This window comes from Kaistia terrae (assembly GCF_026344005.1).
In the GTDB taxonomy this organism is placed as follows: Bacteria; Pseudomonadota; Alphaproteobacteria; order Rhizobiales; family Kaistiaceae; genus Kaistia; species Kaistia terrae.
In genome coordinates, this window is record NZ_JAPKNH010000011.1 from 1 (window position 1) to 57,671 (window position 57,671).

50 protein-coding genes (1 of these 50 running past the window's edge) are annotated in these 57,671 nt (G+C 64.3%); 20 read left to right on the plus strand and 30 right to left on the minus strand.

Translation table 11 applies throughout. From position 1 onward, the window contains the following. Positions 1 to 190 precede the first annotated feature (190 nt). From OSH12_RS22035 to OSH12_RS22070, 8 genes are all read right to left on the minus strand, one after another. Positions 191 to 3,463: a TonB-dependent receptor domain-containing protein gene (locus tag OSH12_RS22035; protein WP_266345785.1), complete on the minus strand. Its 3,273-nt coding sequence runs from the start codon at positions 3,461 to 3,463 to the stop codon at positions 191 to 193. 300 nt (positions 3,464 to 3,763) lie between these two features. Continuing rightward, positions 3,764 to 4,723, minus strand: coding sequence for a FecR family protein (locus OSH12_RS22040; RefSeq protein ID WP_266345786.1), 960 nt, complete (start codon positions 4,721 to 4,723; stop codon positions 3,764 to 3,766). Between the two features lie 100 nt (positions 4,724 to 4,823). After that, positions 4,824 to 5,327, minus strand: coding sequence for an RNA polymerase sigma factor (locus OSH12_RS22045; protein WP_266345787.1), 504 nt, complete (start codon positions 5,325 to 5,327; stop codon positions 4,824 to 4,826). Positions 5,328 to 5,329: 2 nt separating this feature from the next. Then, positions 5,330 to 5,503 carry a hypothetical protein gene (locus OSH12_RS22050; protein ID WP_266345788.1) on the minus strand — a complete coding sequence of 58 codons (174 nt, stop codon included), beginning with the start codon at positions 5,501 to 5,503 and terminating at the stop codon, positions 5,330 to 5,332. A 260-nt stretch (positions 5,504 to 5,763) separates the two neighbouring features. Then, entirely contained in the window at positions 5,764 to 6,879 is a 1,116-nt protein-coding gene (locus tag OSH12_RS22055) for an HPP family protein (RefSeq protein ID WP_266345789.1), read from the minus strand. A gap of 312 nt (positions 6,880 to 7,191) precedes the next feature. Beyond that, positions 7,192 to 8,736: a copper-containing nitrite reductase gene (gene nirK, locus OSH12_RS22060; RefSeq protein ID WP_266345790.1), complete on the minus strand. Its 1,545-nt coding sequence runs from the start codon at positions 8,734 to 8,736 to the stop codon at positions 7,192 to 7,194. A 99-nt stretch (positions 8,737 to 8,835) separates the two neighbouring features. Further along, positions 8,836 to 10,038, minus strand: coding sequence for an NnrS family protein (locus tag OSH12_RS22065; RefSeq protein ID WP_266345791.1), 1,203 nt, complete (start codon positions 10,036 to 10,038; stop codon positions 8,836 to 8,838). 55 nt (positions 10,039 to 10,093) lie between these two features. Next, the gene (locus tag OSH12_RS22070; RefSeq protein ID WP_266345792.1) at positions 10,094 to 10,534 is read right to left on the minus strand and encodes a pseudoazurin; all 441 of its coding nucleotides are present in this window, start codon (positions 10,532 to 10,534) and stop codon (positions 10,094 to 10,096) included. Between the two features lie 218 nt (positions 10,535 to 10,752). On the opposite strand from OSH12_RS22070, the gene OSH12_RS22075 reads away from it, so the two are divergent. Further along, positions 10,753 to 11,457, plus strand: a complete 705-nt coding sequence (locus OSH12_RS22075; RefSeq protein WP_266345793.1) for a Crp/Fnr family transcriptional regulator — start codon at positions 10,753 to 10,755, stop codon at positions 11,455 to 11,457. A 1-nt stretch (position 11,458) separates the two neighbouring features. On the opposite strand, the gene OSH12_RS22080 is transcribed toward OSH12_RS22075, so the two are convergent. Beyond that, positions 11,459 to 11,668 (minus strand): DUF1858 domain-containing protein, encoded by a 210-nt coding sequence (locus OSH12_RS22080; protein WP_266345794.1) that lies wholly within the window; start codon positions 11,666 to 11,668, stop codon positions 11,459 to 11,461. A gap of 262 nt (positions 11,669 to 11,930) precedes the next feature. Here OSH12_RS22080 and ccoN point away from each other — a divergent pair, with 262 nt between their 5' ends. The 15 genes from ccoN (at position 11,931) to OSH12_RS22155 (ending at position 27,501) form a co-directional block, all read left to right on the plus strand. Next, positions 11,931 to 13,586, plus strand: a complete 1,656-nt coding sequence (gene ccoN / locus OSH12_RS22085; RefSeq protein ID WP_266345795.1) for a cytochrome-c oxidase, cbb3-type subunit I — start codon at positions 11,931 to 11,933, stop codon at positions 13,584 to 13,586. Between the two features lie 6 nt (positions 13,587 to 13,592). Further along, complete coding sequence (gene ccoO, locus OSH12_RS22090) at positions 13,593 to 14,384, plus strand: cytochrome-c oxidase, cbb3-type subunit II (RefSeq protein ID WP_266345796.1); 792 nt, start codon at positions 13,593 to 13,595, stop codon at positions 14,382 to 14,384. 5 nt (positions 14,385 to 14,389) lie between these two features. Continuing rightward, entirely contained in the window at positions 14,390 to 14,560 is a 171-nt protein-coding gene (locus tag OSH12_RS22095) for a cbb3-type cytochrome c oxidase subunit 3 (protein ID WP_266345797.1), read from the plus strand. Continuing rightward, positions 14,551 to 15,432 carry a cytochrome-c oxidase, cbb3-type subunit III gene (gene ccoP / locus OSH12_RS22100; protein WP_266345798.1) on the plus strand — a complete coding sequence of 294 codons (882 nt, stop codon included), beginning with the start codon at positions 14,551 to 14,553 and terminating at the stop codon, positions 15,430 to 15,432. The genes OSH12_RS22095 and ccoP overlap by 10 nt, the downstream gene beginning before the upstream one ends. A 38-nt stretch (positions 15,433 to 15,470) precedes the next feature. Then, positions 15,471 to 15,644 carry a hypothetical protein gene (locus OSH12_RS22105; RefSeq protein ID WP_323180710.1) on the plus strand — a complete coding sequence of 58 codons (174 nt, stop codon included), beginning with the start codon at positions 15,471 to 15,473 and terminating at the stop codon, positions 15,642 to 15,644. A 14-nt stretch (positions 15,645 to 15,658) separates the two neighbouring features. Then, on the plus strand, positions 15,659 to 16,447 hold the full coding sequence (locus tag OSH12_RS22110) for a DUF2189 domain-containing protein (protein ID WP_266345800.1): 789 nt from the start codon (positions 15,659 to 15,661) through the stop codon (positions 16,445 to 16,447). Then, on the plus strand, positions 16,444 to 18,732 hold the full coding sequence (locus OSH12_RS22115) for a cation-translocating P-type ATPase (protein WP_266345801.1): 2,289 nt from the start codon (positions 16,444 to 16,446) through the stop codon (positions 18,730 to 18,732). The genes OSH12_RS22110 and OSH12_RS22115 overlap by 4 nt, the downstream gene beginning before the upstream one ends. Then, a complete protein-coding gene (gene ccoS / locus OSH12_RS22120) occupies positions 18,720 to 18,881 on the plus strand; it encodes a cbb3-type cytochrome oxidase assembly protein CcoS (RefSeq protein ID WP_266345802.1) in 162 nt (53 codons plus the stop codon). The genes OSH12_RS22115 and ccoS overlap by 13 nt, the downstream gene beginning before the upstream one ends. A 390-nt stretch (positions 18,882 to 19,271) precedes the next feature. Next, a complete protein-coding gene (locus OSH12_RS22125; RefSeq protein WP_266345803.1) occupies positions 19,272 to 20,609 on the plus strand; it encodes an ABC transporter substrate-binding protein in 1,338 nt (445 codons plus the stop codon). Positions 20,610 to 20,746: 137 nt separating this feature from the next. Beyond that, positions 20,747 to 21,661, plus strand: a complete 915-nt coding sequence (locus OSH12_RS22130) for a carbohydrate ABC transporter permease (RefSeq protein WP_266345804.1) — start codon at positions 20,747 to 20,749, stop codon at positions 21,659 to 21,661. Next, on the plus strand, positions 21,658 to 22,578 hold the full coding sequence (locus tag OSH12_RS22135; RefSeq protein ID WP_266345805.1) for a carbohydrate ABC transporter permease: 921 nt from the start codon (positions 21,658 to 21,660) through the stop codon (positions 22,576 to 22,578). Before OSH12_RS22130 ends, OSH12_RS22135 begins: the two co-directional genes overlap by 4 nt. Then, on the plus strand, positions 22,575 to 23,627 hold the full coding sequence (locus OSH12_RS22140) for a Gfo/Idh/MocA family protein (RefSeq protein ID WP_266345806.1): 1,053 nt from the start codon (positions 22,575 to 22,577) through the stop codon (positions 23,625 to 23,627). The genes OSH12_RS22135 and OSH12_RS22140 overlap by 4 nt, the downstream gene beginning before the upstream one ends. Beyond that, positions 23,624 to 25,225 carry an N-acyl-D-amino-acid deacylase family protein gene (locus OSH12_RS22145; RefSeq protein ID WP_266345807.1) on the plus strand — a complete coding sequence of 534 codons (1,602 nt, stop codon included), beginning with the start codon at positions 23,624 to 23,626 and terminating at the stop codon, positions 25,223 to 25,225. Before OSH12_RS22140 ends, OSH12_RS22145 begins: the two co-directional genes overlap by 4 nt. Positions 25,226 to 25,253: 28 nt before the next feature. Then, the gene (locus tag OSH12_RS22150) at positions 25,254 to 26,402 is read left to right on the plus strand and encodes an alanine racemase (RefSeq protein WP_266345808.1); all 1,149 of its coding nucleotides are present in this window, start codon (positions 25,254 to 25,256) and stop codon (positions 26,400 to 26,402) included. Between the two features lie 52 nt (positions 26,403 to 26,454). Next, the gene (locus OSH12_RS22155; protein WP_266345809.1) at positions 26,455 to 27,501 is read left to right on the plus strand and encodes a lactonase family protein; all 1,047 of its coding nucleotides are present in this window, start codon (positions 26,455 to 26,457) and stop codon (positions 27,499 to 27,501) included. Between the two features lie 72 nt (positions 27,502 to 27,573). Here the strand turns inward: OSH12_RS22155 and OSH12_RS22160 are convergent, their stop codons facing one another. The 12 genes from OSH12_RS22160 to OSH12_RS22215 all read right to left on the minus strand — a co-directional run bounded on the left by OSH12_RS22160 (position 27,574) and on the right by OSH12_RS22215 (position 41,195). Beyond that, a complete protein-coding gene (locus OSH12_RS22160; RefSeq protein ID WP_266345810.1) occupies positions 27,574 to 28,086 on the minus strand; it encodes a hypothetical protein in 513 nt (170 codons plus the stop codon). A gap of 93 nt (positions 28,087 to 28,179) precedes the next feature. Next, on the minus strand, positions 28,180 to 29,130 hold the full coding sequence (locus OSH12_RS22165) for a GGDEF domain-containing protein (protein ID WP_266345811.1): 951 nt from the start codon (positions 29,128 to 29,130) through the stop codon (positions 28,180 to 28,182). A 280-nt stretch (positions 29,131 to 29,410) separates the two neighbouring features. Next, positions 29,411 to 30,763, minus strand: coding sequence for an SH3 domain-containing protein (locus tag OSH12_RS22170; protein WP_266345812.1), 1,353 nt, complete (start codon positions 30,761 to 30,763; stop codon positions 29,411 to 29,413). A gap of 280 nt (positions 30,764 to 31,043) precedes the next feature. Continuing rightward, positions 31,044 to 32,624 carry an ABC transporter permease gene (locus OSH12_RS22175; protein ID WP_266345813.1) on the minus strand — a complete coding sequence of 527 codons (1,581 nt, stop codon included), beginning with the start codon at positions 32,622 to 32,624 and terminating at the stop codon, positions 31,044 to 31,046. Beyond that, a complete protein-coding gene (locus OSH12_RS22180) occupies positions 32,621 to 33,646 on the minus strand; it encodes an extracellular solute-binding protein (protein ID WP_266345814.1) in 1,026 nt (341 codons plus the stop codon). The genes OSH12_RS22175 and OSH12_RS22180 overlap by 4 nt, the downstream gene beginning before the upstream one ends. 123 nt (positions 33,647 to 33,769) lie before the next feature. Continuing rightward, positions 33,770 to 36,220, minus strand: a complete 2,451-nt coding sequence (locus OSH12_RS22185) for a GcvT family protein (protein ID WP_266345815.1) — start codon at positions 36,218 to 36,220, stop codon at positions 33,770 to 33,772. Further along, the gene (locus OSH12_RS22190; RefSeq protein WP_266345816.1) at positions 36,217 to 37,110 is read right to left on the minus strand and encodes a choline/ethanolamine kinase family protein; all 894 of its coding nucleotides are present in this window, start codon (positions 37,108 to 37,110) and stop codon (positions 36,217 to 36,219) included. The genes OSH12_RS22185 and OSH12_RS22190 overlap by 4 nt, the downstream gene beginning before the upstream one ends. A gap of 371 nt (positions 37,111 to 37,481) precedes the next feature. Continuing rightward, positions 37,482 to 38,240: a glutamine amidotransferase gene (locus OSH12_RS22195; protein ID WP_266345817.1), complete on the minus strand. Its 759-nt coding sequence runs from the start codon at positions 38,238 to 38,240 to the stop codon at positions 37,482 to 37,484. Positions 38,241 to 38,274: 34 nt separating this feature from the next. Further along, positions 38,275 to 38,760, minus strand: coding sequence for a tellurite resistance TerB family protein (locus OSH12_RS22200; protein WP_266345818.1), 486 nt, complete (start codon positions 38,758 to 38,760; stop codon positions 38,275 to 38,277). A gap of 663 nt (positions 38,761 to 39,423) precedes the next feature. After that, positions 39,424 to 39,705: a translation initiation factor IF-1 gene (gene infA / locus OSH12_RS22205; RefSeq protein WP_018182468.1), complete on the minus strand. Its 282-nt coding sequence runs from the start codon at positions 39,703 to 39,705 to the stop codon at positions 39,424 to 39,426. Between the two features lie 9 nt (positions 39,706 to 39,714). After that, positions 39,715 to 39,921, minus strand: a complete 207-nt coding sequence (locus tag OSH12_RS22210; protein WP_018182467.1) for a cold-shock protein — start codon at positions 39,919 to 39,921, stop codon at positions 39,715 to 39,717. Between the two features lie 53 nt (positions 39,922 to 39,974). Further along, positions 39,975 to 41,195 carry a DEAD/DEAH box helicase gene (locus tag OSH12_RS22215; protein WP_266345819.1) on the minus strand — a complete coding sequence of 407 codons (1,221 nt, stop codon included), beginning with the start codon at positions 41,193 to 41,195 and terminating at the stop codon, positions 39,975 to 39,977. 355 nt (positions 41,196 to 41,550) lie between these two features. Between OSH12_RS22215 and OSH12_RS22220 the strand changes: the two genes are divergently transcribed. The 3 genes from OSH12_RS22220 to OSH12_RS22230 all read left to right on the plus strand — a co-directional run bounded on the left by OSH12_RS22220 (position 41,551) and on the right by OSH12_RS22230 (position 45,226). Further along, positions 41,551 to 42,495, plus strand: coding sequence for a DMT family transporter (locus OSH12_RS22220; RefSeq protein ID WP_266345820.1), 945 nt, complete (start codon positions 41,551 to 41,553; stop codon positions 42,493 to 42,495). Between the two features lie 121 nt (positions 42,496 to 42,616). Beyond that, complete coding sequence (locus tag OSH12_RS22225) at positions 42,617 to 43,762, plus strand: GNAT family N-acetyltransferase/peptidase C39 family protein (RefSeq protein WP_266345821.1); 1,146 nt, start codon at positions 42,617 to 42,619, stop codon at positions 43,760 to 43,762. A gap of 3 nt (positions 43,763 to 43,765) precedes the next feature. Beyond that, on the plus strand, positions 43,766 to 45,226 hold the full coding sequence (locus OSH12_RS22230; RefSeq protein WP_266345822.1) for a RimK family protein: 1,461 nt from the start codon (positions 43,766 to 43,768) through the stop codon (positions 45,224 to 45,226). A 187-nt stretch (positions 45,227 to 45,413) separates the two neighbouring features. Here the strand turns inward: OSH12_RS22230 and OSH12_RS22235 are convergent, their stop codons facing one another. From OSH12_RS22235 to gndA, 3 genes are all read right to left on the minus strand, one after another. Then, the gene (locus OSH12_RS22235) at positions 45,414 to 45,767 is read right to left on the minus strand and encodes a nuclear transport factor 2 family protein (RefSeq protein ID WP_266345823.1); all 354 of its coding nucleotides are present in this window, start codon (positions 45,765 to 45,767) and stop codon (positions 45,414 to 45,416) included. Between the two features lie 190 nt (positions 45,768 to 45,957). Beyond that, entirely contained in the window at positions 45,958 to 46,335 is a 378-nt protein-coding gene (locus OSH12_RS22240; RefSeq protein ID WP_266345824.1) for a hypothetical protein, read from the minus strand. A 264-nt stretch (positions 46,336 to 46,599) separates the two neighbouring features. After that, entirely contained in the window at positions 46,600 to 48,030 is a 1,431-nt protein-coding gene (gene gndA / locus OSH12_RS22245) for an NADP-dependent phosphogluconate dehydrogenase (RefSeq protein WP_266345825.1), read from the minus strand. Between the two features lie 238 nt (positions 48,031 to 48,268). On the opposite strand from gndA, the gene OSH12_RS22250 reads away from it, so the two are divergent. Further along, positions 48,269 to 48,670: a lysozyme inhibitor LprI family protein gene (locus tag OSH12_RS22250; RefSeq protein WP_266345826.1), complete on the plus strand. Its 402-nt coding sequence runs from the start codon at positions 48,269 to 48,271 to the stop codon at positions 48,668 to 48,670. 24 nt (positions 48,671 to 48,694) lie between these two features. Here OSH12_RS22250 and gyrB read toward each other — a convergent pair whose 3' ends face one another. From gyrB to dnaA, 6 genes are all read right to left on the minus strand, one after another. Then, complete coding sequence (gene gyrB / locus OSH12_RS22255) at positions 48,695 to 51,124, minus strand: DNA topoisomerase (ATP-hydrolyzing) subunit B (RefSeq protein WP_266345827.1); 2,430 nt, start codon at positions 51,122 to 51,124, stop codon at positions 48,695 to 48,697. A gap of 206 nt (positions 51,125 to 51,330) precedes the next feature. Then, on the minus strand, positions 51,331 to 53,142 hold the full coding sequence (gene recQ / locus OSH12_RS22260; RefSeq protein WP_266345828.1) for a DNA helicase RecQ: 1,812 nt from the start codon (positions 53,140 to 53,142) through the stop codon (positions 51,331 to 51,333). Positions 53,143 to 53,245: 103 nt separating this feature from the next. Next, a complete protein-coding gene (locus tag OSH12_RS22265) occupies positions 53,246 to 53,869 on the minus strand; it encodes a LysE family translocator (protein ID WP_266345829.1) in 624 nt (207 codons plus the stop codon). Positions 53,870 to 53,906: 37 nt separating this feature from the next. After that, positions 53,907 to 55,049 (minus strand): DNA replication/repair protein RecF, encoded by a 1,143-nt coding sequence (recF, locus tag OSH12_RS22270; RefSeq protein WP_266345830.1) that lies wholly within the window; start codon positions 55,047 to 55,049, stop codon positions 53,907 to 53,909. Beyond that, entirely contained in the window at positions 55,046 to 56,167 is a 1,122-nt protein-coding gene (dnaN, locus tag OSH12_RS22275; RefSeq protein WP_266345831.1) for a DNA polymerase III subunit beta, read from the minus strand. Before dnaN ends, recF begins: the two co-directional genes overlap by 4 nt. A 199-nt stretch (positions 56,168 to 56,366) precedes the next feature. Then, positions 56,367 to 57,671, minus strand: the 3' portion of a protein-coding gene (dnaA, locus tag OSH12_RS22280) for a chromosomal replication initiator protein DnaA (protein ID WP_266345912.1). The gene runs 132 nt beyond the window's last position; the window shows 1,305 of its 1,437 coding nt (coding positions 133-1,437); the start codon falls outside the window, past its right edge — the gene reads right to left on this strand; the stop codon is at positions 56,367 to 56,369.

Sequence of the window (57,671 nt, forward strand, 5' to 3'; positions counted from 1 at the left end):
AACGGCCGGCCCGCCATGATCGACTGGTCCAGCCGGCTGTGGGTTTCGGTCGTCTCCGCCTTCAGCAGCTTGGCGCGGCTCGCCTCCTGCGGCCGGACGGTGTCGATTGTGTCGCTCATGCCTGGGAAACCTTCTCCATGGGGATTTGTTTTGCCTGGGTTTTATTGGACGACGAGGCGTTGCGCTAGAACTAGAACTTGTAGTTCACGCCCACGCGCACCTGATCGATATCGAGATCGCCGCGCCAGCTCCGCACCCGGGTCGAGCCGAAGGACTCGGACTCGTTCTCGAACGAGCCGCGATCCAGGTTGACGAAGTTGTACTCGCCCTTGAGTGTCCAGTTCCGCGTCATCGCGTATTCGACGCCGGCGCCGACCGTCCAGCCGGTCATCCGCTTGCTGTCGCCATAGTAAGCGGTGCTCGAGCTGCCGACTTCCTTGGTGGTGTAGAAATAGGACTGGTCTACATCGGCGGCGGTGAGACCGGCCGAGCCGTAGACGAAGAGGCGATCCACCGCGACGCCAGCCTTGGCGCGGACCGTCGCCATCCAGTTGACGTCGGCCGTGAAGCCGTACGCGTCCCAGCGCCCGTCATACTGAGCCTTTGTATAGCTTGCATCGGTCCAGGAGAAATCGCCCTCCAGACCGAGAACAAGATCGTTGGCAAACTGGTAGTTGAAGCCAGCCTGGATACCCGCGGACTTGCCGGTAAAGTCGCCCAGAACCTGATCGTTCGGGGCCGGCGGCGTGAAGCCCTTCGTGTATTGCACGAAGTCAGCCGCCCGGGCGGCGCCGCTCATATAGGCGGCGTTCGCACCGACATAGACCCCCGTCCAGTCAAATTCAGGACCTTCGGCGAAATGTGTCAGGCCGCCTAGACCGTCGGAACCGCTGGTGGAATCGGAGGGCGAGAACTCGCCCGTCAGGCTGAACTTGATGGTGCGACCCGGAGACGGCAGGAGAGCCAGGTTGAGCGGATCGACATAATACTGGTCCGTCAGGTTTTCGATGCTGATCTGCGCCATCAGGAAGTCGCTGAGCTGATAGCTCGCGAACACGTCAAGGAGCGTGTAGGGCTGCCAGGTGATCGGCGCGATGAACGGGCTGGCGCCGGACTGCGTCGGCTCGGCATCCGCGCCGCGCGGACCGACATAGGTGACGCGGCCACCCACCGTCAGCCGGTCGTCGAAGAACTTCTGGCTGAGCGCGAGGCTCAGCGAATATTCCGGCGGAACGTAGTTGGTCGCATAGTCGGCCGCCAGCGAGCTGTTCTTGCAGGTATCGTTGGTCCGGCAATATTGGATGTCGGTGTAGTAGGTACCGGCGAAATCGGCATTGAAACCGCCGACCTTGTAGTTGCCCGACAGCTCGAAACCAGAGAACTTCGCCTGCGCAATATTTCCGACAACCATATTGTTGATGTAGTAGTAATAACCCGGATAATACTCGACCGCGACGCGATCCCACCGACGGTTTATGTAGTCATCGATCGTATTGTTGAAGTAGGCGAGCTTCAGGCCGAGCGAGTCAGTTTCCGCCAGAAGGCCTTCCTTGACGAGATTGGCGCCGAATTCCCAGTCCTTGGCCCGTTCCGGCTTCAAGTTTTCGTCGATAATCGTCGCGAAGCCACCGGCGGCTTCGAACAGCGACGGAAGTCGCGACGCCTCCTTGTAGCCACCGAAGATCTGGACACCGTCCATCGGCATGACCGTCACGCGCGTCGAGAAGTCGAGCGCGTCGTCAGTGGCCGGCTCATCGCTATTTCCGGGCGCCTTGTTCTTCGAATTGTAGCTGTGATAGCGCAGCCCGCCTTCGAGCTGCAGCCAGTTCGTCGGGCTCCACTTGCCATTGGTGAAGACGCTGGTCTCGTAGCGCTCGCCCTGTCGTGCCGGAATGCCGCTGAAGGACGTGGTTCCCGGACCGGTCGCCTCGTTCTGGTAGGCCAGGCCGTATTGCAGCGCGACCTCGCCGAGGCCCGTCGAGAACGCCGAAGTATTGGAGAGGTCGGTGCCCCACATATCGGCCCATTTGTCGGAGCGGTTCACGCCGCCGTCCGCCGTCGAGCTCAATTCCTCGAGCTGGGTGCCCCAGAGGTTCCACTTCACGTCGATCAGTTCGCTGGCCGGGTTCCAGCGATAGCGCGAGGTATAGGTGTTGACCTCGACTTCGGATGGGACGCCCTGCTGGCGGTTCTGCTCGTTGTTCCAGAACCCCATCGGATAGGTCTCGCCATACTCGTTCTTCATGTGCGAGTAGCCGAGTTCAAGCGTGTGATCATCGGCGAAGCGGAACGTGCCCTTGAGCAGGCCGGAATAGCTGTTCTGCGAGGTGTTCAGCACTTCCTCGCCCGGAAGATAGGCCGTCAGGCCCGGCTTGAAGAAGGTATAGCCATCGCAATAGCCGGGAATGTCGATGCAGAGCTGCGGCGGAGCCGTTTCCTCCGGTGCATGCGAGCCGTTTTCGCCGGCATGGTAGTTGCCGGACTTGCGCCGGGCGAAACCGGCGACGAGATCGAAGTTTTCACTCTTGGTCGCGAGCACGACGCTGGCCGAACCGGATGTCGGATCGAGCCAGGAGGGACGATCGACGTCAGCCGAGGCGTAGGAAACGCCATCGGTGAAGATCTGGGCCATATTACCCTTGGCCTTGCTCGATAGCGGCGTCGTGTTGTTGCCGCCCTCGACCTTGACCCGGATACCGATCGACTGGCCTGGCGCGACGATGTCGTCGGCGTTGATCGTGGTCATGTTGACCGTGCCGCCGATGGCGCCGGCGCCGCCCGGCGCGGTGCTCGGGCCCTTCTCGATATTGATGCCGCCGATGAAATCCGGATCGACGAAAGAGCGGTTGGCGATGCCCTGATAACCGCGATAGACGGCCGTGGCGTTCATCGCGCCGTCGACGGTGACCGGCGTGCGGCCCTGCCCCTGCAGGCCGCGAATGTTGACGTCGAGGCCGCCGCTATTGCGGCTCTCGCCGGAAAGCACGCCCGGCTGGCTGCGCAGCATGTCGGAGGGCGAATTGCTCGGATAATGCTCCAGCGTCTCGCTGGAAATATGCGCCACGGCGGCGGGCGTGGTGAACACGGTCGCGGCAGTGCCGTCCCAGCCAATCGTGCGGCTGGCGCGGCCGGCCGTTACGTCGATCGTCTCCAGCACCAGCGATCCATCATTGGCCACCGGCGCACTCGAGGATCCGGCCTTGCCGACGGTCGCCGTCGTCGCATTGGGGAAGGAGAAGACGAGGCCGGAACCGGTGAGAATGCGAGCCAGCGCCTCGTCGCGCGTGGCGCGGCCGGTGATGCCCGCCGACGTCTTGCCGGACGCGGAGGCAGCCAGATACGTGACCTGCAAGCCGGACTGGCGTCCGAATGCTGCCAGCGCCTGGTTGAGGGGGCCGGGCGCGATCTTGAAATCGATCGTCTGCGTCGCCGCCTGCGCCTGCGCCGCAGAAATCGTGGCCATCCCGGCACCGATCCCCGTCGACAGCATCAGCGCTGCGACGAACGCCTTGCGCGCGGTTCGTCGGCACGCAGCATTCCCCAAATTCCGCATCATGGCTCGGCTATTCCCGTTGTTTGCATGAGAGCGGGATGCCGTGCCTGAATGCTGGGTAGTGCTGTCCCTGAGACTGATACAAACGGGGTGCGGAAATTTTCTCCCCTCGCCGCAGATAATTTCGAGGGGCCTATCCGCGCGCGAAAGCACGGGGATCCTGATTGTCCGTCCGGCGCGCCCGACGCCGCAGGGACGGGTGCTTCCACCTCAAATCGAGGAGATCACCGTCAGGAAGGACGCGGCCTGGCGGACACGGCCGCCCGCCGGAAGAACAGCAGCCTCGAGAGCGCGGAGCGGATCGCCGACATCAAACAGGCCGCTAACCCGCGCCGCGCCGATGGAGGGATCGGCGATCAGGATCCGGCCGGGAACCCAGCGTCCGATCCTCGCGACCAGGGCTGCGACCGGCTCGCGCTCGGCGATGATGAGGTTTTCGCGCCAGGATCCGACCTGGCCGGGCTCGCGGCGGCCACGTTCGCTCGCTTGCGAGTCGGGGTCAAAACTCGCCCAGTCGCCGGCTTCGAGCCGAAGGGCCTGGGGGTTGGATTGATCGAGGCGGGCATCGACGCTGCCCGTGTCAACACCGAGGCTGACGATGCCGGCATCGCTCGACATGTCGAACGCCGTACCGCGCGCGACGACGGCCACATGACCGCAATGGACCTGAAACGGCAGGACGCCATCGGCGGAGACGTCGAAGAAGCACATGCCCTTCAGTAGCGTGATGTCACGTTGCTCCGCACCGAAGGCGACCGCGATGGCGCTGTCGGGTCCAAGCGTCGCCAGGCTGCCGTCCGGTAGCGGAATGCGGCGGATTTCGCCCTTGGCGGTAATGTAATCGGCGCGAGCCCGCAGGATCGCATCGGGCGCGAACAGTGAGCCAGCGGCGAGCGCGCCAAGTCCGACCGCGCCGCCCAGCATGAAATTCCGGCGTGAGGGGGCGAACTGCCGGCGGCGATCCGCCTTCCTGCGATCGGTCAGGACCTTGCCGCTCATGCCATGCACGTCCGACACCTGGGTCCAGACCCGTTCGTGCTGCGGTCCACGCGCGCGCCAGGCGCGGATCATCTCGATCGACACGGGATTGTCGGGCGCGATCTGCAGGCGGATCACCAGATCGATCGCCTCGTCGAGTAGCCGATCCGCGTCCGGAGTGACCTTGTTCATGCTTCCTCTCCCCGCGATCGGCACGCGCCCCGCGGCCGAATCGTCTCGCCATGTATTACCCACGGCGCGGCTTCTTTTTCTCTCGCGGCTGGAATTTAGTTCAAAGACTGCCCGTCCGAAGCACGATATGGCGATAGGCCTCGCGGATCAGCGCCCAGGTCCGGGTCGTCGACAGGCCGAGTTCCTGCCCGATGGCGGCGATCGTCTGGTCGCCAAGGCGATGGCGTTCGAAGGCGATCCGCGTCCGCTCGGGCAGTTCGGCCAGCGCCGCCTCGACCTGCCGAAGCCGCTGGCGGTCAAAAACCACGACCTCCGGCGACGGTGCCGGGTCGGCGATCTGCGTCCAGATCTCGTCGGAGACCTCGACCATCGCCGACCGACGCACGCGCTCGACATGGTTGATGCTCAGATGGCGCGAAACCTGATGCAGATAGGCGCGCGGATTGTGGTTCAGCGTGCCGTCTTCCGGCGGCGATGCCAGCACGCGCAGGAACGTGTCCTGGGTAATGTCGGCCGCCGTCTCGGCATTCAGTCCGCGCCGCCGCAGGGCGCGGGTGATTTCCTTGGCGTGACGCCGGAACAGGCTCTGAATGTCCCAGGACATGCTTAGCACCCGCCGCCGCGTTGCTGCAGGCGGCAGAGCGAAGCCGCGACCCGATCGAGCCGTTGCAGCCTTCGGCCACCGCGCTGGATCGGCACCACCATGATTGGCGGGTGCCAATGGCGCAGGCGCATCGGCGTCGGGTTTTCCGGGCTGTCGGTCGTGTACGTCGCGGTCATGAGCGCTGCACAGGTGCGGGATGGGGCTCGCGCGCCTGCGAAACGGCGAGTGGGTTCAACCTGACGCCCGGATAGGGCAAATGAAAAATGCTTGCAACAACAATGATTTAGATGATTTCTAAACCTCGTGCCCAAGATCCGCCAAGCGTCGGAAAACGCTACTCAACTCGTCGTGTATGGAAAACGACGGTCGAACCAGGCGTCGAACGAAAGCCGTGACCACGTACCGCGCGTCTATCGTTCCACCCGGCTTCCGCCGATCACGCCGGCTCGTTCGGCAGCAGGCGCGCTACGGCGCTCAGAAGATCGGTCTGCGAGATCAGACCCAAGATCTGGTCGTCGGCATCGACGATGATGACGGCGTGGGTCCGTCCATCTGTCAGGACCGGCAGCAGCGACAGCGCTGCATCCGAGACCGCTGCCGTGGCCGGCGGCGAAATCGACCCTGCGATCGTGCCCGTGCTCTGCGAAATCTCGCGGAGGCCGACCGTGCCGATCAGGCGGCCATGGCGGTCCTTTACCGGCAAGGCGCGGATATTGTGCTTCAGCAACAGACGGCGTGCGTCATCCGGATCGGCATCTTCGTCGATGGCGATCACGTCGCGCGACATGATGTCGGCGCAGCTTATGCCGGCGTGCGACCGGACCGCAGCCTGAAGTTCGACCTGCTGCAGCAGCCGGCTCAAATCCGCCCGATCAATATCGAAGGTCTCGTCGAAGGCCTCCAGCGCCGCGTCGACGTCTTCCTCGCGAAACCCGACCCGCACCGACGAAGGCAGGTCGTTCGTCTGATGGAGATTTTCGACCGGCTTTACAGCGACGTGGGGGTAGCTGCGCCTCGCGAGCTTATGGAAGAGCAGCCCCAGCGCGACAAGGAGGCAGGAGTTCAGAGCGACGGGAACGAAAGGGAAGAGAAACCCCCAACCGGCCACGGCAGGCCCGCCCAGAACGGCGGTCAGGGCCGCGGCGCCTCCCGGCGGATGCAGGCACCGCGTGAACGACATGGCGGCGATGGCCAGCGAGACGCCGACGCCGATCGCAAGGATCGGATCCGAAATGAAATGGGCGACGATCAGGCCGATCAGGGCGGATATCGTGTTGCCGCCGATGATCGACCATGGCTGCGCGAGCGGGCTTGCCGGCACGGCGAAGAGAAGCACGGCGGAGGCGCCTATGGGCGCGACGATGAGCGGAAGATGCGGACCGTGGCCGAACAGATATCCGCTGATGGCGCCGGTCAGCGCAATGCCCAGCAACGCTCCGAAGCAGGCGATCATCCGGTCGCGCAGCGTCGCACCAGCCAGGATCGGTGAAAAGAATCGGGAGCCCCAGGAACGGCTGGCCTCCGGTTTGGAGGCGTCGGGAGGCTGTATCATGTCACGGGCCTGGGAGCAGTTTTCAAGGAACGCAATTCGGGCCGGTCTCGTTCGCGGACAGCGCGGACTCACGGCCCTTTTGCGGCGTCGAGTTCGACCGAAGACGAATGGAGCGGCGGGGCGCAGCCGATACGGCAAGAGGCCGGACGACGCATCCAGCCCTCTCCATACAAGAACCGATGGGAACGCTCAACCGATCGCGCTGGGGCCATTGCGGATGCGAAAACTGGAATCTGCACGCAAAAACGCCCCGCGAAGTAGCGCGAGGCGTCATTCTGAAGGGCAGTCTCCTGCGAAACTTGCCCGAGAGGGTTACTTGGCAGATTTGTCGGCAGGGCCGGCGTGCATGATGTCGTCGTTCTCCGGCCCATCGACGATCAGGTATCCGGCCAGCCCGCGCTCGGCGCGCGACAGGGCGTGATCGACCAGGACATAGTGGCCGCCGCGATCGATCTTGAAGTCGACGATCGTCGCGCCGCCCGGCGGCACGGTGACCGTCTGCACGCCCGTCAGGGGCGGCGAGCCGACGCTGCCCATGGAATAGACGTTGTCGAAGATCTCGCCGATGACGTGGAATGAAGACGTGAAGTTCGGGCCGCCGACGCCGAAGAAGATGCGAACGGTCTCTCCCACGGTGGCATAGAGCGGATGGCTCTTCGTCAGCGAACCGACCGCGCCGTTGAACAGGAAGTATTCCGGCCGTTCGGAGATCAGCTTGTCATAGTCCATCTCAAGCGCGCCGTTCGAGCCGAACGGTTCGACGGTGTAGAGTTCGCCCTGCATCACGTAGAATTCACGGTCGACCTGCGGCAGGCCGCCCTCCGGTTCGACCAGGATCATGCCGTACATGCCGCTGGTGATGTGGTGGGCAACGCTCGGCGTGGCGCAGTGGTAGACGAAGATGCCGGGCTTGAGCGCCTTGAAGGTCACGACGGTCTCGTTGCCCGGGTCCGTCTGCGTTGCATGGGCACCGCCACCGGGACCGGTCGCTGCGTGAAAATCGACGGAATGCGCCATGACGCTGCCTTCCGGGTTTCTCAGATGCACTTCGACCGTATCTCCGACGCGCACCCGGATGAACGGGCCCGGAACCTTGGCGTTGAACGTCCAGTAGGTATAGGTCGAGCCATCATCGAGCCTGCCGACCAACTCGACGGTCTCCAGATCGACCCGGACAACCTTCGAGCCGCGCTGCCCGATAGGTCCGGGCAAATCGGCGGGATCGCGGACGACGTCGGCAGCGGCCGATGTCATGGCCTCGCGCGGACCAGCCATGACCTGGATCAAACCCTCCATGCCGGCCTGACGATGTCCGGCGATCGAGCAGAAATAGGCAAACTCGCCGACTTTGCTCGCCGTGAAGGCGAAGGTGGAGGAGGCGTTCTTGCCGACCACGACGGAGGAGCGCGCCGCATACTGATCGACGACGACGTCATGCTCTGCGCCCTCGCCATTGATGAGGTTGATCTGGATCAACTCGCCCTCATGCACCATCAGGGTCGGATTGATCTTGCCGTCAATGTCGCCGCCGACACCGATATAGACCATGCGCCCGGTGGCAATGCCGGTCCGCAGCGTGAAGGTCGTCGGGTTGTGATAGCTGACCGAAGCCGTCGCGACGGGGACACCGGCCGGTGGAGCACTCTTGTCGACGGCAACAGGTGCCGTCGACGCCTGCGCTTCGGCCGGCGCCGCGCCATGCTGATGGTTCTGGGCGAAGGCCGGTGACAGCAACATCATGGCGAAGATCGCCATCATTGCCACCAACAGGCGCCGGAACAGCGAGCGCTTTTGTGGTGGATCGCCTCTTGGCGCCTTCGGAAGAAATTCGCCTGTCGCTTTGCGTAGATCGAGCATGGATCTCTCCAATGTTGCTCTGGACGAGAAAGGAACAGGCCGAAAATAGCGGCCGGGTACTTTCCTTCTTTGCCGAAACGCAAGGAGAGGCGCGAATGATTACGAAATCTGCGGAGATTTGGCAGCTTGCCGGCGTGGCCGGCAAAGCATGCCGCCATAGAGCAGGGCAAAGCCCAGAAACGCCGCCGCCCAAGCCAAGGCGGAGAGATGAAGGAGCCAGTCTCCCGGCAAACCGAGCGCGGCGGCGATGCGCGCAGCCGCGGCGATCAGGATGGCGGCGAAGACGAAACTGCCCGCCCTGCCGGCACGCAGCGGATTACCAGTATGGCCCAGCGTGGCGCGGACCATGACGGCGAGCGTCATGGTGCCGATGGCGCCGACACCAAACGTGTGCAGCCCGGCGACGGTGGCGACGATTTCCGGCAGCAGAATCGCCAGCGCGGTCAAAAACAGACCAAGCGGCACGAAGGCATAGGCAACGTGCAGGATCAGCACGAGGGGATCGCGCAGCGTGCGGTCGCCCGCCCATCGGGCAAGCCGGATCGCGTTGAGGAAGGCGGCGACCAGAAGCGCCGTGCCGGCCTCCGCTCGCTCCGGCCAGAAGGTCCACGCCATCAGCGCCAGCGCCGTGAGCAGGATCGTCGCCATGTCGAAACGGTTGAGGGGCACCGGCAGGCGGCCGGGATTCTCGCGGGCCAGCCAATTGCGGGTGAAGCTCGGGATGAGGCGGCCGCCAATCACCATCACCAGAACGATGGCCCCGCCGATCGCCAGTCTTCGGGCGATGTCGGACAGGCCTTCGACATGCGCCTCGATATGGAAAAGAATATTGGCCGCCAAGAGAACGGCGACCGGGATGAGAACCTTGAGATTGCGCCAGTTGCGGCCCGCGACGATTTCCACCGTAGCGGCGGCGGCGACGGCCAGCAGGAAGGCGCAATCGATCAGGGCGGCCAGCAACCAGCCCGTCTGCGCCGAATAGAACACGGCAAACCGGCCGGCGAGCCATAGCAGCACCAGCGCGAGCAGGGGCAGCCCCTGCACCGGCAGGCGGCCAGTCCAGTTTGGGATGGCGGTCAGAAGGAAGCCCGTCAAAACGGCCGCCAGATAGCCGAACAACAGTTCATGCACATGCCAGTCGACCGGGACAAACACGCTCGACGTCGCCAAATGGCCATGCAGGAGCGGCAGCCAGAACAGGATCGACAGGCCGGCATAAAGCGCGCCGAGCCCGAAGAATGGCCGGAAGCCATAGGAAAGAATGGCGGGGTGGCGGCCCGGCCGGGTGCGGGGAATGGCCATTCAGGAAATCCCGGTAGGGGCCGGATGAGATTCCGGCCCGGTGGGCAGGCAACGATCAGTTGGCGGGAACTTGCGCCAGCAGCGCCTCGAAGGCCTTCTTGGCCTTGCCGGGATGCTTTACCGCCTGCGCCTCGGCCAGGTTAGCCGGCTTTCCGACGACGATCAGGGCCACCATGCCCATGCCGTAATGAGGCGTGCACTTCACGCCATAGACGCCCTCTGCGTCGACGGTCACGGTGATCTTCTCGCTCATCTTGCCTTTGAAGGGCTCGGCGCCGGCGGGGAGCATGCCCTTGACGGATTCGGCATCATGGGACTTGTCGGTCGGCAGGAAGGTGACGGTATCGCCGGGAGCCGCCGTGATGAAATCGGGCTGGAATACCATGGCGCCCTTTTCGCCCTTGTTCAGCATCTGGACCTGGTGATCCGCGGCTTGGGCGCCGCTCGCCATGGCGATTGCAATGACTGCCGCGGCCAAGGCCATAGTCCGTTTCATAGTGCGTTCCTTCGTTTCAAGCCGTGATGATCCCTGTCATCACCCTCTCTATAGACGGCCCGCCGACGGTCGGATTTGTTACAGCGCAAAGAAGCGAACGGATCTGGAACCGAAGAGGCAGGTAACGACGCTTGCGATTTACCAGGCGGAATGGGAGATTGCGGCGCGCTCGCACAAATCCCCCGGAAGCGGCCCGAAGCGTCGCGCTGAGAGGAACCATGAGCCAACTGGATCGCTCCCTGATCATGGGGCTGCCGCCCTTCGAGACCGCCTCGCCTGCGAACCTCGACTACGTTCTCTCCAGCGCCCGCTCCTTGCGAATCGCTAAGGATTCGGTGGTTTTCGAGCAGGAGGGGGCGGCGCATTCCTTCTTCCTGCTGCTCGACGGGCATGTCCGCGTCGTCAAGACCACGCCGGATGGCGATCAGGTGATCGTGCGCTATATCAGTCCCGGCGAACTGCTTGGGATAGCCCAGGCGCTGGGGCGCTCAACCTATCCCGCCAGCGCGATCGCTGCGGTCGATTGCGTCGTGCTGGCATGGCCGGGCGCGCTCTGGAGCGACTTCATCCAGCGGATACCGGCCTTCGGCACCAATACCTACAAGACCATCGGCGCCCGCCTGCAGGACGTACAGACCCGCCTTGTCGAAATGGCGACCGAGCGGGTCGAGCAGCGGGTCGCCAACGCCTTGCTGCGGCTTGCCAGCCAGACAGGAATAAAGACGGAGGCGGGAATTCGGATCGATTTTCCGATCTCGCGCCAGGATATCGCCGAAATGACCGGGACCACGCTGCACACGGTCAGTCGTCTCCTGACGGCCTGGGAGGCGAAAGGGCTGGTCGAGAGCGGCCGTCAGCGCGTGACGGTCGTGGCGCCGCATCGCCTCATGCTGCTCGCCGAAGGCAAGGCCGGCAAGGATTGATCTAGCCCGGACCATCTTCGATCACGCGCCGGACGTCTTCGAGGAAAACGGCCCTATCGACGCCATTGTCGCGGCATGCCTCGGCGACCGTCTGGAACGGCGCCATCGGACAGCCGACGCACAGCATGTGATGACGGAGAACCACACGGATGGTCTTCGGCCACCGCCGCATGATCGCGTCCATCGACATCGTCTCCAGCGCCACTTCCATCACCTTCGCTCCCGCTGACCCATCGGCAGAGTAGGCGTCTCACCGCGACCGCTCCTTGCGTTGATGCAAGGATAGAGGCGGTTTTCTGCTCGGCGACGTGGAGGTTCTGAAGACCATTCAAGTCATCGCCAGCAACGCTTTTTGCCTCTCTCTTTGATCTAGAACAAATACGAACGCGCTGAATTCCTAGAAGGTCCAGCCGCGCGCAGCCTCTCGTGAAGGCGGCGCGATGGCGTGATTTCTGGAATATGAGGGCTCGGATATGGTTGCGGGATTAAGCAGGGGCGATCGGCAGGTCGCACTCGCGATCTCGATTCTGATCGCACTTTGCGGCCTGGCGCTTGCCGCCGTTGGCCGCGGCGATCCGATCGGGACCCATGGTTTCATCATTCTTCTCTACGCCCTCGGCGTGAGCTTCTTCGTGATCGCGGGCTATTACGCGCCCGAGCCCGACATTTCGCGGCTGTTGCGCTACTATGATGACCCGACCAAGGTCGGCATCGTGCTCGCCATGGCCTGGGCCGTATTCGGCCTCACCTTCGGTGTCTGGGTCGCCGCCCTGTTGGCTTGGCCCGATCTCACCTTCGACGCAGGCTGGGCGAGTTTTGGCCGCATCCGGCCGGTGCATACGACGAGCGTCATCTTCGGCTTCGGCGGCAATGCGCTGATCGCCACCTCCTTCCATGTACTCCAGCGCACGTCGCGGGCGCGGCTGCCCGAGCAGATCAGCCCCTGGTTCGTGCTGCTCGGCTACAATCTCTTCTGCATCATCGCGGTGAGCGGCTATTTCATCGGCGTCACGCAGTCCAAGGAGTATGCCGAGCCGGAATGGTACGCCGACATTTTCCTGGTCGTCGTCTGGGTCGTCTACTTCCTGATCTACATACGCACGCTGCAGCGGCGCAAAGAGCCCCATATCTACGTCGCCAACTGGTACTACATGGCGTTCATCCTGGTCGTGGCGGTGCTGCACATCGTCAACAACCTCGCCGTGCCTGTATCGTTCGGCCACGCCAAGAGCTACTCGCTGTTCTCCGGCGTGCAGGATGCGATGACCCAGTGGTGGTATGGCCACAACGCCGTCGCCTTCTTCCTGACCGCCGGCTTCCTCGGCATGATGTATTATTACCTGCCGAAGCGCGCCGGGCGGCCGATCTTCTCCTACAGGCTGTCGATCATCAGTTTCTGGGGCATCACCTTCATGTATATGTGGGCGGGCTCGCACCATCTGCACTACACGGCCCTGCCGCAATGGGTGCAGACACTTGGCATGACCTTCTCGATCGTGCTGCTCGTGCCGTCCTGGGCCTCCGCCGGCAATGCGCTGGCGACCCTGAACGGCGCCTGGCACAAGGTTCGCGACGACGCCACGCTGCGCTTCATGATGGTCGCCGCCGTCTTCTACGGCCTTTCGACTTTCGAGGGCTCGTTCATGGCGATCCGCGCTGTCAATTCGCTGAGCCACTACACCGACTGGACGGTAGGCCATGTCCATGCCGGCGCGCTCGGCTGGGTGGCGATGATCTCCTTCGGCTCGATCTATGCGCTGGTGCCGTGGATGTGGAAGCGCGAACGCATGTATTCGTCGAAGCTTATCGAGTGGCACTTCTGGTTGGCGCTCGCCGGGACCGTCGTCTACGTCTTCGCGATGTGGAATTCGGGCATCATTCAGGGCCTGATGTGGCGCACCTATAATGAAAGCGGGACGCTGGCCTATTCCTTCGTCGACTCTCTGGTTGCGATGCATCCCTATTACATCGCACGCACCTTTGGCGGCCTGCTGTTCCTGATCGGCGCAATCCTCGGCTCCTACAACATCTGGATGACCATCCGTCAGCCGGGAACCGCTCTCGCCAGCCAGGGCGAAGCGGACGAGCCGCACCTTGCGCCCCAACCCGCCCTTCAGGCTGGAGAATAGCCGACCATGCCGAGTTTTCATCGCAAGCTCGAACGCAGCGCCATCGGCTTCGTGCTGGCCATCGTCGGCGTTTCGGCGATCGGCGGGTTCGTCGAGATCGCGCCGCTGTTCACGATCCACGAGACGGTCGAAAAGGCGCCCGACATGCGCGTCTACACGCCGCTCGAACTGGCGGGGCGCAACATCTATCTGCGCGAAGGCTGCTATGCCTGCCACTCGCAGATGATCCGCACCCTGCGCGACGAGGTCGAGCGCTACGGTCCCTATTCGCTGGCAGTCGAGTCCCAGTACGACCATCCGATGCTCTGGGGATCGAAGCGCACCGGCCCCGATCTCGCCCGCCTCGGCGGCAAGTATTCGGACGCCTGGCAGACGGCGCATCTGCGCAATCCGCGCGACGTCGTGCCCGAATCCGTCATGCCGAAATATGGCTGGCTGGAGCGGACGACGCTGCGCACCGACGACCTCGGCGATCATCTTCTGGCGATGAGCCGCGTCGGCGTTCCCTACACACAGGCGATGATCGACAACGCGCCAGCCGATGCCTACGGCCAGGCAACGCCGGATACGACCTTCGCCACCGACGTCAGCGAACGCTATGGCGAGGCGACCAATATCCGCGCCTTCGACGGCGATCCGTCGCGCGTGACCGAGATGGACGCGCTGGTCGCCTATCTTCAGATCCTGGGCAAGCTGACGGACGCAGCCACGGCCAAGACCGAAGCAACCGGCGCAGAAGCCCCCAAGGCCGAGGCAACGAAGGCCGAGACAGGCGCAACTCAAGCAACGGGAGGCTGACAGCGATGGACCTCGACTATCAATCCGTCGTCGCCTTCTCCAAGAGCTGGGGGCTGTTCTACCTGATCGCGCTCTCCATTGGCGTGCTGGTCTACACGTTCTGGCCGAAGAACAAGAAGGGCTTCGACCAGGCCAAGAAGAGCATTCTCGACAAGGACGACAAGCCGTGGAACTAGGCAAGCGCGATCCCGTCACCGGACGGACGACGACCGGACATGAATGGAACGGCATCGAGGAACTCGACTCGCCGGTGCCGCGCGTCGTGCTGTTCTTTCTGGCCGTCACCATCCTGTTTTCGATCGGATATTGGGTCCTGATGCCGGCCTGGCCGCTGGGCTGGACCTATACCAAGGGCGTGCTTGGCATCGACCAGCGCGAAATCGTCACTCGCGAAGTGGCGGATGCCGCCACCGCCCGCGCCGGCTGGACCGACCGCGTCGCCACGCTGGACTACGCCGCCATCGAGGCTGATCCGGCGCTGATGCAATCCGTCCGCGAAACCGGACGCACGCTGTTTGTCGACAATTGCGCTGCCTGCCACGGTGTCGATGCCAAGGGCGGTCCGGGCTTCCCCGATCTCAAGGCCAAGAGTTGGCTCTGGGGCGGCACACCGGAAGCCATCGCCGAAACCATCCGCGTCGGCATCAACTCGACCCATGGCGATACGCGCGTTTCCCAGATGATGGCGTTCGGCAAGGAGGGCATCCTCGACCGCGAGCAGGTGACCAATGTCGTCGCCTATGTCCGCTCCCTGTCGGGAACGGCGACGGGCGCACCGCTCGACGCCGACCGGGTCAAGGCGGGCCAGGAGGTCTTCGCGGCCAACTGCGTCGCCTGTCACGGCGAAGCGGGCAAGGGCAATGCCGAACTCGGCGCGCCCGACCTGACCGATCAGGCCTGGATCTATGGCGGCGACGCACAGTCGATCTACAGCACGGTTTATGGCGGGCGGCAGGGTCACATGCCGCATTGGGGCGAGCGTCTGAGCCCGATCGACACCAAAATCCTGGCGCTCTACGTGCATTCGCTTGAGGGAGAGGCAAAATGAGCCTCGCTCGATCAGCGCCCGGAACGCGGGAACGACGGGTGAACTGGAGGTGGATTTCGATCGCCATCGCTTCGGTCAGCATCGTCGTCCTGCTCGGCGCCAATGCGCATCTCGTCTATGTCGCGCTCCGCTACCAGCCGGATTGCGTCCCGCATGCAAAGGCGGCTTCCGATTCCGGTGACGGCTTCCGCGCCGCCAAGTCTGCATGCTGAGGCAGGAGATTTTCATGGCCACCACCACAAATCCATCCAATGCCCTCCAGCAACCGCTTGCGCCGTCGCGGCGGCGCGGCCTCGCTCCAGGCGCTGCCTTCGGCTGGCTCGCGGCCGGCTGGCGCGACCTGCTCGTCAGCCCGGCGACCAGCCTCGTCTACGGACTGGTCGTCTTCGCCATCTCGGTCGTCGTGATCTGGAGCCTGTTCGCTCTCGGCCTCGACTACATCCTCTTCCCGGCGCTGGCCGGCTTCATGGTCGTCGGGCCACTCGTCGCGATCGGGCTCTACGCCAAGAGCCGCGACATCGCGCAGGGCCGTCCGGTCTCGCTGGCGCGGATGATCTTCGTGAAGGCACGGTCCGGCGCCCAGGTTTGGTTTACCGGTGCCATTCTCTGCCTGCTCATGCTGGTCTGGATGCGCGCCGCGGTAATCATCTACGCGCTGTTCTTCGGCTTGCGCCCGTTCCCCGGGCTCGATCACGTCGCAACCATGCTGTTCACCACGCCGGTGGGCCTTGCGATGCTTCTGGTCGGAACCGTCGTCGGCGCGCTGTTCGCGGCCTTCTCCTTCGCCATCAGCACCTTCGCGATCCCGATGTTGCTCGATGAGGATACCGACGCGTTCACGGCAATGGGCACCAGCATTTCGCTGGTCTGGAACAATCTGCCGGTGATGCTGACCTGGGGCGCGATCGTCCTCGCGCTCTTCGCTGTCTGCGTGGCAACGGGGCTGATCGGTCTGATCGTCGTGTTCCCGCTGCTGGGCCACGCGACCTGGCACAGCTATGAGGCGATGAAATGAGTTGCTGCGCGGCCGGCGCCGCCGACGCGGCCCGGCCGATCGACGCCGTCTCGAACGAGGAACTGCTTCTCGCCAGCCGCGATCTCGGCGACGGCCTTCGCCAGGTCGATCTCGCCGTGCCGGACATGCATTGCGCCGACTGCATCCGCAAGATCGAGCGGGGACTGGCCGGGCTTCCCGGCGTCACGCACGCCCGGGTAAACCTCTCGACCCGGCGAGCGAGCGTAAAGTGGCGCGGCGAGGTTCCGCCGCTGATCGAGACTCTGGCGGGGCTCGGCTATGCCTCGCACCTCTATGACACGACCGAGGCGGCGAGCGATCCGCAGCTTACCCGGCTGATCCGTGCGCTGGCCGTTGCCGGCTTTTCCTCGATGAACATCATGCTGCTGTCGGTGTCGGTCTGGTCCGGCGCCGACGCGGAAACCCGGCAGGCGTTTCACTGGATCTCGGCCCTGCTCGCCATACCGGCGCTATTCTATTCCGGTCTCGTCTTCTTCCGCTCCGCCTGGAGCGCGCTCAAGCATGGCCGCACCAACATGGACGTGCCGATCTCGATCGGCATCAGCCTCGCCTTCGGCATCAGCGTCTACGACACCTTCCAGAACGGCGCGCACGCCTATTTCGACGCCGCGACATCGCTGGTGTTCTTCCTGCTGATCGGTCGCACGCTCGACCATTTGATGCGCGAGAAGGCACGACAGGCGGTCAGCGGCCTGGTTCGCCTCGCCCCGCGCGGCGCGACCGTCCTGCACGCTGACGGCAGCCGCGACTACCTGCCGGTGGCCGAAATCGAACCCGGCATGGTGCTGCTCGTCGCTGCCGGCGACCGCGTGCCGGTCGATGGCACCATCCTCAGCGGCGCTTCCGAACTCGATTGTTCCGTTGTTTCCGGCGAAAGCCTGCCCCAGCCTGTCGAGGCAGGATCCGTGCTCAAGGCCGGCATGCTGAACCTGACCGGCGGCCTCGTCGTCACGGCGACCGCACGAGCGGAGGACTCGTTCCTCGCCGAGATGGTCCGGCTGATGGAAGCAGCGGAAGGCGGCAAGGCCCGCTATCGGCGGCTCGCCGACCGTGCCTCGCAGCTCTATTCGCCAGTCGTGCATGCAACGGCCTTCCTGACGTTAATCGGCTGGATCGCCGCCACCGGCGACTGGCATCGCTCGATCAGCATCGCCATCGCCGTCCTCATCATCACCTGCCCCTGCGCGCTCGGCCTCGCCGTGCCGATCGTTCAGGTCGTCGCCGCCCGGCGCCTGTTCGAGAACGGGGTCATGGTCAAGGACGGCTCCGCCATGGAGCGCCTGGCCGAGATAGACACCGTCGCCTTCGACAAGACGGGCACGCTGACCCGCGGCCAGTTGAAGCTCGTCGACGATGAGAGGATCGAGCCCACGGATGCGGCGATCGCCGCCGCGATGGCCGCATCCTCCAACCATCCCGCTTCGCGCGCCATCGCCGCGCGCTTTGGCGTTGGCGACGTGACGTTCGCGCGGCTGACCGAGATTCCCGGCCGCGGCATCGAGGCGGAATTGGACGGCCAGACCTATCGCCTCGGACGGGCCGATTGGGCGCTGACGAACCCCGGCGAATGGCAGGGAGCCGTCCTCAGCCGCGACGGAAAGTTGCTCGCACCCTTTTTCTTCACGGACGAACTGCGGCCGGACGCGCGCGAAGCCGTGTCGGCCCTCCGTCAAGCCGGCCTTGAAACGCTCATCCTTTCCGGCGACCGCGCGGAAGCCGTGCAGGCGACGGCCGCCGAGTTGGGCATCCCCAATTTCACCGCGTCCGCCCTGCCCGCCGACAAGGTGTTTCGCGTGGAAGCGCTCGCCGCGGCGGGCAGAAAGACACTGATGGTCGGCGACGGGCTCAATGACGCGCCGGTCCTGACGGCAGCCCATGTCTCGATGGCGCCAGCGAGCGCCGCCGATATCGGTCGCAACGCCGCCGACTTTGTCTTCCTGCGCGACAGCCTGAAGGCCGTACCGCTGGCGCATCACGTTTCGATGGAAGCGGGGCGGCTCATCCGCCAGAACTTCGGCCTCGCCATCGTCTACAATCTCATCGCGCTACCGATCGCGATCGCCGGATGGGTGACCCCCCTCATCGCAGCGCTGGCCATGTCGCTGTCGTCGATCCTGGTCGTCGCCAATGCGCTGCGTCTCAAGGCCGGCAACGGCAAGGGCGAGGCAAAGTCCAGCGCCGCTGTCAAAACGCGGCCCACGGAAGCCGCCGAACGGGACGTGCGCCAGACCCCGGTCGCACAAGGTCAGCCATGGACAGCCTGATCTTCCTCGTTCCGCTCGCGCTGCTGATCGGCGTGGTGGCGCTCGTCATCTTCCTTTGGTCGCTTCGCAGCGGCCAATATGAAGACCTCGACGGCGCCGCCGAACGCATCCTCCTGGATGAAGACGAAGACCGGGGCCCCGGCGCCTGAAGCGCCCGCAACTTTCGATTCCAGCACCCCGTCGCCTGCATCGGTCGGCCTCGCTGCCTGCCGTTAATGCCGGCAGCGCCGACCATCGATCCCCTTCCCGCGCGCCAAATTTTCCATCTCGTGGAACGATGCCGCATGAGGCATCGTATGATGATTTTACCAACAATATTTAGCGTTGATACTTGATAGCGCCTGTCCTAGCCTGAGGGCCAAGACGGACGGCAAGCCATCCCGCCAGCGCAAAACAAAGCGAATCGCGCGGGATTTGGGCAGCCGGTCGAGACGAAAGCCGGGATCAAACAGACGGCAACAGTCTGCGCCCCGGAGGGAAACAGGGACGGCACCAGCCGCTCTCTCGAAGGCAAGTCCATCCAAGGGAAGGGGTTCACGATGAAGACCAACAAGAACAACATGGCGGGCGGCCTCGATCGGCGCGCCTTTCTGAAGGCTGGCGGCGCCACGGCGATGGCCGCCCTCATGGCGCCGGGCCTCGTCGGCCGCGCAGAGGCAGCCGGCTTCACCGGCTCGCTCGACATGCTCGCCTGGGATTTCCAGCCCGACATGATCAAGACGCTCGTCGGCGAATGGACCGCCAAGGGCAATCCAGCCGTCAATCTCGCCGTGATCCCGAATGTCGGCTATTCGCCGGCGCTGCAGACCCGCCTGCGCGGCGGCGACGCGATCGATCTCTATTACAACTTCGCCTACAACTCGCAGAAGTTCGTCGACCAGGGCTGGGCTTCGAAGCTGAACGGCCTGCCCGGCGTCGATGACATGGTCGCCGACATGTTTGAGAGCGCGCGCCCAGCTTATGTGAACGCCAGCGGCGACATCATCAGCGCGCCCTATTTCTCCGCCGTACACATGATGCACTACAACCAGCGCATGCTGAAGGACGCCGGCATCGCTGCCGCGCCGCAGACGCTGAAGGAAATCTACGACGCCTCGAAGACGCTCAAGGACAAGAAGATCGTCGATGCGCCCTACGTCGCCTATTGGGTGAAGGAATTCTGCGAGGAATACCTGCACACCTATCTGCTGAACGAGGGCGTCACCGCGTTCGACGCGGCCGGCAAGCCGGTCTTCGCCGACGATCCGAAGACCGTCGGTGTCTTCGAATGGTGGCAGGCCATGTATCAGGAAGGTCTGGCGGCAAAGTCGGTCCTGAACACCGATCCGGGCAAGCTGGCCAACCAGATGGCGCAGGGCGAAGCCGCCTTCTTCGTGCTGCACCACTATTTCCTGACGTCGATCCGCGCGTTGGGAGGGCCGGAATCCGCCAATGTCATGCAGTCGCCGATCGGCGGTTCCAACTTCACCTTCCAGATCGGCGAAGTGCTGCAACTCGGCGCCGGCGAAGATGCCCCCCGGCGCGAAGCCGCCTGGGATCTGATGAAGTTCTATGGCTGGAAGGATTCGGCCGGCAAGTTCACCGTCTTCAATCAGTGGGCCAAGGCAGCGGGCCTCGCTGCGCCCTATCCGGGCTTCTTCAAGGACCCCGACGTCATCGCCGCCTTCCCGGATTACTACGACCTGCCGCTGATCTCGAAGACTTTCGAGACCGGCTCGAAGGTCGTTCCGGCCCGCACGCTGCCCTGGTATCCGGACTTCCAGGCCCGTGTCGGCGACGTCGTGCATGCGCTCCTGCTCGGCCAGGCAACGCCGGCGCAGACGGTCGAGGACCTGACGGCAGCGGCGAATTCGGCCCAGAAGGGCCGAAGCCTCTGACGTTGCAATCCTGAATGCGGGCCTCGGTTTCGCTGGCGAGACCGAGGCCCTGCCCATGATGCGCGTACAGACATGCCTGCCCGCGGCAGCCATCCCATGGGCTCGCAACGCGACGGCAGCGCCTGAAGGAAATCACCGTGTCGGCCACACGCAAACTCGGCGGATCTCTCCGCAACGACGACGGACGGTTCGGGCTCAAGGTGACGGCGCCTGCCGCCATCCTTCTCGCCGTGCTGCTGCTCATTCCGACTGTACTCACCATCCTCTACAGCCTGCATGACGTGCCCGCGCATGGCCGCAGCCTCGGCCCCTTCGTCGGTCTTGAGAATTACACCATCGTCCTCGGCAGCTCGGTGTTCTGGCGATCGGCCTGGGTGACCTTCCTGTTCTCGGTCGGCTTCGTCGTGCTCTCGACCCTGTTCGGCCTCGCCATGGCGCTGCTGCTCAACCAGCACTTCATCGGCCGTGGCCTCGCCCGCGCGCTGCTGATCATCCCTTGGGCGACGCCCTGGCTGATGATCGGCATCCTGTGGAAGTGGTTTGCCGATGGCAGCGTCGGCGGTCTCAACGCCGTGCTGCTGATGATGGGCGCCACGACCGACTATCACGACTTCCTGTCCGACCCGAACTCGGCGCTGGTGGTGACCATCGTCGCCGCCGTCTGGCGACAGGCGAGCTTCGCCGGCATCCTGCTGCTGGCCGGCCTTCAGACGTTGCCCGGCGATCTCAACGAGGCAGCATCCCTCGACGGCGCCAATCTCTGGCAGCGCTTCCGCAACATCACCCTGCCCTGGCTTCGGCCGGCGCTCGTCACCGTCACCGTGCTCAACATCATCTACGCCTTCCTGCAATTCGACGTGATCTTCGCCATGACCCAGGGCGGGCCGGGTGACGCCACCCAGGTGCTTTCGATCCTGATCTATCGCCAGCTGTTCGGCGTCACCCAGATCGGCCTCGGCTCGGCGCTCGCCGTCATTCTCGGCTTCGTGGCGCTCGCCGGCGGCCTGATTACCGTCAAGCTGCTTTACGCCCGGGGGAGCCAGCCCGCATGACCGCTCTTGTGCAAACCGCCCCGGCGCGACGCCGTTCGAAGGCCGCCACCGCCAGCGGCCGGCAACGAAGTTTCGTCGCCAGCTGCGTGATCTATCTCTGCGTGCTGGTGTTCGCAATCTGGATCCTGCTGCCGGTCTGGTATCTCGTCGTCTCCAGCCTGATCACCCCGTCGCAGCTCGGCGTGAAGCCATTCCCGATGGTCCCTTCCAGCATTACCTTCGACAACTATCTCTCGGTGCTGACCGGCTCGACCAATCTGAAGGGTTTTGGCACCACCGACATGGGCTCGCGCCTGCTGCCGGCGATCGGCCAGAGCTTCTTCGTCAGTTCGGTGCTGGTGATCCTGAACCTGTTCATCGCCGGTCTCGCCGCCTACGGCCTGTCACGCTATCCGTTCCGGGGCTCGCGGCTGTTCGAGCTCTCGATCATCATCTCGCGCGTCATCCCGGCCATCGCCATCATCGGGCCGTTCTTCGTCGCCTTCCGCGTCACCGGCATCCTGAACACGCCCTGGGCGCTGATCATCAGCTACAACGTCTTCACGCTGCCGCTGGCGATCATGATCCTGAAGAACTACTTCGACCAGCTGCCGCGCGAGATCGAGGAAGCCGCCAAGATCGACGGCGCTTCCCGGCTTCAGACGCTCTGGATCATCGTCGTGCCGCTCGCCCGCCCCGGCCTAGTAGCCGCCGGCGTGCTGATCTTCCTCGAAGCGTGGAGCGAGTTCTTCTATTCGCTCGTGCTGACCAACCAGCTGACCGTTCCACCGCTTCTCGCCGGGTTCCAGTCCGTGCAGCAGTTCAACTGGAACGCGCTCGCCGCCGCGACGGTGATGTCGATGATCCCGCCGGTCGTGCTCGTCATCATCTTCCAGCGCCACGTCGTCGGCGCGCTGACTGCCGGAGCCGTGAAATGACCAGGTCCATCCGTGCGGCAGTCATCAGCGCCGGCTCATGGTCGCAATCGAGCCATCTACCGACGCTCGCCGCCCATCCCGGCGTCGAGCTGGTGGCGCTGTCGAGCCCGAACGAAGCGACGGCGAAGAACCTCGCCGCCGCTTTCGACGTGCCGCTCGCCTTCACCGACTGGCGCGATGTGCTGGCGCAAAAGCCCGACATCGTCGTCGTTTCCAGCCCGCCAGTTGCGCATGAAGAGCAGGTGATCGCGGCGCTCGAAGCCGGCGCGCATGTACTGGTCGAAAAACCGTTCGCGCTGGAAGCCGTTGCCGCAAGCCGGATGCGCGACGCGGCCGACCGGGTCGGCCGCACCCTGCTGGTTGGTTTCGGCTGGCCAGCCGCGCCCGGTTTCGCGCTGTCGAAAGCGCTGATCGACAGGGGCGAGATCGGCAAGATCGAGCACCTGACCATGCATCTCGCCGTCAACACGCGCGCTCTGCTGATGGGCGGAACGGATGGCGGCTGGGGCGGCGACGGCACCTCCAACACCGCCACCTATACGGACCGCAAGATCTCGGGCGGCGGTTCGGCCGCCGTCTCGATGTCGCATCAGCTCGGCCTGATCGAATGGCTGGCCGGCGAGCCGATCGTCGCCGTCAGCGCCAGCACCTATCCGCCGGGGCGCGAGATCGACCTGCATGCCAGCGTCAACGCCGATTTCGCCGGTGGCGGCACGGCAGCGATCAGCAGCGGCTCGACGCACCCCTATCTCGCCCGGCCGCAATGGCACCTCGCGCTCTATGGCGACAAGGGCCAGATCTGGCTCGATTCCGTCGTCGACCATGTCCGCCTCGTGCGGGCGAATGGCGACGTAGTCGAATATGGCGAAGCCGATGCCTCGGGCCTCTACGACGCCGGCGCGCCCACCACCGCGTTGATCGAATGCGCGCTCGGTGCACCAGCGCCCACGGGCCTGACAGCGCAATTGGCGGCGCACGTCGTCGCCGTCACGGACGCGATTTACGAGAGCGCCCGCACCGGACAGAAGATACGGATCCCAACAGCATGACTTTCCAGACCACGCTCTTCTCCGGCGGCATCATCGTCGATGGCCTCGGTTCCGATCCCGTGCGCGGCGACGTCCTGGTCGAGGGCGACCGGATCGTCCGCATCACCGACGGCACGGAAAAGCTCGAAGCCGACCGCGAGATCGCCATCGGCGGGCTGATCCTCGCTCCCGGCTTCATCGACATGCATACCCACTCCGACCTGCAGGTGCTGGTCCAACCGGACCACACCTCCAAAATCACGCAAGGCGTGACGACCGAAGTGCTCGGCCAGGATGGGCTCAGTTACGCGCCGATCGACGAGGCGACGCTGGCCGAACTCCGTGCGCAGTTGAAGGGCTGGAACGACGACCCGCCGGGTTTTGACTGGAACTGGCGCTCCGTCGCCGAATATCTGCAGCGTCTCGACGGCAACACCGCCGTCAACACCGCCTACCTCGTGCCGCACGGCAATCTGCGCATGCTCGTCATGGGCAACGCGCCCCGCCTCGCTACATCCGACGAGTTGGAGCAGATGAAGGCGCTGCTGCGCACGGCGCTTGAGGAAGGTGGCGTCGGCCTCTCGACCGGCCTCACCTATGTCCCGGCCATGTATTCCGACACCGACGAACTGGTGGCGCTCTGCGAGGTCGTCGCCGAGTATGGCGGCTTCTATTGCCCGCACCACCGAAACTACGGCCTCGATGCGCTCGGCGGCTATCGCGAATGCTTCGAGATTGCCCGGCGGTCCGGCGTCGCGTTGCATCTCGCCCATACGCATCTCTCCTTCGAGTGCAATCGCGGCAAGCTGCCGGAATTGCTGAAGATGCTGGACGACGCGATTGCCGACGGTGTCGACCTTACCTTCGACAGCTATCCCTATCTCGCCGGCATGACGACGCTGCTGTCGCAATTGCCGAGCTGGTCGCTCGCCGGCACCGGCGAGGAACAGATGGCGCGTCTTCGCTCGCCTCAGTATCGTGCCAAGATCATCGAAGCGCTCGACATCATCGGTTCGGACGGGCATCAGGGCCTGACCGTCAATTGGTCAACCGTGCATGTCGTCGGCACACCCGGCGCGCCGGAGCTTGAATGGGTGATGGAGTCGGACCTTGCGACCGCCGCGAAAAAGGCCGGCAAGAGCCCGGCCGAGTTCGCGCTCGATATCCTCGTCGCCACCGAGCGCAGCGCCCCTTGCGTGTTCTTCATCGGCCATGAGGAACATGTACGGGCGCTGATGCAGCGCGACGAGCACACAGTCGGCAGTGACGGCATCCTGGTCGGCGACCGGCCGCATCCGCGCTCCTGGGGTACCTTTCCACGTATGCTGGAAACCTATGTGCGCGAGGAAAAGGTACTGACGCTCGCCGAATGCGTCCGCCACATGACCAGCACCGCCGCGAACCGCCTGCGCCAACCCGATCGCGGCCGGATCGTCGAAGGCGCCAAGGCGGACATCGTCGTCTTCGACGACATGACGGTGAAGGCCCACGCCACCTACGAAGTCCCGCGCCAGGCAGCGACGGGCATTTTCCATGTCATGGTCAATGGCAAGCTGGCGCTCGAAGACGGCAAGATGACGGGCGTGCGCGCCGGCCGTGTCATCCGCATGCCAGCCTGATCTCGCCTATCCACAAGGTACAAAGCAAATGTCCGCCGCCCTTTCCGCCGCTGCCTCCGACTGGACCGACATCCCGGTCGCCACGCCCGGCCTCGTACTCGATCTCGACGTGCTCGACCGTAACCTCGACGAGATGGCGGCGATTGCCCGCTCGGCCGGGGTCGAGCTTTATCCGCACGCCAAAACGCACCGCATGGCCGATGCCGGGCGCCGCCAGATCGCGCGCGGCGCGCACGGCCTTTGCGTTGCCAAGCTCGGGGAGGCCGAAGCCTTTGCCGATGCCGGCATCGAGCGGCTGTTCATCGCCAACCCGATCTTCGGCGCCGAGAATGGCGCTCGGGCACTGGCGCTCTCCCGCCGCGCCGACGCGCTGTTCGCAACCGACAGCGTCGACGCCGCGGCCAGCATCGGCGCGGTCTTCGCGGCGGCGGGCGAAAAGGTCCGCATGATGCTGGCGATCGATTCCGGCCTCGGCCGCGAGGGCGTCTCGCCTGCCAAGGCGGTGGATGTTGCCAAGGCGATTTCTGGCGCGCCCGGCGTCGATCTTGTCGGTATTTACACCCATGAAGGCGCCACCTACGGCGCCAAGGACAAGGCCGACCTCGAAGCTCGCGCGGTGGCCGCCGGTGAACTGATGGTCGGCATTGCCAAGGCGATCCGCGCAGAAGGTATTAAGCTACCGATCGTGTCGCTCGGTGCCTCGGCCTCGGCCCGAGCCGTCGCCCATGTGCCGGGCGTGACCCAGATCCGCCCCGGCATCTATGCTTTCAACGATGTCGGCCAGATCGCGCTCGGCAATGCGACGCTCGACACCGTCGCCGTCCGCGTCATCGGCACGGTCATCAGCCATCCCGATCCCGACCGCGCCTGCATCGACGCTGGCTCAAAGTCGCTTTCGACCGATCTCGTCCCCGCCGCGGCGCATCGGCACGAATATCCCGGCATGGGCATGATCGTGAACGCACCGGGCTGGGTCATCGACAAGATGTCGGAAGAGCATGGCTGGCTGCGCTGGCAGGGCGAAGGCGAGCCGACGCCGCTGCCGGTTGGCACCCGCCTCGAGATCGTGCCGAACCATGTCTGCATGGCCTTCGCCATGCTGCGCCGCGCCGCGATCCTGCGCGATGGCAAGCTGACCGGAACCTGGGAAGGCTTTGGGCCGGGCTCGTCGGAATAGCGATAGCGAGCTAAGCTCTACGCAAACCAGCACCGATCGGGGGAGAATCCAGATGTCCGACTTCAAGCTCGCAGCCGGCGAGGCGCTATTCATTGCGTCACGCGGCGTTTTCGAACTGCACGGCCTCACCCGCTGGGTCGAGACGGACGGCCTCTGGAAGGGCGAAACATTGGCGCGGGCCGAGCATCTCTCCTCGCTCGCCTGGCACCCGACTCTGCCCGTCATCTACGGCACGTCGCGTGCCGGCATGGATGGAGAGATCCATGCTTGGCGGATTGACGGAGACAAGGCCGAAACCATCGGCGAGAAGAAGAGCGGCGGCGCCGAGCCCTGCCATCTGACCGTCGATCCCTCCGGCAAACTGCTGGTCTTCACCAACTACACGACGAGCACGGTCGGTCTGCAGCGCCTTGGCGCCGATGGCAGCTTCGACGGTGATGTCGCGCTTGTAAAACTTTCAGGCGGCGGTCCGGAGACGGATCGGCAGGACGACGCGCATCCGCACCAGGCCTTCTTCGTCGGCGAGACGCTGTTCATCATCGATCTCGGTGACGATTCCATCCGCGAATTCAGCGTCGACCTGACCAAGCCGGGCGCGGCCGCGTTGACGCAGACTCGGGTGACAAAGCTGCCCGCCGGCTGCGGCCCACGCCACGCCGTCGTGTTGCCGGACGGCCGCCTCGCCATCTCAGGTGAGCTTGGCTCCAACCTGCTCGTCGGCCATCCTGGCGCGCCTGAGGGCGCCTGGCAGAGCGTTCCAAGCACGACGCGTCCGGGACCGGCTCGCACCCGCCATCGCCGCAACTATCCCGGCGACATCCAGCGCTCGGTCGACGGACGCTTCGTCTATTTCGCCAATCGCGGCAACGACACGATTTCGACCTTCGACGTCTCCGGCAAGATACCGAAGCTGGTGTCGGAACTCGATTCAACCGTGTTCTGGCCGCAGCACCTGCTCGTCCAGGGCGACCACCTGCTCGTTGCCGGCTGGGATTCCTCGCGCATCGCCGCGCTGAAGCTCGATAACGGCGTACCGGTTTCGGCAGATACCGCCTTCGAATGTGCTTATCCCGGCTGGATCCTGCCGCAGAAAGCCTAGTCGCCTCGGTCCCGGCAGCGGCTCGACCAAGGCCGCGGCCGGCTTGGCTTTAGCGTCGGCGAAAAGTCGACCTCAGGTGGCCCGAAAACGTATCTGCGCGGCCTCGTGCAGATCGCCGAGCAGCACCAACTTGAGGAAACGCTGGTCGTCATTGTCGAGGCCGATGCGCTGAAGCGTCAGGAACTCGAGCGATTCCGCGATGGTCAGACCCCGAAAACATTCGCGTCCGGCGCCATCAATCACCAGCGCCTGCGCCGGCTCCAGTCTGTCGCGTTCCTCGACAGTCAGTTCGAGATAGCGGACCGGACGGCTGGTCGATCCGGACGGCGCGGCGGCTCGTCGGGGGTCTGCGAAAGCAGCGGCCGGAGGCGTCGGCTTCCGCGGCAGTTTGGACTTCTTTCCTAGCGACATGCAATTTGCCTTGTGGGTCATCCTGACCCGATAAGGCAGCCTCAGCCGTTCGCAAATTCGAAAACCGATCGTTGCAATTTGAACGATCGGACGATTTAGCAAGGCTGACCATCGAGGCGGGATGCGGCCGCCCGAAGACGGGCAAACATCGGCGAGCCATGACCGTTTTTCCACGGCGCCTGGTGCATTTTGCCGTTTCTCTGAAACGGCGAAAATCTCAAATTTCCTGCCTGGTCGCGAACCGTCATGCGTTCGCGCGAAATCGCCCTAGTGGCGCGAGTTCGACATCGACTTGGAGTGCTTTTCCATCGACATCAGGACATCGGCTTGGCCGAGCAGATCGTCCAGGGACTCGTTGCGGCCCGGCATAGCCTGCACGATGCCGACGCTGATCGAAAGCGTACACTGCGCAGGCGACAAGCGATTGAAGTAATCGAGCCGCGTCCGCAGGCTGTTGCGCAACGTCTCGGCCGGGGCCAGCGGCGCCTGCACGAGAACGCAGAACTCGTCTCCGCCCATCCGGCCGACTACGTCCGACTGACGCACGCAGTCACGCAGAACGCTGGCGCAATCGGCGATCAGACTGTCGCCGACCGAATGGCCGAACTTGTCGTTCACCTTTTTCAGCCCGTCGACATTGATGAAGGCCAACTGGCACCCGTAGCCGCCGGCGAGGACCGCCTCGGCCGCGCGGCGGAAACCGCGCCGATTCAGGAGACCGGTAAGATCGTCAGTGATGGAGAGTTCCTCGATATCAGCCTTCGCCTTGTCGAGTTCGGCAGCGCGCAGACGCACGCGATCCTCAAGTTCCCCGTAGATGCGGATGTTCTCGATCGCCAGCGACGTGGCGTCCGCGAGCCGCACCATAAGGTGCAGGTCGTCCTCATTCGGCCCGTTCACCGCCGCCCAATAGACCCCGATGGCCCCAACGGGCTCCAGGGTGCGGATCGGAACAACGACCAGGCTGCGGACAAAGGTGCCCTCAAAGACGGAAGGGTCGAGACGGTTATCCGCCGTGATATCCAGCGACAACACCGGCTGCCGGTTCAGCATCGCCCAGCCTTCGATGCAATCGTGGAGCGGAACACGCATACCCTTCCACAGGGGCGCGATCGCATCCTCATCGACGAAATGCCCAAACGTGCCTTCGCGCTGGAAAAAGGTCGCGCCGTCGCTGCCCGTCATCTGGCGGGCGGCCGCATTGACGATGCGCTGCACCTGGCCCGTCTCGCGCGCGAACGACAGAGCCTGCACCGCCGAGAGGAGAATCTCGACAGAACGCAGATAGCGCTCCGGATCGCGCGGCCGAGTGCAGGCCGCAATGCCCACTATGTTCGATACCTGGCCGTGCATGTGCGTCTTCGATTGCCTCGCAGAGATTGCCACTGGTAGCAGATGCAATCATTCCGACACAATCATAATGCAGCCCGAAAACCAACAACGTTTCGCGAGGATGCCCATGGACATCCTCGCGCTACCAAAAGTTGGGGCTGAAGACCTAGCCGCTGACGGATGCGAGGAATTTCTTGAAAACGAAGCCGCGCTTGCCGCTGGCAACCACCTCGCACCAACCCTTGCACTGAACGACCTGCACCTGGTCGCCGGTCTTGAGCAGGCCTATGGTCGGCGCACCATTGTCCGGATTGCCGCGCAATTTGACGCCGCTGGTGATCCTGGCGGGCCCGGGAACGAGCGATGTATCCGCCGCCTTGGCCGGCACGGCCACCGACTCAGGAACGGCCGCGGTGACTTCTGACGATGGTACCGGATCGGCGACGGGCTTCGGCGCAGCCGCGACCGGCGCGGATTCGGGCGCCACTGCCGGCGGCGCCTCAACAGCCGACGTCGCATAGACCGCGCGAACGCTCGGTTGGACCGGTTCCGTGCGGACAGCCGAACCAGGCAACAGTGCGGTGCCCAGCGTCGGGGCAGAGCCCGAGATGGATTCGAGCCCGTCAGTACCCCGCAGTGGCGGCGCTTCCGGCAATGCCGGGTCCTCGACAGCGCGGTCATAGACCTGCTTGGCCGCCGGGGCCGGCAGAGGCGCGGCCTCCGTCGTGGCGATTCCGGCGGTGGCGATCCCCGCAGTAGAGACCTGGTCGATCGCCTCCTCGACAGGTGCATCGGTGCGGGCGGTGACCGACTGGATGGTCGCCAGGGCGCCGCCGCCGACGAGAGCCAGCACGGCGAGGACGGCCACCAACTGCCGGTTCAACACGGTGCGGCGACGTCCCGCGTCGGTATAGGCGAGCGGCGCGGCGTCATAGGAAGGCGCCTCCCCTCGGGAAACGCGCAATTCATCGACGGCAATCGAGAGGCGTTCCGCCAGTTCGCCGGAAAGCTGTTCTTCCAGCGCCGCGCCCGTCGGCGCGGAATCCGGGACGGGGGCCGTATTGGCGAGACGTCCACGCGCCAGAAGCCGCTCGACCACAAGCCGATCCTGCTGCGGAGCCTCTGTCGAAACGGTCCCGCCGGGCAGCGTATCGCCGGCAAAGCCCGTCTCGATCTCGGCCTGGACCAGCGGCAGCGCATGAACAGACCGGGCCGGCTCGTCGGGTTGCAACACCGAGGCAACGTTGCGCAGGTCGCTCATCAGGGCGGCCTCAAGCTCGGCGGCGAGATCTTCCAGCCGGCTCGCAGCCTCAGCCGCAGCGGCTTCGGGCCTGGCATCATAATGCACGAGCCTGGGGCCGGCACGCAGGCTCAGGGGAACGGGGAGGGACGGCGTACGGGGAGACTCCTCGGAAGCGCCTTCGGCGCCGGAATTCAGGAGATCCTGATCGGTCAGCTCAGCGAGACTGCGCGCGCGCAAGGCGGCGCCGGACTTGCCCGAATGTGTCATGGTACTCATCTCTACTTTGCTTCGACATGTAACCCCCACACCCGCCAAAACAGACGACAAATTCGTTTTGGTTAATATTTCCTTCTGCAGTAACTTGTCGAAATATTACTACAGAAATCTTCCCGTCGACCGGCTCCATCCGAAGTGGATCGATCCAGATTGATCATGAACGGAAAATGCGGCGACTCTTTGCCGATCTTGAGGCCGGAGCCACAACCCGGATCAACGACGGCTGTATCTGCCGTGTTGCTTGATCGCGAGACGTCGGCCTGGTTGCGAGGTGTAGGGCCTAGTCGCGAAGCGTGCGTGGACGCAGGGTGCGCAGAGTAAAGATATAGACCGGCACACCCGAGATCAGCACCAGCAGCGCGGCAAAGGGCGCGGCGGCGGCATAGGCGCTGTCATTGGTGTGCAGCCAGACTTCGGTCGCCAACGTCACCACGCCGGTTGGAGCCAGGATCAGAGTGGCCGTCAGTTCGCGCATCAGTTCGAGCGCCACCAGCGCCAGGGCCGCGCCAAGGCCCGGGGCCAACGACGGCAAGGTCACTGAGACGAAAGCCTGCAGCGGGCTGCGGCCGAGCGTGCGAGCCACCTCCTCGATCTCGCGCGGCACCAACTCGGCCGAAGCACGGATCGCCGATTGGGCAAGCGGCAGGAACAGGATCGCATAGGCCGCGAACAGCACGGCCCGCGTCTGGTAGATCGCCGGCAACAGACGGATCGAGAGATAAACCAGCGCCAGGGCGACGACGAGACCCGGCAACCCATGCACGACATAGGGCAACCGGTCGGCGAAGCGCGCGAAGAACCCACCACTGCGCAGGGCCAGCAGCACCAGCGGCAAGGCGATCAGCGTCGTGACGACGGTTCCAGGCAGCGCCAGAGACAGCGAGCCAAACAGCGCCGGCCCCAGCGCATCCAGGCCTCGACCGGCCGAAACACCCTTGACCAGCCAGTAGCCGAGACGGCCGAACGGCACGCCGAGCGAGACGATCGCGACCAGCAGGAAGCCAAGGACAACGAAGGGCGTCGCGCGACCGAGGCGGGCCGGCGAACCGCGCCGCGCCGTGTTGCGGCCCACCTTCGAGAAACGGACGCCGCGCCGCAGCCACATCTCGCCGAACGCCACCGGCAGGCAAAGCAGCATCAGCAGCGCGGAAAGCACGGCCGCCGACGAATTGTCGAACTGCAGCTCATACTGCTGGAAGATCGCCGTCGTGAAGGTTTGGACGCGCAGCAAAGCCAATGCGCCGAATTCCGACAGCATGTGCGCCGCCACCAGCAGGGCGCCGCCGCCGAGCGCTGGAAGGGTTCTTGGAAAGGTCGCTCTCCAGAAGGTGGCGCCCGGCCCCTTGCCCAGCGAACGCGACACTTCCTCCATGCCCGGATCCATGCCGCGGAGCGACGCCGCCACTGGCAGGAAGATGAGCGGGAAGCTCTCCATGGTCAGGATCAGGATCGCCCCAGGCATGCCCTGAAAGGCGGGGCCGAGCGACTTCCACGCGAAGCTGGCGACGAAGGCCGGCATGGCTAGCGGCAGGCAGCACAGCACCCGCCAGAGCCACTTCGCCGGAAGATCGGTGCGCTCGGTGAACCAGGCGGCGGCATAGCCGATCAGCCCGGAAAATACTGTCACCGACAGGCAGAGCGTCACGGTATTGCCGAGCAGCATCGCCGTGCGCGGCCGGGCGAGCTCGTTCCAGATCCCTTCCCAGCCCGCGCCCCAGGAACGCATCAGCACATAGACGATCGGCAGCGCGATCAGGGCGGTCGGGATCAACGCCAGCACGACGAGCAGCCGCGACGCCGGCGCAAGGCCGGCGGTGCCGCGCCGGGAAGAGCTGCTGGAAGCGCTGCCGTCGCTGGTCAAGCGAGATCAGCCTCGCGCAGCAGTGCGAGCGCATCGGCGGCGTCGCCGAGATCCGCCGGCGTCACAGGCGCCGGATCGAGCTGGTCGAAAGGCTTGAGCGAGAAGGGCGACACGACGCCGGGCCGTAGCGGGTATTCCGCGATCGCGCCGACGATGGCCGCCTGCCCCTCGGCGCTGACCATGAAGGCGACGAAGCGCTGCGCGGCGGCGGACTTCTTCGAGGTTTTCAACACCCCGGCGCCGGAAACGGTGATCAACGTGCCGGGGTCGCCATTGCCGATGAAATACAGCGCCGAGTTCATATTGTCGGGGCCGAGCTCATGCTCCAGCGCGTGCCAATAATAATTGTTGCTGAGCGCGACCGCGATATCGCCACCCTCGACCGCCTCGACCGCGGCGGAATCGCTGTTGTAGACGCGGCCGTACTGGCGCAGGCCCTTCAGCCAGTTCAACGCGACGTCGCGCCCCTTCAGCAGCGAAACGGCGACGACCTGCTGCTGGAAAGCGCCGCTGTTCGGCGCGAAGGCGACCTTGTCGGCCCAGCTCTCGCCGGCGAAATCGAGCACCGTCTTCGGCAGCGCCGACAGTTCGATCATCGACTTGTTGTAGACGACGACGCGGCAGCGCGCTCCGGCACCGATCCACGATCCGTCCTTGGCGGCGAATTCGGCCGGGATCTGCTTCAGCGTTTCGGGATCGAGCGGCGCCAGCAGGCCCTTGGCATCGATAGCGGCGAGCGAGGGGCTCTCTTCCGACCAGAACACATCGGCGGGCGAATTGGCGCCCTCCTCGATCAACTGGCTGGCGAGCTGCGCGCTGTTGCCATTGCGCGTGACGACGGCGATGCCCGTCGCCGCGGTGAAGGCGGCAACCAGCGCTTCGACCGGCGGACGATGCTGGCCGTTATAGAGCGCCAGCGTCTGGTCTTCGGCGCGCGCGGGGCTGGCCGTGTCCGTGAGCAGCGCTGCACCGGCTGCCCCGATGCCGAGATGCATCAGCTGACGTCTTGTGACGTCGTACATTGGAATAACTCTATGTTATTGCTGTCGATTACTTTTTGTACCAATACCTGCGGGCGCGCCCTGTCAACTCCGTAGGACTACGAAGCCAATACGCCGCCGTTGCGGTTTGTCGGGAAAGTGCGGCTAGGCGCGAATGCGAAGACCGGCCGGATCGTAAAGCGGATCGAGATGAACGCGGGCCGCGATCCGGGTGCCGGCAACCTCCAGCTCATAAGAGCCGGAAAGCACAAAATCACGGTCCACCCCGGCGGCGCGGCGCACATAGCCGTAACCGATCGGCCGCTCGACCGTGTAGCCATAGCCGCCGCTGGCGAGCCAACCGACACGCTCGCCATCACGATAGATCGTCTCGCGCCCGAGCAGGACGATTGAGGGATCGTCGGTGGTGAAGGCGGCGAGCATGCGCGGCAACGGCTTCTGCGCCTGTGCTTCCAACGCCTCGCGGCCGAGAAACGGGATCGACTTCTTCAGCTTCACGAACGACGCCAGACCGGCGACGAGCGGTGAATGGTCAGGGCCGATCTCGGCGCCCCAGGCGCGATAGCCTTTTTCCAGCCGCAGCGTTTCGATGGCGCGATAGCCGGCAAGCTTCAGGCCCAAGGGGCAGCCGGCCTGCATCAGCGCATCGTAGAGCGTCAGCGCAAATTCCGCCGGCACATGCAGTTCCCAACCCAGTTCACCGACATAGGTGACGCGCAGCGCCAGCACCGGGCAGCCGGCGATGGAGAGCCTTTTCGCACGGCCAAACGGGAAGGCGGCATGGGAGATGTCGGCATCGGCCAGCGGCTGAAGGATGTCGCGGGCGCGCGGCCCCATCAGCACCAGCACGGCATTCTGCGAGGTGACATCCGTCAGCCGCGCATCGAGGCTGGCCGGGATGTTCGACTGGATCCAGTGGAAATCATGTGTGGCGAAGCCGGTGCCGGTGACGACGTAATAGCGATCCTCGGCCAGCCGCGCGACGGTCAGGTCACACTCGATGCCGCCCTTTTGGTTCAGCATCTGGGTGTAGACGAGATGCCCAACAGGCTTGGCGACATCGTTGGCCGCGATCCAGGAAAGCGCCTTCTCGGCGTCAGGCCCGGTCAGCTCGAACTTGGCAAACGAGGTCTGGTCGAACAGCACTGCCGCCTCGCGCGCGGCGCGATGCTCGCGGCCGACCGCCTCAAACCAGTTCGGGCGCTCATAGGTGTAGATATCTTCCGCCACCTCGCCCGCTGCGATATCGGCAAACCAGTTGGCGCGTTCGAAGCCGAGTTTTTCGCCGAACACCGCGCCCTCGGTCGCCAGCCGATCATAGAGCGGCGAGCGCCGCAGCGGCCGGCCGGAGAGAAACTCCTCCGAGGGCCAAGCCATGGTGTAGTGCCGGGCATAGGCCTCCTGCGTCCGACTGCGGATCCAGGCGAGATCGTGATGGTTGCGGCCGAAGCGGCGGATATCGACCGGCCAGAGGTCGAAGGGTGGCGCACCATTCACCACCCATTCGGCCAAGGCCATGCCGGCGCCACCGCCCGACGCAATGCCGAAGGCATTGAAGCCGGCGCCGACGAAGAGGTTCTTGACCTCCGGCGCTTCGCCGAGGATGAAATTGCCGTCTGGCGTAAAGCTCTCGGGGCCGTTGATGAACTGCTTGATGCCGACCGTTTCCATCGCCGGCACGCGACCGAGTGCCTGCTGCAGGATCGGCTCGAAATGATCGAAATTGGATTGCAGCAGCTGGAATTCGAAATCGCGCGGCAGCGGATCGACGTCCCAGAGTTTCGGATTGGGCTCGTAGCCGCCCATCACCAGCCCACCGACCTCTTCCTTCCAGTATGTGAGCCGGTCGGGATCGCGCAAAGTCGGCAAGTTCGGCGTGACGCCGGGGATGGTGTCGGTGATCAGATATTGGTGCTGCACCGAGACGAGTGGGACGTTGACGCCGGCAAGCCGCCCGATTTCGCGCGACCATTGCCCGGCGCAGATTACGACCTTGTCGCAGGCGATGCGGCCTTGATCCGTCTCTACCGCGACGACCGCATCATTCTCGACGACGATATCGGTGACGGCGACGCCCTCGCGAATGGTGACACCCTTCTGGCGCGCGCCCTTGGCGAGCGAGGCGGAAATATCGGAAGGCGAAACCTGGCCGTCGGTCGGCAGGAAGGCAGCGCCGACGACATCGTCGACCTGCATCAGCGGCCAAAGGTCCTGTGCTTCGCGCGGCGTCAGCAGCTGCATCTCCAGACCGAAGGAGCGCGCCGTCGTCGCCTGGCGACGCACTTCGGTCCAGCGCTCGGCATTGCAGGCGAGCCGCAGGCCGCCATTGCGCTTCCAGCCCGTCGCCTGCCCCGTCTCGGCCTCCAGCCGGTCATAAAGCGCCACCGAGTAGCCGAGCAGCTGCGTGATGTTGGCGGAGGTGCGGAGCTGGCCGACAAGGCCGGCGGCATGCCAGGTCGAGCCGGAGGTGAGCTTGCCGCGCTCAAGCAGGATGACGTCGGTCTGGCCCATCGCACCGAGGTGATAGGCAACCGAGGTGCCGACGATGCCGCCGCCGATGATGACGATGCGGGCCGAGGAAGGAAGATCGCTCATGCACGTTCCATTTCGTCAAAACTGGCGAGCGAACGCTGAAAGCGCCCGAGGAATTCGGCCGTATAGGCGGGATAGTCGAAGACGAGATGGCTGTGCAGTTCGGAGACCATGCTCCACATCGTCTCGCGCAACAGAGACGCCGCCGTCATAGCTGCCGCGCGCCGGCGTAGCTCGTCCGTCAGTGGGCGTTCGAAATAGAGTTCCAGAACTCGCTCGGACTCCTGCCGCGACAGCGAGTTGTTGGAAGCCAGCCCGCCCAGATCGAACAGCGGCGAGTTGAAGCCGGCATAGTCCCAATCGACCAGCCATAGCCGCTTCCCATCATCGATCAGATTGGCAGCCAGCATGTCGTTGTGGCCGAAGACCAGCTCGATCGGGCCGACCGCCTTTTCGAGCCGCTCGGCGGAATCCAGGAGGCGCACCAGCATTGGCAGATAGTGGCTCTCGCCGGCTTCGAGCGTATGCGTGTAGTCGCGGATGACCTGGAACACCCAGAACAGCGGCGCCGGGCCGCGGAAGAAGCGCGGGATGTCATGATGCGCCCGTCGCAGCAGATCCACGATGCGACCCAGATAGCGCTCGTCGCTGATATCCACGGGCGTCAGGCTGCGCCCTTCGATGAAGTCGATGACCATGGCGCCGGGCTCGGCATGCACGACGATCGGCGAGACGCCGGCTTCCGCCGCCGCATGGCTGGCCGCCAGCTCGTTGGAGCGGATGATGCCGTGCTCGACCCTGTCGCCGCCGATGCGCACGACAAATTTCCGGCCGCGATCCTCGACCCAATAGTTGGTGTTGGTCAGCCCGCCCGCCAGCGGCTGCGGCGAGACAGGGCCGCTCCAGAACGAGAGCCGGGCCGCGCGCGCCAACGAATCCTGCGTGTCCGTCATGACCGAAGGTTCCGGATGGGAAGGACTTCCCCCGCGACGAAAGGAATCCGTCGCGTCGCTATTGGAAACCAGGCAGGGGGAAGGATGCAAGCACCGCGTGCAGAGGCGGAGCTAAGCGGAGCGGAGAAGGGCTACCGGGGGTCAACGGTTCGACCCTTCTCCGTCCGATAAGAGCTGATTACGCACAACCGGAAGATCAGCTTGCCAAGATGTGTCGCAAGCTTCCTGCCAAGCGCGAACGACCGAACTTCCACCAGATATGGTTAGCATTTGAATCAAATCCGCCAGATCTGGATAGGGTTAACGGCGGATTTACCCTTCGCGCATTGCATTCTGCGACGGGATTCGCAGATTGCAACGACGGACCCGCGCTATCCGATGCGGATTGGCACGAGGCTGGCACTCGCCGGATCCTGCGCCTCGCCATCGGCGCGCGGCAGGCGCAGCCAGAAATCGAGGAAGCCGTCGAGGAAGCGCGAGGTCTGCGCGTCATAGACGGCGCGGCCTTCCATATGCTGCGCGCGCGGCTGGGCGCCGGGCAGCTTGAAGCGCTCTTCCCCCGTGGTCGTCCAGCGATGCATCATAGCCAGCGTCAGCTCGATATGGAACTGGAAGCCGAAGGCCGAGGGGCCATACTGAAAGGCCTGGTTCTGATAGAGCTGGCCCTCGGCCAGCAGCGACGCGCCGGCCGGCAGATCGAAGCCTTCGCCATGCCACTGATAGACCGTCTCCGGCCAGGCGCAGAGCCCCTGCCCCGCCTCGGTGGCTCGTAGCGGATAATAGCCGATCTCGACCAGACCATCCGGACGCGGCCCGACGCTGGCGCCGAGATGGCGCGCCAGCATCTGCGCGCCGAGGCAGATCCCCAACAGCGGCGCCTGTTCGGCCAGCGGCACCGCCAGCCATTCGATCTCGCGACGAATGTAGTCCTCGTCGTCATTGCTGCTCATCGGACCGCCAAAAACGATCGCCCCAGCATGATCGGCCAGCGTGTCGGGCAGCGGATCTCCAAAGCGCGGGCGGCGGACGTCGAGAGCATGACCACGATCCGTCAGCCGGAGGCCGACACGACCCGGTGTCGAATGCTCCTGGTGCAGGACGATCAGAACGGGCTTCGGCGGCGACGGCAAGACGAAAGGCTCCTTGTTCGGGTCAACCGGTCGCTCAGGCCTTGCTGGGATCGAGGCCGTCGAGGGCGCTGCCACCCGATTGCACGATTTTCTTCAACCGCAGCCTCGCGCGGCCGGAAACGCCAAGCAGGTCGGCGACGCGCCAGATCGAATTGTCTTCGAATTCCGTCAGTCGACCATCCGCATAGACGAGGTCCCACATCATCGCGACGATCTGCTCGCGATCGATCTCGTCCAGCTTGGACTTGAGTACGCTGGTGAAACGGTAGAAGTCGATCGCCTCCTCATCGGCCTCAGCGGCGGCGCGCACGAGCTTGTCCGTCTCCGCCTCGTCGAGGCCGTAGCGCGCCTGAAGCAATTCGTGCAGGCGCACACGCTCAGCCTCGGCAACGTCGCCATCGACCGCGACGACATGATAGAGCAGCGCCGCCGCGGCAAGGCGGTGATCGTCCTCGCCGAACGACCGGGCCGGGGTTTCGCCCGTCAGTTCAGCGATGAAATTGCGAAGCACATTGAGCATTCAAATTCCTCCAGGCGGCCAATTCGAACATCGATTCGGCCGTCGCGCCACCCCAAGGGGCATGAGATTGAGGCAGGGATAGGAAAGTGGCGCGCGACATGCCGTCGCCACACGCAACGTATCCGGGCGTTGCCGCGGAAAAGTCGGATTCGAGCCAAGACGACACAAAGAATGCGCAGGGTCGGCTACAAGTAAACTGCGCACAAAAATAAACCGCCGACCTTTTGGGCCGGCGGCTAAACATAACTTAATAAGAAAATTCTTTGCTCGAACCAAAAAAAACTCGAGCTCATTAATTCTAAGTACAACTACGCGTCAAATAACCTTCGAATACACTTCTAACCGGGAACTTCCCGAAGCTGCCTATTCCGTGCGGACTTAAGATCTGGTGAATCGTCTGCCCCGCGACAAGAAAAGAATATGGGCTTCCGCGGCGGGACGCAAGCGGGTTTTGCCCTCTAGGCGCCACATTTTCACAACCTGCCGGATTTTGGCCCTAAATGGGGTTAATCCGTCTAAACCATACCAGCCCTGGCGCCACAACGGGAGGCGGCCGAAACGGCAGAAACCGCCGCGAACCCGCCGCTGCTCGACCGGACCAAAAGGAAAGGGCCGGCGCGATATCTCGCGTCGGCCCTCTTTATCTTCACCTGGCGTCGGATGTCAGCGTCGACGCGCCGCGCCACCGCGGAAAGGCGGCCTTGGTGCCTGCGATGCAAGCGGTTCGCCCTTGTGCCGGAAAACCAGTCGCGCACGATCGAGATCGTATGGCGTCATCTCGACGGTTACGCGGTCGCCCGCCAGCGTCTTGATCCGGTTTTTCTTCATCCGGCCCGCAGTGTAGGCGACGACGACATGCCCGTTCTCGAGTTCCACGCGGAACTTGGCGTCGGGCAGTACCTCGACGACCGTACCTTCGAATTCGAGCGCTTCTTCCTTCGCCATGTGTTTTCCTTACGAGACCTTCAATTCCGTCGCGGACGTCTTGCCGCGGCGGTCGGTCTCGAGTTCGTACGAGATCTTGGCGCCGTCGCGCAGCGTCGACAAACCAGCGCGCTCAACGGCGCTGATGTGAACGAACACGTCCTGACCACCCTGGTCGGGCTGGATGAATCCATAGCCCTTCGTCGCATTGAACCACTTCACTGTACCCGTCGCCATGGAAATCTCCTTCAGTCTGGCGGTAGAGAACTTTGCTAACGACCGTCCCGTCGTCAAGCCGCTCGGCGGCGTTGTTGGCCACGCCACCGATTTTTCTTGCTCTTTTCTTCGTTCGGCTGGCTGTCGCGGACCGGCTTTTCGCCCCGCTGCGCATCCGCAACGGGTCGAGGGGCCGAATGCGAGGCCTTGAACTGGGTCGCGACCTCGGGAATCGGACGGCGAATCAGCCGCTCGATTGCCTTCAGACGCGCCGATTCACCGGCGTCGAACAGAGAGAGTGCGAGCCCGCTGCGACCAGCGCGGGCCGTACGTCCAATGCGATGGACGTAGGATTCCGGTTCGTCGGGCAGGTCGAAATTGACCACATGGGTGATGCCGGAGACATCGATGCCGCGAGCGGCGATGTCGGTCGCGACGAGCACACGGAGGCTTCCATCCTTGAAGCCTTCCAGCGCCTTCTGACGGGCACCCTGGGACTTGTTGCCATGCAGGGCCAGCGTCTCGACGCGCGCCTTCTGCAAATGCTGCGCGACGCGATCGGCGCCGTGCTTGGTACGCGTGAAGACGATGACGCGTTCCATCTCCGGATTGGCAAGCAGATCCAGGAGGAAGTTGCGCTTCTCGGCCGTCGGCACGCGATAGAGCTTCTGGTCGATGCGGTCGACGGTGACAGCCTCGGGCGTGACCTCGACCCGGATCGGGTCCTTGAGGATCTTGCGCGAGAGCGTCGCCACTTCGGCGGGCATCGTTGCCGAGAACAACAGCGACTGACGCTGTTCCGGCAGCAACGCCACGATCTTCATGACGTCGCGGACAAAGCCCATGTCGAGCATGCGATCGGCTTCGTCGAGCACCAGGTGGGAAACCTGGTCGAGACGGACGACGCGCGCCTGCAAATGGTCGAGCAGACGGCCGGGGGTGGCGACGAGGATGTCGACACCCTTTTCGAGCGCCCGGATCTGCGGCTGATGGCCAACGCCGCCGAAGACGAGCGCGTGCCGGATGCCGAGGAACTTCGAGAACTTGCGCAGCTCGGAATCGATCTGGATCGCAAGTTCACGCGTCGGGGCGAGAATGAGGGAGCGAGCACTTTTCGGCTGGAGACCATCAGCGCGGCGCGACAGATGCTGCAGGAGCGGCAGGCCGAACGCGGCGGTCTTGCCGGTTCCGGTCTGTGCAATGCCGAGCATGTCACGGCCTTCGAGAAGTGCGGGGATTGCCTGGGCCTGGATCGGCGTCGGCGTCGTAATGCCGGCCACGTCAAGCGCACGCACGAGCGGCTCTGCAAGTGCCAGAGCTGCAAAATTTGTCAATTGATTCAAGAAGAAAGCCTAATTATGCGAACACCGTCCGGCATCCGACTTCTAGCCATGACCCACGCGCGACAGGATCAGAGGACGGGGTCGTGTCCTGCTTATTCAGCAGGATGGAGCCACCGAAATCTCGTGTGGCACAGCGCGATCACGATGATCGTCGCCGCGTATATGCAGTCTCGCTGGGGAAAAAGCAAACGAAAAGTCGCAGCGGCGCCGACAGCGCCCCTTTCCCAGGCCGTATTGACCTTGATCTGCTTGTCTATACCCCACTTCTGTGCAGAGTGCCCCTTCAATCATCCCATCATGTGATTTCATGTCCGCCAGCAGCCCAATTGCCACCCCCCGCACGCTCTCCGGCCCGCTTCTCGGCATCGCGCTGATGATTTTGGGCATTTTCCTGTATTCGGCCAACGATACGCTGGGCAAATGGCTGACCGCCACCTACTCGGTCGGCATGATCATGCTGGTGCGTTCGATCGCGGCGATGGTGGTGCTTGCGCCGTTCGTCCGGAAGCAAGGCGGGATGGCCAAACTCCGCCAGGCGCCGCGCCCGTGGATGCAACTGCTCCGCGTCGCCGTCATGGTCGGCGAGATCGGCTTTTTCTACTGGTCGGTGTCGATGCTGCCCTTGGCCGATGTCATGACCTATTATCTCGCCGGCCCGATCTACGTCGTGGCGCTCTCGGCCGTCCTGCTCAAGGAAAAGGTCGATGCACCGCGCTGGCTCGCCGTCATCGCCGGTTTCATCGGCGTGATCATCGTTCTTCAACCCTCGTCCGAAAGCCTGAGTTGGGGCGCGCTGATCGCCATTGGCGGCAGCCTGTTCTTCGCGGCGCTGATGATCGTCACCCGCCAGCTGCGCGGAACGCCGGACTCGACGCTTCTCACCTTCTCGACCGTGGCGACCCTCGTCGTTGGCGCGATCCTGGCGCCCTTCACCTGGACGACGCCGACGCCGATGGGCCTCGCAAGCCTCGCGCTGATCGGCATCGTCGCCCTGGCGGCGCAACTCTGCGTGACGCGCTCGCTGCGGCTGGCGCCAGCCTCGGTAGTCGTTCCCTATCAGTACACCATGCTGATCTGGGCCGTGGTGTTCGGCTATTTCTTCTTCGGCGATACGCCCAAGCCGTCCATGTTGCTCGGCGCCGCCATCATTATCGCCGCCGGCTTCTACATCTTCCTGCGGGAGCAGCGCGCCGGCCCGCCGAAGGGCGGCGAAACGCTTGCCGAGGAAGTCGGCGACAACGTCCCCGGATAGGGCGCCTGACTTCACGATTGCGTGCGGCTCCAGGCCATAGCGCCGCCGCAATTGAGGGAGGAGATCGGCCGTCAGCATGGCGCGTCGATCCCGATACGCCGGACCTTGCGGATCGGTCGAAATGGGCGTTCCATCGCGCCTCGTGAGTGCAGTCGACGCCCCCTCGCCTCCCGTCTTTGCCGTGCGCGCCGCTTCGGCCGCCGATCTCGACGGGCTGGTCGCGATCGAGAGCCACTCGTTCGAAACCGACCGGATCGCACGTCGCAGCTTCCGCAAGCTGGTGGAGGCGCCGACCGCCGCCATCACCGTCGCGTTCCTGCCCGATGGCCGACTTGTCGGCTATGCACTGCTGCTGTTCCGGGCCGGCACGGGGATGGCGCGGCTCTATTCCATCGCCGTGCTGCCGGAGATGCGCGGTAGCGGCGTCGGCGCGGCGCTGGTCGCCGAATCCGAGCGTGTCGCCTTCGATCGCGACCGCTTCCTGTTGCGCCTCGAAGTGCGCGAGGACAATGCCGACGCCATCCGGCTCTATGAGCGAATGGGCTATCGCCGCATCGGCCGATATCTCGACTATTACGAGGATCACGCCAACGCGCTGCGCTACGAGAAGCGGCTGCGCGGCGACGCGCTCTCGACCTCGGTCCGCTACTACGAGCAGACGACCGATTTCACCTGCGGTCCCTGCTGCGTGATGATGGCGCTCGGCCATCTCCGCAAGGATTACGCCATGAGCCCGGTCGAGGAGATCAAGCTCTGGCGGCAGGCGACGACGGTTTTCATGATGGCCGGCCTCGGCGGCTGCGACCCGCACGGCCTTGCCGTCTCGGCCGCCCGCAACGGGCTTGCAGCCAGCATCCATGTCAGCCGCGAGGGATCGCTATTCCTGGAATCGGTGCGCGATCCGGAAAAACGCCGCGTCATGGAACTGGCGCAGGAGGATTTCCGCCACCAGACCATCGCCTTCGACATCCCGATCCACCATCGGCCTCTCGACGTCGCAGCCATCCGGGAGGCACTAGCGGAAGGGGCACTGGCCATCGTGCTGATCTCGGCTTACCGGATGTTCGGCAAGAAGGTGCCGCATTGGGTGCTGGTGGTCGGCGACGATGGCCGCCATCTTTTCATCCACGATCCCTGGGTCGAGGACCGCAGCCGCGAAACCCACAATGATGCGGCCAACCTCCCCATTCCCTATGCCGATTTCGAGCATATGGCGCGCTGGGGGCGGGAACCGTTGCGCGCCGCCGTCGTTCTCAGACCGAGGTGAACCATGGTTGATTGGGTAATCCTGGTCGACGCGGCCAAGGACTTTCCGAACGAAGACACACCGCACAAGGTCATCACGACGAAGGACTACCTCGCTCGCACCAATCTGTTTCGCGGATCGCGTCCAAAAATCATCAACCTGTCGCGCTCCTTCGCCTATCAGAGCCGCGGCTACTACGCCTCGCTTCTGGCCGGAGCACGCGGCCACCGGGTTGTGCCGACGGTGGAGACGATGATCGATCTCGCTAGCCGGACCCTTTATGCGCAGGCCTTGCCGGAGCTGGAGGACCAGTTGGTCAAGGCGATCTCGGCGTCCGACGACAAGAACATGCCCAAGCGGCTGCTGGTCATGTTCGGCATCACCGATGACCACCGCTTCGACCGCTTTTCGCGACTGTTGTTCGATTGGTTTCGCTGCCCGGTGCTCGAAGTGACGATTGATTCCGCCAGTCGGGCCGAGATCCGCAAGCTCGCGCCGGTGCCGTTGAACAAGCTCGCCCCTGACGAACTCGCCTTCTTCCACGAGGCATTGCACGACCACACGCGCCGCGAATGGCGCTCCAAGAAGGCGACACGCTCGACACCGCGCTATTCCTTCGCCGTGCTGCACGATCCGACCGAGGCGATGCCACCCTCCAACCTTGCCTCGTTGAGACACTGGGCGCGCACCGCCGAAAAGCTCGGCGTCGAGGTCGAGCCAATCACCAAGAAGGATCTGGCGCGGCTGGCGGAATTCGACGCCCTGTTCATCCGCGAGGCGACGTCGATCGACAATCACACCTACCGCTTCGCCCGGCGCGCCGTGCAGGAGGGCATGCCGGTGATCGACGATCCGGTGTCGATGATCCGCTGCACCAACAAGGTCTATCTGCAGGAGTTGATGACTGGCAACGGCATCGCCGTGCCGCCGACGATCATCCTCGGCAGTCCCCGCGATCTCGAACGCGCCGGCGACGAACTGGGGTTTCCGCTCGTCATGAAGATCCCGGATTCGTCCTTTTCCCGCGGCGTGAAGAAGGTCGACAATCATCACCAGATGGATCAGCTCGCCCGCGCCTGGTTCAAGGATACCGACCTGCTGCTGGCGCAAAAATTCATGCCGACGGAGTTCGACTGGCGGGTCGGCGTGCTCGGCGGCAAGCCGCTTTTCGTCTGCCAGTACACCATGGCCAAGAAGCACTGGCAGATCGTCAAGCACCAACCCAACGGCAAGGCGCTGGAAGGCGGCCTGCGCTCCATGACCATCGGCCGGGCGCCGCCGGAAGTGATCGACATCGGACTCCGAGCCGCGCAGCTGATCGGCAACGGACTCTACGGCGTCGACATCAAGCAGACCGAGGATGGGTTTTTCGTCATTGAGGTCAACGACAACCCGAATATCGAGCACGGCATCGAGGACGTGGCTGAAAAGGACCAGGTCTGGATCGAGTTGACCCGCTGGTTCGTCAACCGGCTGGAGCGGTAAACTTCAGCGTGGTTGGCTAACGCGCTGATAGCCCCAGGCTCGCCGTCATCCCGGGCTTGACCCGGGATTCATCCGACCGCGCGCTGCCGCGAGAATCTTTCGAGATCGCGGCTGCATGGATCCCGGATCTCCGCTTCGCTGCGTCCGGTATGACGGCGGCGATTATGAGCCCTCGGCGACGGGCGTCCTAGTGGTCCCAGGCCTGGATGTTGGTCTGGCGGCGGATCTTGCCGTCGACGAGTTCCAGCATGGCGCTCATATAGACCTTGACGCCATCCGGATACGTGCAGGTCTCGGCGAAAGCGAGGTGCGTGCCGTCCATGAGCCCGTCATCCAGATGATGCTTCATGGCACGGCCGCAGACGTCGTCAAGCATCGCCCCGATCGCCTGCTTGCCCTTGAGCACAAGCGGCCGGCTCGGCGGATGGTCCTGATCGATCACGCGGATTTCGGCGTCGTCGGCATAGAAGGACGTCAGAGCCCTGGCGTCATTGCCTTCCACCGCCTGGCGAAGGCTGGAGAGATTGACTGCGTTCTGCATGGTCTCCTCCTGCGAATGCCGGGAGGCGGGCGGGGACGCCGCTTGACGCCCTGTCGCGCATAGTCATGCGAAGACACGACAAATCCCGGGCGCGAAGGGGTAATTTATCCCAACGAGGCCCGGGCGATGCAGGTTTTGGCGGCAGCGCCCATCACATTCGAGCGATCCACCGCCGACGCAACGAACGCCGTCAGCGGCGAGGTTCGTCCGGATCGACGACGACGTATTCCGCATCGATGATCACCTCGTCCGTACGACCGCGCGGAGGCGCGCGAAACGGGTTCGGCTCTTCGGTGTATGCGGTCTGCGAGGCTGGGCGCGGCTGCGGGCCGGGCTGCATGCCCGGCGGCATGGCGCGAGCCAGGAAGGATCGCAGGATCCGGCGGCGGAACAGATAGACGACCGCCAGTACTGGGATCAGGATCAGCGCAATTGAGAGCGATACGACAAGGGCCGCGAAAACCACGCCGGCGCCGACCACAAGGGCCAGTCCAAGCCGCAGCTTGTCCTTCCAGCTCGTGGTGCCACGGGGGCCTGAAATCGTGAAGGTCCGGTAAGTCGTCATCATCTCCGCCTGTTCAATCGCGCCAACACATGTGGGTGCGATGGTTCGTTCGCGCAACGGCAGGGTCGCAAGAAGAAACCGAGATATCAGGATCGGTGGTGATTGCGCCGGGATTTGGGCCGGCGCGCAACACAAGATTGCGAGCCGGTATCGTTTTGTTGCTGGAGCCTGGCGGCTCGCGTTTTCTTCACGCGAACCGCTACGCACTTTGCTCGAAAACACGCTTGCGCCGTTGCCAAGAAAGCAGCGCCGGCGAAGCGACCAGCCTCAGGCCTGGATCTCGGATCCGTCCTGGCTCCAACGCGTGTGGAACTTGCCCGGCTTGTCCAGACGGCCATAGGTGTGCGCGCCAAAGTAATCGCGCAGGCCCTGCAGCAGGTTGGCCGGTCCGCGCGCGCGGCGAAGACCGTCGTAATAAGCGATCGACGAGGCGAAGGCCGGGACCGGGATGCCCTGCTCGATGGCGAGGCCGACGACCTTGCGCCAATTGGGCTCAGCCGCGACGACCGCATCGCGGAAATAATCCTGCATCAACAGGTTCGGTCCGGCGACGCCCGCGTCGTAGGCGTCGCGGATGCGGTTCAGGAAGCGGGCGCGGATGATGCAGCCGCCGCGCCAGAGCGAAGCGACCTCGCCCAGCTTCAGATCCCAGCCGAACTGCTCGGAAGCGACCGTCAGGTGCTCGAAGCCCTGGGCATAGGCGACGATCTTGGAGGCATAGAGCGCATCCTTGATGGCGTCGATGTCGGCCTGGGTGATCTGGCGCTTGGCGGGAGCCTCGTGCGGGAAGAGCTTTTCGGCTTCGGCGCGCTGGGCGCGACGGCCGGAAAGCGCGCGCGCGAACACGGCTTCGGTGATCGAGGTCAGCGGGATGCCGAGATCGAGCGCCGACTGCGCCGTCCAGCGCCCGGTGCCCTTCTGCTCGGCTTCGTCGACGATCGAATCGACCAGCGGCTTGCCGGTGTCGTCGAGCTTGCGCAGAACGGCCGAGGTGATGTCGATCAGGTAGGAATCGAGATCGCCCTTCATCCATTCGGCGAAGATGTCGGCGATGGCGGGAGCCTCGAGGCCATAGACCGTCTTGAACAGGTCATAAGCTTCGGTGATCAGCTGCATATCGGCGTATTCGATGCCGTTATGGACCATCTTGACGTAGTGGCCGGAGCCCTCGGTGCCGATATAGGAGCAGCAAGCCTCGCCATCGACCTGGGCCGCCATCTTGGTGACGATCGGCTCGATGCGGGCATAGGCCTCGCGCGTGCCGCCCGGCATCATGCTCGGACCTTCAAGCGCGCCTTCTTCGCCGCCCGAAACACCCATGCCGATGAACTTGATGTCCCGGTCCTTGAGGTAATGGAAGCGACGGTTCGTATCGGTGTAGAGCGAGTTACCACCATCAATGATGATGTCGCCCGTCTCGAGATGCGGCAGCAATTCCTCGATCACGTCGTCGACCGGCTTTCCGGCCTTGACCATGATGATGATGGCGCGCGGCTTGGCGATCGAGGCGACGAAGTCGGGAATGAGCTTCGACGGCGTGAAGCGCCCCTCGGAACCATGCTCGTTGATCAATTCGTCAGTGCGAGCACCGTTGCGGTTGAAAACGGCGACGCCGAAGCCCTTGCGGGCGGCGTTGCGGGCGAGGTTCGCGCCCATCACGGCGAGACCGAGCACGCCAATATCAGCGAGTTGCTGCAAAGTGTTTCATCCCTGATGCGTGTTAGACTTTTGGACCATCGCGCGGAAAGGCGTTGGCCTGCGAGTTTGACATCAGCCGAGAGGCTGAGCGGACGGGTGCACAAAAAGACGGTATGGACCGACGACGGGGCGAGGGCAATATGCGGACGGAAAATTGCTGCGAAGCTTGAAGCATCGACGATTGCCGGATGCCCGGATTCCACCTCTACTCAGCCCGCACAATTTTCAGGAGAAATCCATGCGCCGCTTTATGCTGATTGCCGCGATGACGCTTGCTGGATTGTCCACCGCCAGAGCCGTCGATTGCGACAATGCCCCGGACCAGGCCACGATGAGCCTCTGCGCCGACAAGGCACTGAAGGCCACTGACAAGCGGTTGAACACGGTCTATCAGGCAATCACCCGCCGCCTCGCAGATGACCCCGACTCCACGAAGCTGCTCGTGACGACGCAGCGCGCCTGGATCGCCTTTCGCGACGCCGAGTGCACCTTCCGGAGTTCGGGCACGAGCGGCGGCAGCGCCTATCCCATGGTCTACAGCACCTGCCTCGACGGTCTGACACGCAGCCGGCTGGACGAGCTCAAGGCGTTTCTGACCTGCCAGGAAGGCGACATGAGCTGCCCTGTGCCGGCGGAATGATCCCGCCGGCGGAGAGCGAACCCATCAGACGTCGAGATTGACGACGTTGAGGGCGTTGTCCTGGATGAACTCGCGGCGCGGTTCCACCTCGTCGCCCATCAGCTTGGTGAAGAGATCGTCGGCGGCGTCGGCCTCCTTGATCTTCACCTGCAAGAGCGAGCGGACGTTGGGATCGAGCGTCGTTTCCCAGAGCTGACTGGCGTTCATCTCGCCAAGGCCCTTGTAGCGCTGCATCTGGATGCCCTTGCGACCCTGCAGGAAGACGGCTTCCAGCATCGAGCGCGGCCCGTAAATCGGCGTCGACATCTCCTTGCGGCGCAGCGAGGACGGCTTGGCGAAAACGTCGGAGATGCGCGAGGCGATGGCGTGCAGCTTGCGGGCATCGGCCGAATCGATCAGCGCCATGTCGATCGTGTGGACTTCCTGGACGCCGCGAACTTCGCGCTCGAAGCGATAGCCGCCATGCGGATCGACCGTTCCCTGCCAGCCGCGCTCCGTCTCCTCGGCGATGAGGTCGAGACGAGTGGCGATGGCATGGGCAGCAGCCGTGGCGCGATCCTTGTCTTCCAGCAGCGCCGGATCGAGACCGCCAGCTATGGCAGCCTGCTCGACCATGCCGCGATCGTAGCGGGTGTGGATGCCGGACAGGATCGTCGCAATCTGGCGGGCGTCCTGGATCAGGTGATCGAGATCGGCGCCCGCGCGCACTTCGCCATCGGCGAGTTGGAGAGCCGCCTCGTCGAGACCCTGCTGGATCAGATAGTCCTCCAGCGCGCGCTCGTTCTTCAGATACTGCTCCGAACGGCCCTTGGTGACCTTATAGAGCGGCGGCTGGGCGATGTAGATGTGGCCGCGCTCGATCAGTTCCGGCATCTGCCGGAAGAAGAAGGTCAGCAACAGCGTACGAATATGGGCGCCGTCGACGTCGGCGTCCGTCATGATGATGATCTTGTGATAGCGCAGCTTGTCCGGCGCGAACTCGTCCTTGCCGATCGAGGTACCGAGCGCGATGATCAGCATGCCGATCTGCTCGGATGACAGCATCTTGTCGAAACGCGCCCGCTCGACGTTCAGGATCTTGCCGCGCAGCGGCAGCACGGCCTGGTTCTCGCGGTTACGCCCCTGCTTCGCCGAACCACCTGCCGAGTCACCCTCGACGATGAAGATTTCGGACTTGGCGGGATCGCGTTCCTGGCAGTCGGCAAGCTTGCCGGGCAGCGAGGCGATGTCGAGCGCACCCTTGCGCCGCGTCAGATCGCGCGCCTTGCGCGCCGCTTCGCGCGCGGTGGCCGCCTCGATGACCTTGGCGAGAACGATCTTCGACTCGACCGGATGCTCCTCGAACCACATGCCCAGCATCTCATTGACGACGTTCTCGACAATGGGGCGCACTTCCGACGAGACCAGCTTGTCCTTGGTCTGCGACGAGAACTTGGGATCCGGCACCTTGACCGAAAGCACCGCCGTCAGGCCTTCGCGGCAATCGTCGGCGGCCAGCGTCACCTTCTCGCGCTTCGCGATGCCCTGGCTATCGGCATAGCCCGTGACCTGGCGCGTCAGCGCGCCACGGAAACCGGCCAGATGCGTACCACCATCGCGCTGCGGGATGTTGTTGGTGAAGCAGTGCACGTTCTCGTGGTAGCTGTCGTTCCACCACATCGAGACCTCGACGGTGATGCCGTCGCGCTCGTTGGTCATGTAGATCGGCGCGGGCATCAACGGCTTCTTGGTGCGGTCGAGATAGCGCACGAAAGCATCGAGGCCGCCGTCATAGACCAGCTCCTCGCGCCGGACTTCGACGCCGCGCTTGTCGGTCAGCACGATGCGCACGCCCGAATTCAGGAAGGCGAGCTCGCGCAGGCGATGCTCCAGCGTGTCGAAATCGAACTCGACCTGGGTAAAGGTCTCGGTCGACGGCAGGAAGGTGACTTCCGTGCCGTTGCGACCGTCCCAATCGCCGACGACCTTGAGTGGCGACACGGCGTTGCCATGCGCGAACTCAATCTCGTGCACCTTGCCATTGCGCCAGATCGTCAGCTTCAGCATGCTCGACAGCGCGTTCACGACCGAGACGCCGACGCCGTGCAGACCGCCGGAGACCTTGTAGGAGTTCTGGTCGAACTTACCGCCGGCGTGCAGCTGGGTCATGATGACCTCGGCGGCCGAAACGCCTTCTTCGGCGTGCAGATCGGTCGGAATGCCACGGCCGTTATCCCGAACCGTGCATGAACCGTCGGCATTGAGCGTGACGTTGACCTCGTCGGCGTGGCCGGCGAGCGCCTCGTCGATGGCGTTGTCGACCACCTCGTAGACCATGTGATGCAGGCCGGAACCGTCATCCGTGTCGCCGATATACATGCCCGGACGCTTCCGGACGGCATCCAAGCCCTTGAGCACCTTGATGGAATCGGCGCTGTAGGCTTCAGAGGCTAGATCGCGGGCGGTATCGGACATTCAGGCTTCCTTGAAAGCTTCGCGCGTGCACGCGCGCGAAAAGTCGAATCGAGTCGCTAATATATTGCTTCGACAAGCAAATTGCACCCTCACCCTTACACGGAAACGCGGCGCCACGGTGGCAAAAACGGCGGAATCGCAGGGGCCGCCGGCAACGTGACGATCGGCCGCCGCGCCTTGATGTCGGATGTCGGGCTCCGCGCCCCTCAGCGGGCCGAATGCAGCGCTTCGAGGAAGGCCTCGCCATAGAGGCTGAGCTTGCGTTCGCCGACGCCCTGGACGCCGCGCATCTCGTCGAGCGTGCCGGGCATGGCCTCGGCCATCTCGATCAGCGTGCGGTCCGGGAACACCATATAGGCCGGCACGCCTTCGTCGCGGGCGATCTCGCGCCGCAGCGCCCGAAGCTGTTCGAACATCGTCGCCGTCGCCTCGTCGAGGCCGTCGGCGCGATCGTTTTTCTCCGAGCGCTTGGAACCGCCGCGCTTGGGCGCCGCCTCGCGGATCGAGCGCAGCGCGATCTTCTCGTGGCCGAACAGCACCGCCTCGCCTTCCGGCGTGATACGGAAGCCGCCATGCTCCTCGCTGGCCTCGGCCAAGGCTCCGGCGGCAAAGAGCTGACGGACCAACGTGCGCCAGACATGGGCGCTGCGGTCGGTACCCACGCCAAACGTCTTGATGCGATCATGGCCCTGACGCTGGACGGCATCGGTCGCCTCGCCGCGCAGAACGTCGACGAGATGCGCCGCGCCGTAGCGCTGACCGGTACGCACGACGGCCGAGAGCACCTTTTGGGCATCGACCGTCGCATCGACCAGTTCGGCGCCGCCCTCACAAAGGTCGCAGGCGCCGCAACGGCCCATCGGCTCGCCAAAGTAGGCAAGCAGCGCCTGTCGGCGGCAGGTAGCCGATTCCGCCAGGTCGGTCATGGCGGCGAGCCGCTTCTGCTCGACGCGACGCTGCGCCTCGCCAATCGATTTCTCGTCGATCTGGCGGCGGCGGAAAGCCATGTCGTCGAGGCCGTAAAGCGTCAGCGTATCGGCCGGCAGGCCGTCACGACCGGCACGGCCGATCTCCTGGTAGTAGGCCTCTACACCGGCCGGCATGTCGGCATGGATGACGAAGCGGACGTCCGGCTTGTTGATGCCCATGCCGAAGGCGACGGTGGCGACAACGACGACGCCGTCTTCCTGCAGGAAGATATCCTGATGCTTCGAGCGGATGCTGGAATCGAGGCCGGCATGATAGGGCACCGAGCGTATGCCCTTGCCGACCAGCCATTCCGACAGCTTCTCGGTCTTGTCGCGCGACGAGGCATAGATGATGCCGCTGGCACCCTTGTGACGCGACAGGAAGTCGGCGATCTGGGTGCGCGGCCGGTCCTTCGCCTCGAAGCGCAGATGGATGTTGGGCCGATCGAAGGAATGCACCACCACCTTGGGCGGCGAGGAAAACAGCTGCGCGGCAATATCGCTGCGGGTCGCGGCGTCGGCCGTCGCCGTCAGCGCCACCACCTGCACGCCGCCGAGCGCCTCGCGCACGGAAGCGAGCTGGCGATATTCGGGCCGGAAATCATGACCCCATTGCGAGACGCAATGCGCCTCATCGATCGCCAGCCGGCGCACGTCGCAGGTGGCGAGCAGCGATACCAGCCCGTCGCCGGCCAGACGCTCGGGCGAAACGAACAGCAGCGAGATCTCGCCGGCGCGCAGCCGTCGCAGCGTCTCGCGATTGGCGTCGTCGCCATTGGTCGAATTGAGCGTCGCCGCCGCCACGCCGACATGCTGCATCTGCTGCACCTGGTCGCGCATCAGCGCGATCAGCGGCGAGACGACGACCGTCAATCCGCCATCGACGATGGCCGGCAGCTGGTAGCACATCGACTTGCCGGAACCGGTCGGCATGATCGCGAGCACAGGCTCGCCGCTCATCACCGCTGCGATAACCTCGTCCTGACCGGGACGGAAATCATCATAGCCAAAGACGGTTTTGAGCGCCGCGCGGGCACGCGATAGCGGCATGGAGCATCCGGGGAAAGTGATTCGATTGGCCGGATGCTATCCGCTCAACAGCCGGCTTACACGTCCGAATGCCGAACCGCGTCGATCGGTCTGGATCTGTCGATCAGCGCGAGGCGATCGCGATGGCCGCTCCGGCCATGACGACGCTGCTGGTGCGATTGACCATCTTGACCGCCTTGGAGCTGGTGATCAGGCGGCGAGCGCGCAGGGCGACAAGGACGTAGAAGGCGAAGACGCAACCGACAACCATCAGCGTCACCGTGGTGAGTTCCAGGAAGGCGAGACCGTCGATCTTGGTGATGTCGAGGATGGAGGGCAGCAGAGCCAGATAGAACACCATCGTCTTGGGATTGCCCATGCAGACAGCAAGCCCGGCGAGGAACAGGCGAAACTGGCTCTCCCGCTCGACAAGCGGCGCGATATCGGGGGCCGCGGCCGGCGCCTTCCACATCTTCCAGGCGATAAAGAGCAGATAGGCAGCGCCAGCATATTTGATCAGCGCGAAGACCTCGTGGAAGGTCTGGGCGACGACGGCGAGGCCCAGTACGGCGAGCGTCAGCCAGACAATGTCACCAATCGCCATGCCGGCGGTGAAGGCGAACGCTCCCGTTCGACCACGGCCCAGAACGCGGGCGATGATCGCGGCGATGCCGGGACCGGGCGAAAAAGCGGCGACAGCGAGGGCGGCGGCGAACAACGCCAGTCCCGAAATCGAAAGTCCTGTCATCTCACCCTCTTCGGCCGTGTCAATTCGGCTCGACGCGTCACAACGTTTCGACGCGTCCTGGCGTCACGGTAAAAATCTGCGCAGATTGCGGCAATTCGGCGAACAGCGCTGGGTCTGCCCCCGTCATGAACACCTGTCCACCGAGCCTGTCCAGTGCCTCGAAGAGAGCGGCACGCCGACGCTGGTCGAGATGGGCGGCAATCTCGTCTAGAAGAACGATCGGCGCCAGCCCACTCATCCGCGCGACGAGACGGGCATGCGCCAGCACGATGCCGACCAGCAACGCCTTCTGCTCACCGGTCGAGGCGCGGCCGGCGGGCACGTCTTTGGGTCCGTGGCGAACGACCAGATCACTCGCCTGCGGGCCGATCAGCGTGCGGCCGGCGGCGCGATCGCGGGCGCGGCCGTTGCGGAGTGCCGCGCGATAGCGATCCTCGGCCTCAACGGCAGGCCCTTCGCCGATCCAGCCCTCGACATCGCCTTCGAGCGCCAACACGGCGAAAGGAAAAGGCGAAGTGTCGTCGCGCTCCTCGGCGATCAGTCCGGCCAGCCGCTCGGCGGTCTCCTTGCGGGCGGCGGCGACCGCGACACCAATTTCCGCGATCTCTGCTTCCAGCCCATCGAGCCAGGCGCGATCGGCGGCGGGATCTTCCAGCAGGCGGTTGCGGCCGCGCACGGCCTTCTCGAACGAATTGACCCGCGCGCCATGCTGCGCGTCGACCGCCAGCACCAAGCGATCGAGAAAGCGACGGCGATCGCCGGCAGGCCCCGTGAACAGGCCATCGAGCGTCGGCGTCAGCCAGACGATGCGGAGGTATTCGGCAAAGGCGGTGGCGGACGAAACCGGCGCGCCATCAATGCGGCAGCGGCGCGAGGGCGGCGAGCCATCCAGCGCCGTGCCGAGCCGGACGGAGCCATTGGCCGTATCGAGATCGACCGCCACGACAAAGCCGCCTCCCCCGCCGATCCGCGCCATGTCGGCCATGTCGGCGCGGCGCAAACCGCGCCCCGGCGATAGCAGCGAGATGGCTTCGAGGAGATTGGTCTTGCCGGCGCCGTTCTCACCCGAGAGGGCAACGAGGCGACCGGAGACCGAAACTTCGAGGCGACTGTACGAGCGGAAGTCGGCCAGCGTCAGCCGCGTGATGCGCGGCTGGCTGGCGTCGGCGACGTGGCTCACACGCGCATCGGCATCAGGACGTAGAGCGCGTCCTCGTCGCCGTCATCCTGGATCAGTGTTGGCGAACCGGGATCGGCCAGCTTGAACAGCGCCGTGCCGGTCTTCAGCTGGCCGGCGATGTCGAGCAGGTAGCGCGAGTTGAAGCCGATATCGATCGGATCGGCGGCATAGTCGACATCGAGCTCTTCCGTCGCCGAACCCGAATCCGGATTGTTGACGGTAAGCGCCAGGCGGCCTTCCGACGACAGCGACAATTTGACGGCACGGCCACGCTCGCTGGCGATGGTGGAGACGCGGTCGACGGCGTTCGAGAAGGTGGCGCGATCGACCTTGAGCAGCTTGTCATTGCCCTGCGGGATAACGCGGGCATAGTCCGGGAATGTGCCGTCGATCAACTTCGACGTCAGCACCACGGCGCCGAACGAAACGCGGATCTTGGTTTCCGACAGTTCGATGGTCGCGACTTCTTCCGAGCTTTCGAGCAACTTCTGGATCTCGCCGACGGCCTTGCGCGGCACGATCACGCCCGGCATTCCCTCGGAACCGATCGGGGCATTGGTCTGCGCGCGCGCCAGGCGGTGGCCATCCGTCGCCACAGCGCGCAGAACGGTGCGTCCTTCAAGCGTCGGCGTGTGGAGATAGATGCCGTTCAGGTAATAGCGGGTCTCTTCGGTCGAGATCGCAAACTGGGTGCGATCGATCAATGTCTTGAAGCCGGCGGCCGGCATTTCGAACCGAATCGGGAACTCGCCGGTCGTCAGGTCCGGGAAGTCGGTTTCCGGCAGCATCTGCAGCGAGAAGTTCGAGCGGCCCGAACGCACCGTCAGCGTCTGGCCATCGGCAGACGTTTCGAGCGCGACCTCGGAGCCGTCCGGCAGCTTTCGCACGATGTCGTAGAGCATGTGCGCGGGAACGGTGGTCGCCCCGGGGCGGCCGACATCGGCGGAAATGGTTTCCAGAATCTCGAGATCGAGATCCGTCGCCTTCAGTGTCAGTTCCGAACCGGAGGCGCGGAGCAGCACATTGGAGAGGATCGGGATCGTGTTCCGTCGTTCGACCACGCGATGAACGTGATTGAGGGACTTCAGGAGATTGGATCGCTCGAGGGTCGCTCTCATGAAACGCAGGAACCTTGACAGAAAAGCCGCGCAAATGGCGCGGCACCGACAACAGCCGGACAATGCGTCCGGTACGGACCGTGGAAGTTGGCTTGTTCGCGGCCGGAACGCAAGGCCCCGTCGACAATCTGCCGAGGGCTGTGGCAACCGCGAATGCAAAAAAGGGCCGGCGAATCCCGCCGGCCCTTTGGCAGATCGACTATTCGTCGATCATGCGCTTCAACAATTCAATCTCTTCCGCCAGATGCTGGTCCCCCTGCATCATCTCCTCGACCTTGCGAACGGCGTGCAGCACCGTGGTGTGGTCGCGACCTCCGAAGCGGCGGCCGATTTCCGGCAGCGAACGCGGGGTCAGCGTCTTCGACAGATACATGGCGATCTGGCGCGGACGCACGATGGTGCGGGTGCGGCGGCTCGACAGCAGGTCTGCCTTCGAGACGTTGTAGTGACGCGAGACGACCTTCTGGATGTCCTCGATCTTGACCCGGCGCGGTTCCGTGGCGCCGACGAGATCACGAAGCGTGATCTCGGCCGAGTTCATCGTCACCGGCTGGTTGGTGAACTGCCACTGCGCCACGAGGCGATTGAGCGCGCCTTCGAGGTCACGGCCGTTCGAAACAACCGACTGGGCGACATATTCGATGACCGTCTCGGGAACATCGACGCCGGGGTTCTGCGACTGCGCAATCGCATAGCGTGACTTCAGTATATCGCGCCGAAGGTCGAGATCCGGCGAGCTGATCTCGAAGGCGACGCCGCCGCGAAGACGCGAACGGACGCGCTCGTCGAGCGTCTCCAGCTCGGCCGCGGGACGATCCGCCGCCACGACGACCTGACGCGCGCCGTCGATCAGCGCGTTCAGCATGTGGCAGAATTCCTGCTGCACGGACTTGCCCTGCAGGAACTGCAGATCGTCGATCAGCAACAGGTCGATATCGCGCAGGTTTTCCTTGAAGGCGATCGCCGACTGGTTCTTCAGCGCAGCGACAAAGCGGAACATGAAGTGCTCGGCGGTCAGGTAGACGACCTTGCGGCTCGGATCCGCGCGGCGTGCCGCCTGGGCGACAGCGTGCAGCAGATGGGTCTTGCCGCGGCCCACTCCGGCGTGGAGGTAGAGCGGATTATAGGGCGTCGGACGGCCGGCCGGCGTCTCGGCGACAGCACGGGCAGCCGCATAGGCGACGCGGTTGGCGCCACCCTCGCAGAAGGTCTCGAAGGTAAAGCGCGGATCGACCGGCGAGCCGGCGCTATCGAGGCGCGCGGCGCTCGCCTGCGCCATCACAGGAGCCGCACTCGACGCCGGGATGAAGGTCGGCGCGGGGCTTGCCGCCACGGCCGCGACGACCGGTTTCTCGACCTTGACCGCCGGGCGCGCGCGAACGGCGCCACGAACGATCAGCTCAACCCGCCGCACACTGTCGACTTCCGCCGTCCACAGCCCGAGCAGCTTGTCGAAATAGTGCGACTGAATCCAGGACTTCAGGAACCGTGTCGGCACCGACAA

Coding starts and splice junctions, on each gene's coding strand:
- nirK (WP_266345790.1), bottom strand. CDS start 8,736: ATGCTCGATCTACGCAAAGCGACAGGCGAATTTCTTCCGAAGGCGCCA.
- OSH12_RS22230 (WP_266345822.1), top strand. CDS start 43,766: ATGGTTGATTGGGTAATCCTGGTCGACGCGGCCAAGGACTTTCCGAAC.
- OSH12_RS22155 (WP_266345809.1), top strand. CDS start 26,455: ATGTCCGACTTCAAGCTCGCAGCCGGCGAGGCGCTATTCATTGCGTCA.
- OSH12_RS22145 (WP_266345807.1), top strand. CDS start 23,624: ATGACTTTCCAGACCACGCTCTTCTCCGGCGGCATCATCGTCGATGGC.
- OSH12_RS22035 (WP_266345785.1), bottom strand. CDS start 3,463: ATGGCCACGATTTCTGCGGCGCAGGCGCAGGCGGCGACGCAGACGATC.
- gyrB (WP_266345827.1), bottom strand. CDS start 51,124: ATGTCCGATACCGCCCGCGATCTAGCCTCTGAAGCCTACAGCGCCGAT.
- OSH12_RS22225 (WP_266345821.1), top strand. CDS start 42,617: ATGGGCGTTCCATCGCGCCTCGTGAGTGCAGTCGACGCCCCCTCGCCT.
- OSH12_RS22075 (WP_266345793.1), top strand. CDS start 10,753: ATGAGCCAACTGGATCGCTCCCTGATCATGGGGCTGCCGCCCTTCGAG.
- OSH12_RS22220 (WP_266345820.1), top strand. CDS start 41,551: ATGTCCGCCAGCAGCCCAATTGCCACCCCCCGCACGCTCTCCGGCCCG.
- OSH12_RS22140 (WP_266345806.1), top strand. CDS start 22,575: ATGACCAGGTCCATCCGTGCGGCAGTCATCAGCGCCGGCTCATGGTCG.
- ccoO (WP_266345796.1), top strand. CDS start 13,593: ATGCCGAGTTTTCATCGCAAGCTCGAACGCAGCGCCATCGGCTTCGTG.
- OSH12_RS22240 (WP_266345824.1), bottom strand. CDS start 46,335: ATGATGACGACTTACCGGACCTTCACGATTTCAGGCCCCCGTGGCACC.
- ccoS (WP_266345802.1), top strand. CDS start 18,720: ATGGACAGCCTGATCTTCCTCGTTCCGCTCGCGCTGCTGATCGGCGTG.
- OSH12_RS22110 (WP_266345800.1), top strand. CDS start 15,659: ATGGCCACCACCACAAATCCATCCAATGCCCTCCAGCAACCGCTTGCG.
- infA (WP_018182468.1), bottom strand. CDS start 39,705: ATGGCGAAGGAAGAAGCGCTCGAATTCGAAGGTACGGTCGTCGAGGTA.
- OSH12_RS22040 (WP_266345786.1), bottom strand. CDS start 4,723: ATGAACAAGGTCACTCCGGACGCGGATCGGCTACTCGACGAGGCGATC.
- OSH12_RS22265 (WP_266345829.1), bottom strand. CDS start 53,869: ATGACAGGACTTTCGATTTCGGGACTGGCGTTGTTCGCCGCCGCCCTC.
- OSH12_RS22135 (WP_266345805.1), top strand. CDS start 21,658: ATGACCGCTCTTGTGCAAACCGCCCCGGCGCGACGCCGTTCGAAGGCC.
- OSH12_RS22080 (WP_266345794.1), bottom strand. CDS start 11,668: ATGGAAGTGGCGCTGGAGACGATGTCGATGGACGCGATCATGCGGCGG.
- OSH12_RS22150 (WP_266345808.1), top strand. CDS start 25,254: ATGTCCGCCGCCCTTTCCGCCGCTGCCTCCGACTGGACCGACATCCCG.
- OSH12_RS22210 (WP_018182467.1), bottom strand. CDS start 39,921: ATGGCGACGGGTACAGTGAAGTGGTTCAATGCGACGAAGGGCTATGGA.
- ccoN (WP_266345795.1), top strand. CDS start 11,931: ATGGTTGCGGGATTAAGCAGGGGCGATCGGCAGGTCGCACTCGCGATC.
- dnaN (WP_266345831.1), bottom strand. CDS start 56,167: ATGAGAGCGACCCTCGAGCGATCCAATCTCCTGAAGTCCCTCAATCAC.
- OSH12_RS22235 (WP_266345823.1), bottom strand. CDS start 45,767: ATGCAGAACGCAGTCAATCTCTCCAGCCTTCGCCAGGCGGTGGAAGGC.
- OSH12_RS22050 (WP_266345788.1), bottom strand. CDS start 5,503: ATGACCGCGACGTACACGACCGACAGCCCGGAAAACCCGACGCCGATG.
- OSH12_RS22065 (WP_266345791.1), bottom strand. CDS start 10,038: ATGGCCATTCCCCGCACCCGGCCGGGCCGCCACCCCGCCATTCTTTCC.
- OSH12_RS22055 (WP_266345789.1), bottom strand. CDS start 6,879: ATGATACAGCCTCCCGACGCCTCCAAACCGGAGGCCAGCCGTTCCTGG.
- OSH12_RS22250 (WP_266345826.1), top strand. CDS start 48,269: ATGCGCCGCTTTATGCTGATTGCCGCGATGACGCTTGCTGGATTGTCC.
- OSH12_RS22095 (WP_266345797.1), top strand. CDS start 14,390: ATGGACCTCGACTATCAATCCGTCGTCGCCTTCTCCAAGAGCTGGGGG.
- OSH12_RS22170 (WP_266345812.1), bottom strand. CDS start 30,763: ATGAGTACCATGACACATTCGGGCAAGTCCGGCGCCGCCTTGCGCGCG.
- OSH12_RS22180 (WP_266345814.1), bottom strand. CDS start 33,646: ATGTACGACGTCACAAGACGTCAGCTGATGCATCTCGGCATCGGGGCA.
- OSH12_RS22200 (WP_266345818.1), bottom strand. CDS start 38,760: ATGCTCAATGTGCTTCGCAATTTCATCGCTGAACTGACGGGCGAAACC.
- OSH12_RS22185 (WP_266345815.1), bottom strand. CDS start 36,220: ATGAGCGATCTTCCTTCCTCGGCCCGCATCGTCATCATCGGCGGCGGC.
- OSH12_RS22190 (WP_266345816.1), bottom strand. CDS start 37,110: ATGACGGACACGCAGGATTCGTTGGCGCGCGCGGCCCGGCTCTCGTTC.
- OSH12_RS22115 (WP_266345801.1), top strand. CDS start 16,444: ATGAGTTGCTGCGCGGCCGGCGCCGCCGACGCGGCCCGGCCGATCGAC.
- OSH12_RS22045 (WP_266345787.1), bottom strand. CDS start 5,327: ATGTCCTGGGACATTCAGAGCCTGTTCCGGCGTCACGCCAAGGAAATC.
- OSH12_RS22125 (WP_266345803.1), top strand. CDS start 19,272: ATGAAGACCAACAAGAACAACATGGCGGGCGGCCTCGATCGGCGCGCC.
- recQ (WP_266345828.1), bottom strand. CDS start 53,142: ATGCCGCTATCGCGTGCCCGCGCGGCGCTCAAAACCGTCTTTGGCTAT.
- OSH12_RS22070 (WP_266345792.1), bottom strand. CDS start 10,534: ATGAAACGGACTATGGCCTTGGCCGCGGCAGTCATTGCAATCGCCATG.